Consider the following 55,954-nt stretch of genomic DNA (forward strand, 5'->3'; position numbering starts at 1 on the left):
GACATCGGGCAGTCGCTCGATGAGATCGTCGAGCAACCAGTCGAGGCTACGGGGCTTGGAGGTTGTCACCGGCACCTTCTTGTCGATCGGACTGCGTGGTACGTATGTCTATCTCGACCCGATTCGTACGGCCCTGGCGGGTACCGCTCTCGATCGCCGACATCAGGTTGCGGGCCTCGTCGGCGGACCGTCGGCGCGGCGAACGCGCGGACCCGGTCCGCGCGCCGGCGCTGCCCGCGGCGGCCTCCTCGGCGACGCGCTGCCGCCGGGGCAGCGCCGGTTTGTCCTGCGACGGGCGCACGGTCCATTCCGCCGTCGGGTCGAATGTCGGGACCGACTTCGCCGCGTAAGCGGGTCGCGAGAGAGCATCCTCGGCCGCGGCATCGCGCTCGTCGGACCGCTCGTCGCCGATGGCGACGAGGGTATTGGGGATCAGCACGATCGCTTTGACGCCGCCGTAGTCGGATTCGGTCAGCCGCACCGAGATCCCGTGGCGCTGTGACAGTTTCGCGACCACGAACAGTCCGAGCCTGGCGTCGGTCGACAACGCGGCCACGCTGAAGTCCGGCGGCTCGGTCAGCAACGCGTTGCGTTCGGCGAGTTCGGCCGCCGACATGCCCAGCCCCTGATCGGCGATCTCGACGGCCACCCCCTTGCCGACCTGATTGCCCGAGATCTCGACCCGCGACTGCGGCGGCGAGAAGGCGGTGGCGTTATCGGTGAGTTCGGCGATGAGATGGATGACGTCGGCCACCGCGCCGCCGATGATCCGCAGATCCGGCAGCTTTCCCGTATTGATCCGGGTGTAATCCAGACTCTCCGCCACCGAACCCCGGACCACGTCGATGATGGGCACCGGATTGCGCCAGCGCCGACCGGGTTTCTCGCCGCCGAGGATGATCAGATTCTCGGCGTTGCGGCGTGAACGGGTGGCAAGGTGGTCGAGCTGGAACAGCACCTCCAGCTTCTTCGGATCCTCTTCCTCGCGTTCGGCGGTATCCAACAGGGCGAGTTGGCGGTGCACGATGACCTGGCTGCGATGGGCGATGTTCAGGAAGACCGCGTTGACACCGGAGCGGGTCTGGGATTCGGCCACGGCGGCGGCGACGGCGGAGGTGTTGGCGCGGTTGAACGCGTCGGCGATCTGGCCGATCTCGTCACCGCCGAAATCCAGCGGCGCCATCTCGACGTTGCTGTCGGTCTGCGAGCCGTCGCTGAGGGCGCGAATGGTGTTGGGCAGCTGCTCATCGGCGAGTTCGAGGGTCTGCTCGCGCAGCCGACGCATCCGTTTGATGAGCCGATTGGTCAACCACAGCGCCGCCAGGAACGCGAGCAGGGTGAGCAGTACCACCGCGATCGCGCCGTAGAGGGAATCCTGTTCGCGCTCCTCCCCCGCCGCGATGGCGCGGGCGTGCGCGTCGGCGCTCTGGTCCTGCCACAGTTTCAGCAGCGCGGAACGGATTTCGGTGGTGGCGTCGGTCCATTCGCCGATGCTCAGCGGCAGTTCCGCCGGAGCGGACGCGGCGGCGCGTCGGGTGGTGTTCGTGGTCGACGCGCGACCGCCGACGGGGTCGTCCGACGAGGTCGCCGTGGTGTCCGGCGCGGCGAGCACACCGCGAGCGATGAGCGCGTCGCCCATCGCGACGAGTTGCTGCCATGCCCGGCTGTCGGTGATCGCGGCGAGTTGAGCCTGCCGCTGCCCGGTCAGGATCGCGTTCGCGTAGATCAGTTCGGCGCGGGCGTCGCTGATATTGCGTGTGAAATCGGCGAATTGGATCGGGGTGATCCGGTTCGTGATCAACGCGGTCGACCCGATGCTGAGCCCTTTCGAGATCGCCTCGGCGGCGCGCAGCATCGGGATCCCGCGCACCATGTCCACCGCGATGGCGGCATCGGGCGCGACCGTCGCGGCGATCAGGTTCCCCGACACGATGGTGTCGATGATCGCGCTGAACGCGCCGAAGACCTGCTCCGACGGCAGCGCACGCGCGTCGATCCCACCGCGCAGCATCGGCATCGACCTGAGCAATTGATCGATACCGGACATGTCGTCGGCGAGTTCGGGCCGCACCTCGGCCGAGGTCTGGCTGTAGGTGAGCAGGTACGCCAGCGCGCTGTCGGAATTCTTTCTGGCGGTGACCAGGGTGTTGTTCGCGGATTCGTCACCGGCCAGCACCAGCATGGTCGCGGCCCGCTCGGACTGGAACGCCTCGATCATGGCAATCGCGGGCGCGGTCGTCTCGCCCGCGAACTCCGCCCAATCCTTGGATTTACGTCCGTCCTGGATCAGGTACACCGCCGCGCCGATGCCGACGCCGAGCAGCGCGATGCTGGGGATCAGCACGATGACGAGCAACCTCGCTCGCACTCCGAGCGGTGTGCGCCGCCCTCCGCGAGCGAGCACCGCCGCCGAGAACCCCCGAAAGAACTTGCTACCGAACACCAATGATCGTGCCTACTTCTGGGCGTTCCGCCCCTTTGTGACCGGTCTACCGAATCGCGAGTCGCATGTGTCTCACGTCACCTTATCCTCGAGTAACTGAGTTACGCAGAGAAATTCCGATAACTGGACAATCGCCGCGCGGCCGGCACGGGCGATCGGCACTACACCGCCGCGGGCACATCCACGGCGGTTCCCCGAATACGGGCCAGGTTCAGCGTTGGCGCCAGCTCAGCGGACCCGGTAGGTCGACGCTGTTCTTCTTGGTGCGCGAGTTCCACGACCACGGACCGATCTTTACTCCCCACGAGGACAGGCCCGACTGGGTGAAATTGAACTTCAGCGGTCCGAAGGATTTGCGCTGACGGAATCTGATGGGCATACGGCCTCCCTGACTTGTCCCCAGGGTAGCCGATCGAGGTTGGCTCCCAAGGGTTTCGCCGCATCCGTCACACTCAGTCGATGGCGCATCCCGCGATGGGCTTGTCGGCGAGGCGGTCGAGCAGATAGGTGATCGCGTTGTCCGGGCCGAAACCGTCGATGATCTCGGGACCGAAATGCGCGGGAATGGTCGCGCCGGGCAGGATCGGCGGCAGATCGTTGGTACGGAAGGTGACGGTGGCGCCGAGGCCGCACCAGTCCTCGGCGAGGCGGCGCGCCTGGTTGTAGGGCACGGTGTCGTCGTTGAGGCCGCTGGTGATCAGCACCGGCGCCGCGGGACGCAGGCCGCCGACCCGCAATTCGGCCAGGGCGCGGTCGGCTTCGGGCATCGTCGCCAGATGTTCGGTGAGCGGACGGCCATCGACGGTGAGCGAACGGGTCTGGAAGAAAGGATGTTTCGTGATCACGTCACCGATGCATTCCTCGCTGAGTTCATCGAGCAGCGCGAGTCCGGCGGGACTGGTGACCCGGTCGACGGCCGCGCGCAGTTCCGGATAGCGGGCGAGCATCCCGTTGATGGCGAATCCGACGACGCCGCCGATCAGTGCGCCGTCGATCTTCTCCAGGATCGCGGACAGGTCCGCGACGGGTCCGCCCGCCCAGGTGCCTTTCAGATTCAGTTCGGGGGCGTAGTCCGGCGCCGATTCGCTCGCCGCGGCCGTCGCACCGCCACCCTGGGAGTATCCCCAGAGCACCACCGGGGTGTCGGGACCGGTTCCCGCGAGCCGGTTGGCGGCGCGCGCCGCGTCGAGCACCGCGTGCGCACCCTCGATCCGGTTGGCGAAAGTATGGATTCCCGGCGTGCCGAGCCCGACGTAGTCGACGACGACGACGCGTGCGCCGAGTCCACTCCACACCGCCGACGAGGGCAGTTCCTGGTTGGCCGATATCCCCGGCGACGGGTCGGTGAACAGGGTCAGTCCCGTGGAGAACGCGACCGACATCGCACAGCGGTCGGCCTGGCCGGAGACGCCGGGGGCGATCACGACGGTCGGACGCTCGCCCGCCCCGAGCCACGGTCCGGTGGCCTCGATGTAGGTGCCGGTGACCGCGACAGGGGAACCGTCCTGTAGCCGCGTGGTGTACATGAGGTGCTGAGCCTTACCGGGCCAACCCCTTTCGGTCGGCACGGTGGCGAACAAGGTCATCGGCTGGGTCCTGACGACACTGCCCGGCTCGGCGGGAAGGTGCGCGGGCGGGGTGTAGAACGCGCTCATCGGAGTCGCTTGCGCCTCCTTCGCGCCGACTCCGACACCGATCCCCACCGCCGCACACGCGACGGCGATCGCCACGGCGAGCCTTCCTGCCTGTCGCCGCAACCGTCCGCCTCGCCAACTCTGCCGATACATCCGCGCCCTCTCGATGAGCCCCACCCCGGCGCCGTCGCCGGACTACTACTTCGCACACGCCTCGACCACTCGTGGGGCCGGTCACAGCGATGCCTTCGGGACAGTAACAGTGTTACGCCTTATTTGAAACCCGCTGGTGTCATAATTTTTCACGACGACCACGGCACCGAGCGAACGAACCAGGTACTGCCGGTACCCGGTCGGCCGGTCACTCCACGAAGTCCTGCCGCCCGCTTAGGGTCGGAAGCATGACTATTCCGAATCTCACCCTGAACAACGGCGTCACGATGCCCGCCATCGGGTTCGGCGTCTACCAGACCCCGCCCGCGGAGACCATCGCCGCGGTCGACACGGCGCTGACCACCGGGTACCGGCATATCGACACGGCGGCGGCGTACGGCAACGAACGGGAGGTCGGCGAAGCGGTCCGCCGCTCCGGGCTCGACCGCGACGACATCTTCCTGGAGACCAAGATCTGGATCTCCGACTTCGGCTACGACGAGACCCTGCGCGGATTCGACAAGGGCGCGGGCAAATTGGGGGTCGACCGGATCGACCTGCTGATCCTGCACCAGGCCCTGCCCGATGAATTCGAGCTGACCATCCAGGCGTACAGGGCGCTGGAGAAGCTCTACGCCGACGGCAAGGTCCGCGCGATCGGCGTCTCCAATTTCATGCCCGACCACCTCACCCGACTACTCGCGGAGACCGAGATCGTGCCCGCGGTCAATCAGATCGAGGTGCACCCCTACTTCCGCCAGTCCGAACTGCTCGCCGTCGACAGCGAGCACGGCATCCTCAACCAGGCCTGGTCCCCGATCGGCGGCATCACCTTCTATCGCGACGGCTCGAAGGGCTCGACCCTGAAGGACCCGGTGATCGGCGAGATCGCCGCCGCGCACGGCAAGTCGCCCGCGCAGGTGATGCTGCGCTGGCACACCCAGCAGGGCAGGCAGGCGATTCCGAAGTCGGTGACGCCCTCGCGCATCGCGGAGAATTTCGACATATTCGACTTCGAACTGAGCGCCGAACAGCTGTCCGCGATCGACGCTCTCGACACCGGCGTCCGCGGCGGCCCCGAACCCGAGGCCATCACCCGCGCGCGATTCGGCATGCCGATCCCGGAGGCCTGACGGCCTCAAAATATTATAAGCAATCTGATATATTGACGCCGTCGATTTTCGTCGAAGGGAAGTACCAGCAGTGACGACACGCCCCACCCGACCCCGCCGCACGACTCTGGCCGTACCGGGATCCAGCCAGAAGATGATCGACAAAGCGCGCGATCTCGGCGCCGATTCGCTGTTCCTCGACCTGGAGGACGCGTGCGCGCCCGCGGCGAAGGCGGACGGGCGCAAGATCATCGCGAGTTCCCTCAACGAGGGCGGATTCGGCGACAAGACCCGCACGGTCCGGGTCAACGACTGGACGACACCGTGGACCTACGCCGACGTGATCGAGGTCGTCGGCAACGCGGGCGCGAATCTGGACTGCCTGATGCTGCCCAAGACGCGCGGCGCCTCCGATGTCGTCGCGCTGGATCTGCTGCTCACCCAGGTCGAGAAGGCCGAGGGGCTCGAGGTCGGGCGGATCGGCCTGGAGATCCAGATCGAGAACGCGCAGGGCCTGCTCGCGCTGGAGGCCATCGCGACCGCGAGCCCGCGCATCGAGACCATCGTCTTCGGCCCGGCCGATTTCATGGCCTCGATCCAGATGAAGACGCTCGTCGTCGGGGAGCAGCCGCCCGGATACGACGTCGGCGACGCCTACCACCACATCCTGATGAGCATTCTGATGGTGGCTCGCGCCCACGATCTGCAAGCCATCGACGGCCCGTACCTCGCCATCAAGGATCTCGACGGTCTGCGCCGCGTCGCCCAGCGTTCGGCCGCACTGGGTTTCGACGGGAAATGGGCGCTGCACCCGACTCAGATCGACGTGCTCAACGAGATCTACAGTCCGCGCCAGGGCGATTACGACCACGCCGAGAACATCCTCGACGCCTACGCCTGGCACACCTCGGGCGCGGGCGGGCATCGCGGCGCGGCCATGCTCGGCGACGAGATGATCGACGAGGCATCGCGCAAGATGGCGCTGGTGGTCTCGGCGAAGGGCAGGGCGGCGGGGATGTCGCGCACCGACGTCTGGAAACCCGCCGAATGAGCGCGAACGCCCGGAGCCGACGATGACCACCCCGCCCAGCGGGTCCGCCGGCCGCCACCGCGCGGCCGAAAGCACCGTCCACGAGGAAGTTTCGGCGGAGCGGTTCCGGTCCGCCTTCCGCGGCCACCCCGGCGGTGTTTCGGTGATCACCGCCGACGCGGGCGCCGGGCCGGTCGCGTTGACGGCGACCTCGGTCGCGTCGGTCAGCGTCGAGCCGCCCGCGCTGACGTTCTCGGTCTCCGAACAGTCCTCCAGCGCGCCCACTCTGCGCGAGGCCGACACCGTCGTGGTGCATCTACTCGCCGCCGACCAACTCGATCTCGCCGAACTGGGGGCGACCAGCGGAATCGACCGATTCGCCGATACCTCGATCTGGCGGCGACTGCCCACCGGTGAACCGTATTTCCCCGCCGCGCGCACCTGGATGCGCGGGCGGATCACCGCACGGCTGGATGTCGGCGACCCGCGCAGTTCGAGCGTGCTCGTCGTCGAGGCGCTGGAGATCTCGGGCGACGACGACCGGGGCGAGGCCGCCGCGCTCGTGTATCACGATCGGGTGTGGCACCGGCTCGGAGCGCATTCCCGGATCGCGGGGTAGGGCGGCTACCCGGACGGGGCGCCGAGTTCGGTGTCGGCCAGACGCGCGCTCAGCAGTTCGGCGGCGGCGCGGAAATGTTCCTCGGTGACGGTGCGCGCGGCGACCGAATCGCCTTTCGCGAGTGCGGAGACGAGCAGTTCGTGGTCCTCCACCGAACACGGCACCTGTTCGGGGAACAGTTCGAAGAAACGCCTCGGCACCATCCGTCCGGCGTCACCGAGCATCCCCTGCAATCGCGTCGAACCGCAGGCCCGGTTGATCTCGCGATGGAACAGCCAGTTCAGGGTCGCGACATCCTCGCCCGCCTGCGCGGCGATGCGGATCTCGCGATGGAGTTCGCGCACCCGCAGCAGCTGACGCGGCGTGATCTTCTGCGCCGCCCACTGCGCGGCCACACCCGACAGCGCGGCCATCAGGGTGAAGTTCTCCAGCGTCGATTCGGCCGACACCCCGATCACGATGATGCCGCTGCGCTGCGCGACCCGCACCAGACCCTCCTGCGCCAGCACGAGACACGCCTCGCGCACGGGCGTACGGCTGGTGCCGAATTCGGCGGCGGTGGCGTCGAGATCGATGCGGGAGTCGCGGGCGAGTTCGCCCGCGAGGATGCGTTCGCGCAGGACGTCGGCGAGACGTTCGCGTTCGGTGCGTTTACCGCCCGCCTTGTCGTCGACCTCACCGACCGGCCACGGACCGCGCTCGGGGGCCGTCATCGACCGCACCGGCCCGGGTATCGCACGACCGCGCTCGCGCGCGAAGGATCCGGCGACGCGTCGACCCGGGAGAACTCCATCGGGCCATTCTCGCGCACCGCGTCCCGGCGTCGGCAGACACCCGTCTTCGCTCACCTCCCGGCATCGTGGTCGAGCTTGACAACGGCGCTCGACCTCTTAAATATATCAGTCATATTCTGATATATCTTCCGACGAGAGGGCTCCCGATGTCCACACCAAGATCCGACCGCATGACGCTGGTGGCCTTCATGCAGGCGTCGAACGTGTCGGTGTACTCCGGTTCGTGGCGCTACCCGAGCTCGGCGCCGGACTACCTGAACCTGCGCTACTACCAGCGCATCGCGCGCACGCTCGAAGACGGCTGTTTCGATCTGATGTTCTTCGACGACCGGCTCGCGATGCCCGCGATCTACAACAACTCGGTGGCCGACGCCGTCAAATACGGTGCGCGCCCGATCAAACTGGATCTCACCGCCGTCCTCGGCGCCGCCGCGGCCGCCACCGAACACCTCGGACTCGGCGCGACCTACTCGACCACCTACTACGAACCGTTCCACGTCGCACGGACCTTCGCGACGCTGGACCACCTCAGCGGCGGGCGGGCCGCGTGGAATGTGGTCACCTCGGTCAACGACGCGGAAGCCCAGAACTTCAGCGTCGACGCGCATTCCGAACACGATCGGCGCTACGACCGCGCCGAGGAGTTCATCGACGTGGTCACCAAGCTCTGGGACTCGTGGGAAGACGACGCCATCACCGGCGACAAGGAGTCCGGTGTCTTCGCCGACCCCGACAAGGTCCACGAACTGCATCACAAGGGCGAATTCTTCACCGTGCGCGGGCCGCTGACCGTGCCGCGCACCCCCCAGGGTCGCCCGGTGATCATCCAGGCGGGTCAGTCCGGACGCGGGCGCGGTTTCGCGGCGAAATGGGCCGATCTCATCTTCACCGGTGATCCCAGCCAGGCGGTCGCCACCGAGCACTACCGCCAGCAGAAGGAACTGATCGCCGAGTCCGGGCGCGAACCCGATTCCGTGCGCATCCTGCCGATGGTCTACGTCATCGTCGGCGAGACCGAGCAGATCGCCGCCGAGAAGGAGGCCATCTTCCTCGACGAACTCGTGCATCCGATGGCCTCGTTGACGCTGCTGTCCGAGGTCACCAACCACGATTTCTCCGGGCATTCGCTCGATGACGTCGTCACCGACGAACTCATCGATTCGGTCTCGGGCATCCGCGGTCTGGTCCAGGGGGTCAAACGCCACGTGGGCGATCAGCCGCTGACCCTGCGCGTGCTCGCCAACCATCGCGCCACCCTGTTGCAGGGGCCGCGCTTCGTGGGCACCGGCGCGCAGATCGCCGAACAGATGCAGCAGTGGTTCGAGTCGCGGTCCTGCGACGGATTCGTCGTCGCCGCCACGCATTTCCCCGGGGCGTTCGAGGATTTCGTCCGGCTCGTCATCCCCGAACTCCAGCGGCGCGGACTCGCCCGGACCGAATACAGCGGCGCCACCCTGCGCGAGAACCTCGGACTCGAGCGACCGGCCAACGTCTTCGCCCAGGGGGTGCCCGCCGGTGTCTGACACCACCTCCGCACCACGTAGCCGGATGCTGGAAGGCATCCGGGTGCTCGATATGGCCACCCTCGCCGCCGCGCCGCTTGCCGCCACCTACCTCGGCGAATTCGGCGCGGAGGTGATCAAGATCGAACAGCCGCGCGGGGGCGATCCGATCCGGGGCTGGGGCGCGCAGAAGGACGGCGTCGGCCTGATGTGGAAGAGCATCGGGCGTAACAAGAAGTCGGTGACCGTCGACCTGCGTACCGCCGAAGGGCAGTCCCTCGTCCGCGATCTGGCGCGCACCTGCGATGTCGTCGTCGCCAACACCCGACCGCACACACTGCGACGGTGGGGCCTGGACTACGACACGCTGCGCGAGGTCGACAGCCGCGTCGTCATGCTGCATATCACCGGTTACGGGCTCACCGGCCCGAAATCGACACGTCCCGGTTTCGGCACCCTCGGCGAGGCCATGAGCGGATTCGCCCACACCACGGGCGAATCCGACGGCCCGCCGACCCTGCCCTCGTTCATGCTCGCCGACGGCGTCGCCTCGCTGAACGCCGCGTACGCGGTCATGATGGCGCTCTACCACCGCGACGTGCACGGCGCGGACGGTCAGTTGATCGATATCAACCTCATCGATCCACTCGCCCGACTACTGGAACAGTCGCTGGTCACCTACGACCAGACGGCCACGATTCCCCGGCGGGCGGGCAACAAGTGGGATATCTCGGCCCCGCGCAACACCTACCGCACCGAGGACGACAGGTGGCTGGCCATGTCGGGCAGCGCGCCCACCATCGCGCTGCGCGTCTTCCGTGCGATCGGTCGCGCCGATCTGGCCGAGGATCCCGACTTCTCGGATCCGCAGCGCAGGCTGGCCCGCTCCGCCGAGGTGGACGCTGTTGTCGCCGAATGGGTTTCCCAGCGCACGCTCGCGGACGCGATGGCGGTGTTCGAGAAATTCGAGATCGCCGCCGCCCCGGTCTACGACGTGTCGGAACTGATCGACGACGAGCAGATGCGTCACCGCGAGGTGTTCGTCCGCATCGAGGACACCCAGCTCGACAGCATGCTCGTGCAGGCGCCGGTGCCCCGGTTCTCCGACAGCGCGGGCATCGTCGACGGGCTCGGCCCCGAACTCGGCGCGCACACCGCGTCGGTGCTGAGCGAACTACTCGGCCTGTCCGACGCCGATATCGACGCCCTGCGACAGCGCGACGTCATCTGATCACCCACCCGTTTCAGGAGAGATGGACATGATTGCCTTCCGCAGGCGTTCGGAACTGGCCACGCCCGCCACCAACGACCGGATGTTCGCCAAAGCGGCGGCCTCCGACGCCGACCTGGTCTTCCTCGATCTGGAGGACGCCGTCGCCCCGGCGCTGCGCGAACAAGCCCGCGCCAAAGCCGTCACCGCGCTCAACGATCAGGACTGGGGATCGACCGCGCGCGCGGTGCGTATCAACGGCATCGACACCAGATGGGCCTACGGCGACATCATCGAGATCGTCACCGGGGCGCGCGAGAACCTCGACACGATCATCGTGCCCAAGGTGACAGCGGCCCGCGACGTCTGGTGGGTCGACGTACTGCTCACCCAGATCGAGGCCACCCTCGGCCTGACCGAACAGATCCGCCTCGAAGTTCTCATCGAGGACGTGGCCGGAGTCGCCAACGCCCAGGCCATCGCGACCGCGAGTCCGCGACTGGACGCCCTGATCTTCGGCGCGGGCGATCTCTCGGTCTCCCAGCGCGCCCGGGTCGACACCAATTTCAAACCGCGCGTCAGCTACCCCGGCGATTTCTGGCACTACGCCAGGATGCAGGTGCTGACCGCCGCCCGGGTCGGCGGACTCCTCGCCATCGACGCGCCCTACCCGGATTTCAAGGACGAGAAGGGGTACGCCGAGGACGCCGAACACGCCGCCGCGCTCGGCTTCGACGGCAAATGGGCGATCCACCCGGCGCAGATCGCCATCGCCAACGAGGTGTTCTCCCCCACCGAAGCCGAAATCCAGCGGGCGCGACGGAATCTGGACGCCTATCGTGCGGCCGAGGCGCAGGGGCTCGGCGCGACCAGTGTCGACGGACAACTCGTCGACGCCGCGCACGTGAAACTCGCCGAGGCGGTTCTCGCGCAAGTGCCGGGGGCATAGGGTCACCATGACGACGAAGACGCGGTAACCGTGATGCGCCGACAATCTCGACCGGCACCCGTGGTCGGCCTGCTCGACAGACGAACCGCCGACCACCCGGTGACCTGGGTCGTCGGCGCACCGGATACCGGCGCGCTCGAACACGCCGTCCGGATCAGGGCGCAGGATCTGCGCGACGCGCAACGACAGTCGACGCGCGTCCGCGCCGGGTCGTCGACGCCGCCGCTGGTTCTGCTCGATATCGTTGTGCTCGTCGATATCTCGGCGGACGCGGCGCGCGGGCACCTGCCCGACTCGTCCGATATCGCCGACGATCCGCCGATATCGTCCACCAGCTATGTCGGCACCGTCACCGGACTCTGCGGGCTGATCCGCGATCTGCATGTGCTGGGGATCGCGGACGGTGTCCTGCTGATCCCGCTGCGCCCGGATCCGACGGTCGATCTGGTGCAGAGTTCGCTGCCGCTGTTCTTCACGCCGAGCTGACGGCACCTCGCGGGTGGGACGGCGATCCCGAGTCCGTCACCCGTACACACGCTCCCGTGGCCGCCGGATCTGTCGGCCCCGGACGTTACTCTGCCGGAATGGTCAGTCCCGATACGGCTCTGCGCCGCCTGCTGCGGGAGACGGGAAAACTGCTCGAGCCGTACGGCTTCGGCGGCTCCGAACCCACCTGGATCCGGGTCGAACCGGGTGGAGTCGCCTCGGTCGGACGCACCCGGGTCTCCCGCACCTGGACCGACGGACAGCAGACGCTCCGATTCGGCCTGCACCTCGACGCCACCCCGGCCGCCTGGTGGGAGTTCCGCAACTGGCGCGATACCCGCCTCGGACTCGCCCCGACGTCACTGGAGAACGCCACCGGCCCCGGTCTCGTCGAGCCACACCCGCCCACCCTGGAACAGCCCGAGCCGTGGTCGCTGCGGGTGGATCCGGAGCGGGCGGGTCAACACGCGGCACAGGCCGATATCGACGTCATCCGCGCCGAACTCCCCCGCCGCGTACACGCCTACGCCCGCCGCGCCATCGCGCTGATACAGCCCGACCGGTACCTCGACGAATTGCTGGCCCGCCCGGAACCCGATCTCGACACGCGACGCGCGATCGTCGTCCTGCTCGCCGACCGCGGACCGGGACCGGAACTCGACGACGCGATACACCTGCTGCGGCAAGCGATCTCGGAACAGGAGGCATCGGAGTACGCGGAGGAGGTCGTCACCTACGCCCGCACCCGCGCCGCCCTGGTCTGATCGGCAAATCCGATGGGCCCGCGAACGGACTTCGGCGGAGTTGCCTCCGGTTCGCGGACGTGCGGAGGCAAGGGGCGCGAGGTGGTCGCCCACCCCCTCATCGACGAGGGCGACCACCGACTACGCCCCCGAATCCCGGTGATCGCGGGTGAGCGTCGCGCGGACGATCACCTGTCGAGCACCGAGGATAAGGTGACCCTAACCTACGGGAATCGCCGACGCCAGCTGTTCGCTCGACCACCCCTGTTGCCCGGCCCGTCCGGTCGGCGTTACGTTTCGCGGTAGTAGTTCGCCGTCGCACCGCCACACCCCGGAAGGCATCGAATGTCTCGGCAAGCCCTCATGGTCATGGATATCCAGAACGCCGTGGTCGCCCGGTACCCCGATCCCGGCTACCTGCCCCGGCTGCGCGAGGCCGTCGCCCGCGCTCGGGCAGGCGGCATTCCGGTGATCCACGTCGTCGTCGGATTCCGGCCCGGATATCCCGAGATCAGTGCGAACAACAAGATGTTCGGCGGACTCGCGCGACGGGCGGCCGCCGCGGGCGAGGAGGCGGGGATGGCGATCCACCCCGAGGTCACGCCCGAACCCGGCGATATCGTCGTCACCAAACGGCGGGTCAGCGCCTTCGCGGGCAGCGATCTCGACGTGGTGCTGCGCGCGGGTGGTATCGATCATCTGGTGCTGACCGGTATCGCGACCAGCGGAGTCGTCCTGTCCACGCTGCGAGAGGCCGCCGACCGCGATCTCACGCTGACCGTGCTCGCCGACGCCTGTCTGGACTCGGACCCCGAGGTGCACCGGGTGCTGACCGAGAAGGTCTTCCCGATGCAGGCCGAGGTCACCACGGTCGCGGAATGGACACCCGCCTAGAACTCGGGCAGCACCCGCGACGCGAGAAGTTCCAGCGACAGATCCGACCCGCGGTCATGGGTGAACAGGATGACCTGACCGAAGCCGGTTTCCCGTAGTTCCCGCAGGCGTTCGACCACCTCGGGCGCGGTGCCGACGAGTCCGCCCTCGGCCAGCCCGTACGCGGGTGCGCCGAAACGCTTCTCGGCCTTGGCCTTGACCTCGGCCACCGAGGCGTCGTCCGGGGCCAGCGCCATCACGGCTTGCAGCGACAGCGTGATCGACGCCAGGTCGCGGCCGATGTCCGCGCAGCACGATCGGAGCACGTCGAGTTTGCGTTCGAGTTCGCCGAGCGCGTAGGTCGGGACATTCCACACGTCGGCGTAGCGGGCGACCAGCGGCAGGGTGTACTTCTCACCGACACCGCCGATGACGATCGGCGGTCGGACCGACGGCGCGGGAACCACGGCGACGTCGCGAACCGAGTAGTGCTCGCCAGTGAAATCGATCCGCCGGTCGGTGAAGGCCTGCGCGAGGATTTCCAGGGTTTCGGCCAGCCGACCCGAGCGATCGGCGAACGATCCCCACGGCAGGCCCGCCCGTTCGTGTTCGTCCGCGATGGAGCCGCTGCCGAGTCCGAGCGCGAAGCGGCCCGGTGCGATCTCGGCGAGCGTGGACGCCATCTGAGCCAGCAGCGCCGGATGACGGAATTGGTTGCACAGCACCAAGTGGCCGATGGTGAGCCGTTCGGTGCGGCTGAGCAGTGCCGTGGCCAGGGTCCAGGCTTCCAGCGACGGGAGGTCGGGGGCGCCGGGTCCGTACAGGTGGTCGTAGATCCACAGCGAGCCGATGCCGAGTTCGGCGCAGCGTTGCGCGCGATGGAGCAGCTCGGGATAGGTGAAACCGATCTGCGGCAGGTAGACGCCGATATCGAGATCGCTCATCGGCGCGCTCCCACCCGGTATCCCGGTGTGCGAGCGCACTCACCGTGTCGGCCGGTCGACCCCTGTCCCGCCACATACATCGTCGTGTTCACCCTTTCCATCGGTCCGATATCTCTCGCGTCGCTCGGCCCCGCGCATACCGACGACGTCACCACGATGACCTCATGCGAGGACTCGGCGCAGGAAGTCGTCGACGTCGGCGCGGGCGAGCCCCGGAGTCGTGCGGTGGTCACCGTCGTTCACCCGGAATTCGTAGCGGGTGCCCGCCGCGCTCATCCTGGCCAGCAGCACGGCCGTCGCCGGAATCGGAACGGCGAGGTCGGCGTAGCCGTGGGCGAGGAAGATCGGGCGGTCGTACCCGTGGCTGCGCACGGCGTCGACGGTCGCGGTGGCCTCGGTGCGCAGATGCGGCACCGCGAGAACTCCCGTCGCCAGGGTGGTGCCGCCGGTGGGGGCCTCGGTGCGGTATGCGAGAACGGTGATCTCGCCCGCGTTGTCGAGATCGAAGCTCGGTGCGTGCCGACCGGTGAGCACGCCGGTCTCGGCCGACTCGACGGCGGGTTCGGCGGCCGCCGAACCGATGGCCGCGAGGGGCATAATCATCACGAAAACCGTTGTCATCACACGTAAGAACATGTTCGTCGACACAGTAACCATGGTCCCCGCCGTTATCGGAACTTCATTACCCTGATATGAGAACACCATTTCCATCGGTGATAAGATGCTAACCATACGCCCGATTGACGGGTTGGGGACACAGCGGAGTGAACCGATGGCAGAAGTATCGACCACGCCAACCCACCACGGCGGCCTCGAAACGTGGACGACCCCCATGCGAACACTACGACCGGGGCACGGAACCACCCATCACCGCGCGGACGGCCTCTTGTCGCCGACGCCGGATCGCTCTCGGATCGAATGGTGAAGACGTTGAATGGTTCCTCACCACTGAAACCGAGGATCACCGATCCGTTCGCCGAACCCGAACAGTTCTTCCCGTCCTCGGAACTGCTCTCGGCCATCAGCGGCCACTGCGTCGCCGATCATCCGATCACGCGCTGGTGCGTGGATCTGGTCGACATCCATCGTGACAGCGCCGCCGACGGCTGCGACGAACGACTCTCGGCCAAACGTCGCGCCGACATCATCCGCGATATCGACATGTGGACCAACCATCACGTGCCCCAGCATCTGAACGGTTCACGACTGCACACCGAGACCATCGGCGCGGTGATCGACAAGATCGCCAGGGCCTACACCCGGTTCCAGACCGAGATGTCGCGACACGCGCCTGGCGATCCCCGGGTGCACGGCGCGTGGCACTGCGTCGCCGAACTCGTCGTCGCCTATCGCGATCTGGCCGCCGAGGTGGTGCGAGGACAACGTCGCCTGCCCGACCGCTCCTCGGACTGACACCGCCCCGAACGGTCCGCGCTCGTCGTCGAAAACCCCCGGAAACGGCAAAAACCCCGCACCCTGAGGTGCGGGGTTCTACCGACTGCGTCGATCAGATCGCGCGGACGTCCTGGGCCTGCGGCCCCTTCTGTCCCTGCCCGACCTCGAACTCCACGCGCTGTCCTTCTTCGAGGGACTTGAATCCCGAGCCGGACACGGCGGAGTAATGAACGAAGACGTCAGGGCCGCCACCGTCTTGCGCGATAAAGCCGAAGCCCTTTTCGCTGTTGAACCACTTCACACTGCCTTGAGCCATTTGCTTACTTCATCTTTTCTGTAGGTGAGCCGAGCAAATCACACCGATAAGCTCGATCCCACTGCCTAACCATGCCACGGATTCACCGATAATGCTCGCTTTCTGTGAGCAAGGCGACAACCCGGCGAGGAGCGATCCGACCTGGACAGCGGGTTTCAGCCACCGTTCAGCCAACGCTGTTTCAATGCCCAGTGATTGTCCCACCACTGCCGCGTGACCTCGGGATCGGCTCCGGCGGCGGGCGGCGGGGACTCCCCGGGGAACAGGCCGTTTCCGTCGGGTTCGCCGACCTTCGACGGCGCGGGCGGCGCTTCGGGCGCCTGCTCCTCGGCGGGGGCCTGCGCCTCCTGCGGCGCCGATTCGGCCGGTTCCGGCTTGACGGTGGTGGTGGGTCGGGGCGGCGCGGTCGGGCGCGGATTGATCGGCACCGGCGGCACCGCGGGCGGTGGCATCGGGGCGGGTATCTGTTCCCTCTCCGCCGCCGCGGGGGTTTCCGGCGGCGCGACGGGTTCGATGGTGGGCGCCGCCGACACCGACGCCGCTGCCGACACCGAGGTCGACGGCACGGTGCCGGCGGGCGCGCTCGATTCGGCGACGACCTGCGCCGCCGGATGGTCGTCACCGATCTGGGCGACCGCGAATCCGGTGGCGCCGAGCACCGCGACTATCGCCGCCGCGATCAGGACGGGTCGGCGTAGCCCGGCGGCACTCGCGCCCGAGGCGCCCGGATCGGATTCCTCGATCTGTCCCGACGCGACCAGCGCCGCGCCGCGCGCCGCCATCGTCGCGGCCGCCGGCGCTTGGAGGACGGGCACTCCGAACCCTTTGTCGAAGGCGGCGGCGACCGCGGGGATCCCGGCGGCGGCGCCGCACAGCAGCACCGCCTCGGGCCGGGTCGACGGCGAATCACACTGACTGCGAATACGAATGACGGCGGCGTCGGCGGACTCGGCGCCCACGATGCCCGGCTGCCAGGTGTCCGAGGCCAGCACCTGCGCGCGGGCCGCGTCGACCACCACGAAGGAGGTGCGCCGATCCACGGTTTCCACGATCAGGACGGGGCCGTATTTCTCCTGCCCCGGCACCTCGCGCACCGCGGCGAGCAATGCCGAGCGCACCGAGACCAGCGACGCCGAACTCCAGCCGCCGGTCGACAGATTCGTCACCAGCGCGCGGCGTTCCTCGGCGGTGCGATAGACGACGGCGACGTTCTCGATCCGGATATCGGGCGCGACGGCGGCGACGATCCGGTCGAGTACCCCGGGAACCGCGTCGACACCGTCGGCGACCTGTTCCTCGATCGTGCGCAGAACCTTCTCCGGCGCACCGTCCTCCGGCGTACACGACACGAGTACCCCGCGAACCACTGTCTGTTCCGCGGATAGACCGACAGTTGCCCTCATGAAATACCTCGATTCGACAAACACTCTCGTAAGGAGTTCGCAGCGGGTACCCGAAACGATGGGCGCGTGGCGCGACGTTCTCGCAACGATCGGTCCGACCCGGGAGCTTCCATCGACGCCGGGCGATATCGAACACATATCGCCGAACCGATATCCACCCCAGAGCACCGGTTCGACGACACTGCGGATCGGCGGCCTGCAAGGTTGCAGCATATTGCCGCGAACACGGAATTTCTATCTCTACCTGCGACGAATGCGTTACGCGTGTCGAAATCGGGAACGCACCGGGCACACAGCAACGAATGCGTGCCACCGTCCCGGGCGCGGCGCGCGGCGACAGCGCGGACGCGAATCGATCGCCCCGACGCACATGTCGGTCACCGGATGTGACCTCGGCCACCCGGCGGATTCCGGCCGCGACGGGTCAGCAGCTACTTCCGGTGCACGCCGTGAGTACGCGCAGACGGCGGTCGAGCGCGGCGACGGTGTCGGCGTGTGCGGCACGGCCGTCCGCGGTTTTGATCAGATTCGTCAACTGGTACGGGTCCGCGGCGAGATCGTAGAGCTCGTATTCGCGCTCCGCGAGCGGGCGTTCGCGTTCGTACCAGCGCACATAGAGGTAGCGCTCGGTGCGGATACCGACCCAGGACGGCATGTCGAACGCGTAGATCGCCGGGGTGTCGGTGCCGGGGATCTGTTCCTGGGCGATGCCGTCGCGCCCTGACGCCCCCGCGCCGCCGTACTCGGCGGTGAAATCGGCGCGCCACCCGGTCGTGTCACCCGCGAGCGGACCCGCCAGCGAGCGGCCGTCGATCCGCGCCGGAAGCGCGATGCCCGCCCAGCCGAGAACGGTGGGCGCGAGGTCGACGGACAGCGCGAACGCGTCGGTGGTTCCCCGGCGAATTCCGGGACCGGCGATAGCGAGCGGAACGCGAACGGATTCCTCGTACGGCGCCATCTTCTGGGTGAGCCGGTGTGCGCCGAGGCTGTATCCGTTGTCGGAGGTGAAGATCAGATAGGTGTTGTCGAGGGTTCCGGTCGCGGCGAGGGTGTCCACGATCGCGGCCACCATCTCGTCCAGCGCTTTCAACGAACCGAGCCGATTGGTGTAGTCCACGTCGTTGGTCGCCGCGATGGTCGCGGCGCGCACACCCGCGGTGTCGATCAGCCATTCGGGTTTGTCGGAGACGTCGGCCTCCTGGTAGTTCGGCGAGCGCGGCGCGGCCGTCGGGACCGTCTCGGCGAGGTGGCGCGGCGCGGGCGGAATCGGGAAGTGCGGGGCCGTCGAGGCGGCGTACCAGAAGAACGGTTTCGCGGACGCAGCGGCGTCGGTGATGAACCGCACCGATTTGTCCCGGATCACGTCGGTTTGGTAATCCTTCGGCGCGACACCGTATTTCACGAAGGTGCCGTTCTCGTTGAGGGTGTAGTTGTAACCGGCGTAGAGGAAGTTGTCCACGCCCGCGTTCCAGTCGTCCCAGCCGGGCGGGATGTGGCCGGGATCGTGTTCGAGGCCGTTGAGGTACTTGCCCGCCATGCCGGTCCGATATCCGGCGTCGTGCAGATGGGTGGCGATGGTGTGGGATTCGTTGCCGTTGTCACGGAAGGTCTCGAATCCGCCGACCTCGCCCGCGTTGGTGAGCACGCCGGTGTTGTGCCCGTACTCGCCCGTCAGGATCGACGCGCGCGCCGCGCAGCAGATCGGCATCGGCGCGAACCCGTCGGTGAATTCCATTCCGCGGTCACGGATCAGCGCCGCGGTCCGCGGCATGGCCTGCCAGACCGGCGTGGACGTCGTGTCCAGATCGTCGGCGAGGATCATGACGATATTAGGACGCCCGTCTTCGGGCGTGTCGGCGGTCGAGGTGCCGGGAAGCCACACCAGCGCGGACAGCAGCAGGATCGCCGCCGACAGCACGCGACCACGCGAAGGACCATGATTCATCGAATGCTCCTGCCGGACGGGGCGACGGTCCCGCAGAGTATCCATCACGACGGCCCTTGGGAACCGGGCGGTCGGCATTCGACACGCGGAGGCCGCGATCGCCCGGTAGTGGCACCGGGCGATCGCGGCACGGTGGGCCGGTTCGTGCTCGAATATCCGGCGACGTTCCAGCACCGACACCGCCCGATCGCGGTCAGGTGTCGGCGCCGCCGGTGTGGCCCGCGAGCAACTGACCGAAAGGGGTGACCGCCGCGAGCGAATTGCCCGAGGTCCGCCGTCGCGGTGGCGCTTCCGGCAGAAAACCCGAGACCCCGGTCGGCGCGGCGACGACCAACGTCGCGAATTCGGCCGCCGCCCGACGCACACGTTCGGCAAGGCCCGACGACCCGAAATCCGCTGTCGCCGCGAAGACGCCGGTGGGCGGGACGACGGCGCGCAGGTAGGTGAACAGCGGACGCATCGAATAGTCGAGCATCAGCGAATGCCGCGCCGTTCCGGCCGTCGCCGCGATCAGCACCGGCATCGCGTTGAGCGCGTCCGGATCGAGCACGTCGACGAACATCTTGAACAGACCGCTGTAGCTCGAGGCGAACACCGGTGTGACGGCGATGATCCCGTCGGCATCGGACACCCGCTGCCGAGCCGCCGCCACGGCGGGCGTCGGCAGCCCGCCCGTGGTCATGGTGGTGGCGAGATCGGTGGCGAGTTCCCGCAATTCGATGACTTCGATGTCGACGCTCTCTCCCCGTCCGCCCACCGCCGCGGTGACGGCGGCGGCGAGCTGATCGGCGAGCAGACGCGTCGACGAGGGCTGAGAGAGACCCGCGCTGAGAACGACGATGCTGCGGCTCATGATTACTCGCTCTCCGATTCTGCCGAAACCTGTTCGCGGGCCGAGACCACCAGGTGGTGTGGGCTGTCCGGACCGGCGGCCACCAGCGTTTCGTGGGTCGGCGGGTCGCTGGGCACGTGGGCGGGCCTGCGCGATTCGAATTCCTTGCGCAGGACCGGGACCACCTCGCGGCCGAGGATCTCGATCTGGTCGAGCACCACCTCGATCGGCAGTCCGGCGTGATCCATCAGGAACAGCTGGCGCTGGTAGTCGCCGACGTAATCGGCGAAACCGAGGGTGCGTTCGATGACCTGTTCCGGTGTGCCGACGGTCAGCGGGGTCAGTTCGGTGAATTCCTCCATCGACGGCCCGTGCCCGTAGACCGGCGCGTTGTCGAAGTAGGGGCGGAAGTACTTCTTCGCCGCCGCCTCGGTCTCGCCCATGAACACCTGACCGCCGAGCCCGACGATCGCCTGATCGGCGGAGCCGTGACCGTAGTGCTCGAAGCGCTGTCGGTAGAGGCGCACCATCTGCTCGGTGTGCTCCTTGTTCCAGAAGATGTTGTTGTGGAAGAAGCCGTCACCGTAGAAGGCGGCCTGTTCGGCGATCTCCGGCGAGCGGATCGAACCGTGCCAGACGAACGGGGGTGTGCCGTGCAGCGGCGCAGGTGTCGCGGTGAAACCTTGCAGCGGGCCGCGGTACTTGCCTTCCCAGTCGACACGGGATTCGCGCCACAGGCGACGCAGCAGGTGATAGTTCTCGACGGCGAGCGGGACTCCGTCGCGGATGTCCTTGCCGAACCACGGGTAGACCGGTCCGGTATTGCCGCGGCCGAGCATCAGATCGGTGCGTCCGTCCGACAGGTGCTGCAACATCGCGAAATCCTCGGCGATCTTCACCGGGTCGTTCGTGGTGATGAGGGTGGTCGCGGTGGACAGGATCAGCCGTTGCGTGCGCGCGGCCAGATAGCCGAGCATGGTGGTCGGCGAGGACGGTACGAACGGCGGATTGTGGTGTTCCCCGGTCGCGAAGACGTCGAGGCCGACTTCCTCGGCCTTCTCACCGATCGCGATCATCGCCTTGATCCGCTCGGCCTCGCTCGGCGTCCGGCCCGTGACCGGGTCCGTGGTGAGGTCACCGACGGTGAAGATTCCGAATTGCACGGGGCCCTCCTGGGGTCGAGATCCATACTTTGTTGACTTGGCAACCAAATTAACAGCAGGTGCCCGATACGTATTCCCCGAGTCCACGACGCGCGTATGAGCCGTCCGCGGTCCTCGTCACACCCGTCCGGCCGTCGGTGCCGCTCGGGCAGGTGGGACTCAGATGGTCTGGGCGGCGTCGGCCTCGATCAGCGTCCGCAGGAACGCGGCGGGAACCTCCGGCCAGGTCGGATCCCACCGGCCCGCCAACTGGTCCTCGTACAGGGCGGCCAGCGTCGCGAGGACATGCGGACCGCCGTCGAGCAGGTAGCGGACCGACCCGAGTTCGGCGCACTGGGCGCTCACGGTGGCGAGCAACTTCTTCGCGGCGTCCACGCGGCCGTCGGCGGCCAGGCAGGCCACCAGCAGACGACGGGCCTTGAGCAGTTCGCGCGGCCGGTGCAGCGATTCGAGCCGGTCCACCCATTCCTGGGCCCACGTGCGCGCCAGCGCGGTACTCGACGCGGACTCCTCGGCGAGCAGCAGTCTGATAGCGGTGAATTCCTCGTACAGGACGGTGAATTCGTCGATCGGGTCGACGGGCGTGCGGCGATGTGCGTGATCGACGACGGGCAGTCCGCCGAATTCTGGATGCGGGGGCAGGCCGAGGCGCAACCGCTCGTTCTCCACCTCGGCGCGCAGTCGAGGCAGCGACATCGCGCGGGCCACCCGCGCGCCCTCGTTCAGCCGCCTGACCGCGGCGGCCCGGTCACCGAGCAGGGCCTTGATGCGGGCTCCCACCACGTAGCGGGCGAGTTTGAAATCGACGACGCCCGCGTCCGGGCCCAATTTGTAGCCCTCGTCGAGATATCGCTCCGCCGTGACGATCTCACCGCGCTCGTAGAGCAGTTCGCCCAGCAGGGAACCGGCGAGCCTGGCGCCGTAGGAATGGCTGCCGCCGGACCGCTTGGCGATTTTCATGGCCTTGCGGAAATAGTCCTCGGCGCGCACCAGATCCAGTTGCAGGCTCGCGGCCAGCCCGAGGAAACACAGCCCGTGCACGGTGTTGTAGAAACCCCTGTTGCGCCGGGTGTAAGGGGCCGCCCACCGGTGCAACCGCAGCGCCTCCTCGAAATCGCAGCGGTAGCCCGCCGCCAGACTCGCCACATTGGCCGCGACGGCGACCACGTACGGCGACAGTTCGTCGGCGCGGTGGAAACACGGCGCGAGCCGGTCTTCGATGCCGACGAGCACATCGGCGCGAATCGTCACCACCGCGTGCAGAACCCCGGCCTCGGCGCGCAGACGCGCGATCGTGTCGTAGTCCGCGTCGAGCTGATCCAGACGCATTTCGGCCTGCCGCAGCGCCTGTTCGGCGGGTGCGGCGCGATGCAGCAGGATATTGGCCCACGCGAGATTCAACTGGAGTCGCGGACGGGTCTCGACCGCGGTCGCCGGGAGTTTGGCGATCAGGGCGATCAGACTGGAGAACTGCCCGTACTCGAGCAACGACATGCCGTCCCGCTCGACGATCTCGACCGCGCGCGACTCGTCACCGGCGAGCAGCGAATGGTCGACCGCCTCGCTGACGTGCCGGTGTTCGGCGAGCCAGCGCGAGGCCACGCGATGCAGTTCGCCGATCCGCTCGGGCCGGTCGCGTTCGAGCCGCTGCCGCAGGAAATCCTGGAACAGGTGGTGGTACCGGAACCACTGTCCGTCCTCGAGTTTGCGCAGGAACAGGTCCTGCTGCTCGATGCTGTCCAGCATCGCCTGCCCGTCGGCCACCCCGGTCAGCGCCGCGGCCAGTTCACCGCAGATGCGCTCGGTGAGCGAGGTCGCGACCATGAATTCGAGCGTGCCCGGTTCGAGTGTGTCCAGCACGTTCTCCACCAGGAACGCGCTGATGGCGTGATGACGACCGGTCAGATGTCTGATCAACTCGCCCGGATCGGCGCTGCCGCGCAGTGACAATGCCGCGAGTTGCAGCGCCGCGACCCACCCTTCGGTCGATTCGGCGAGATCCTCGACATCACCGAGATCCAGGTCGAGTCCGCCGATGTCGACGAGCAGCGTGTGCACCTCGTCGACCTCGAAACGCAGTGCGGTGGGCCCGATCTCGACCAGTTCGTCGCGCGAGCGCAGCGAACTCATCGGCAAACCGGTCTGTCGACGGCTGGTGACCACGACGCGCAGCGCGGGACTGCAACTCTCGAGCAGATACCGCAGCGCCCGCGCGGTCGCCGGATCGCTCACCCGGTCCCAGTCGTCGATGACGACGACCAATTGCTCACCACCGCTGTCGATGTCGTTGACCAGTGAGGTCAGCACGTAGCGCTCGGCCTCGTCGCCGTGTTCCTCGAGCAGTACGCCGAGTTCGCGTGCCAGCGAAGGCCGCACCGCCCGGATGGCTTCGACGAGATGGGACAGGAACCAGACGACGGTGTTGTCGTCGTGGTCCACCGTGAGCCAGGCCACCGCGACCCCCTCGGCGGTGAGCGCGGCACACCATTGCGCGGCCAACGTGGTCTTGCCGAATCCGGTGGGGCCGTGGATGATCGCGAGCCTGCGGTCGCCGCCCCGGCGCAGCAGCTCGATCAGGCGCGGGCGCTCGACGAGCGGGCGGGTCGCCGCGGGCGGACGCAATCGGGTGGCGGGCACGGGCGGTGTCATCGCCGGGGGGGAATGCGGCCCCGAGGTGCGCCGTCTGCGCTGTGCCGTCGTGGTCAGCGCGAGGCGCCCTCCCGTGGGTTCGACAGTGGGCAGCGGCAGCGGCATGTCGTCGGCGGGCAGACCGTGCCGGTCCTGGATCTCGCGCAACAATTCGCCGAATTCCGCGGCGGTGGCCGGTCGTTCGCCCGGCTCGCGGGCCATGGCGGTCTCGATCGCGGCGGTGACGTCGGCGGGCAGTCCGGCCTCACCGAGATCGGGAATCGGATGCCGGGTGATGCGCAGGAACTGCGCGACCAACTGTTCCCCGCTGCGCCGCTCGAAGACCGCGTGGCCGGTGCTCGCGCAGAACAGGGTCGAGGCGAGACTGTAGATATCGGCGGTGGCGTCGGGAACATGTCCCTGCAATACCTCGGGCGCGGTGAAGGCGGGCGAGCCGGTGATGGTGCCCGCCGTGGTCCGGAATCCGCCCGAGAGCCTGGCGATGCCGAAATCGGCGAGTTGCGGCTCACCGTATTCGGTCAGCAGGATATTGCCCGGTTTCACGTCGCGGTGCAGCATGCCGCGACGATGGGCCGTCTCCAGCGCGCCCGCGATCTTGACCCCGATCCGCAGGGCGTCCTGCCAGCCGAGCGGGCCGTGCTCCTGGATCCTGGTGTCGAGCGAACCGTGCGAGTGGTACGGCATCACGATGTAGGGCCGACCGGTCGCGGTCGATCCGACTTCGAAGACGCTCACGATATTCGGGTGGCCGGACAGTTTTCCCATCGCGAGTTGTTCGCGGACGAACCGCTCCAGATTCTCGGATTCGAGGTCGGCGGTGAGCACCTTGATCGCCACCGCGCGGCCGAGCGCGGCCTGGAGACATCGGTACACCACGCCGAATCCGCCACGGCCGATCTCGGTGGCCTCGGCGAATCCGGCCGCGACGAGTTCCGCCGCGAACCCTGACGTCGAGTCGCGTTGCGTGGAGAGTGGATCGATATTCGCCACGACGACCCCGATACAACAATCGACCTGTTCTTCGAGCATATTCCCGTCACGGCCGTCGCGCGCGGTGCGGCGGCGCGCCGGGTGAGCTCCGTACCAGCGTGTCCCACCTCGAGGTGCCCGACAACCGTTGCGCGCAGCCGGATCCGATACCGCTACTCGTGAGCGAACCGGCACGGTGGCGACCGTCCGGAATATTTCGGACCGTCGCGGGCATATGGTCGGAATATGACGAGCAATCCGTTCTTCGCGCCGAGCACGCTCCCCTATCAGCTGCCTCCGTTCGCGGAGATACGGGAGGAGCACTACCTGCCCGCGTTCGAGCGCGGTATGGCCGAGCAGCTCGCCGAGATCGCCGCGATCACCTCGGGTCCGGCCACGCCGACCTTCGCCGACACCGTGGTCGCGCTGGAACGTTCCGGCGCGCTGCTCACGCGCGTCGCCAACGCGTTCTTCACCATCGCCGCCTCCGATTCGACCGACGCCACCAAGGCGATCGAGGCCGATATCGCGCCGCGCCTGGCCGCGCACCGGGATGCGATCTACCTGGACCCGGCCCTGTTCGCCCGGATCGAGACGCTCTACGAACGTCGCGGCGAAGTCGAGGGCCACGGCGACCCCGAAGATCTCCGCTTGCTCGAGCAGTACCGCGTTCGATTCGTGCGCGCGGGCGCGCGACTGGACGCCGAGGGACAGGCGCGACTGCGCGAACTCAACGCCGAACTGGCCTCGGCGGCCACCGAATTCGGACAGAATCTGCTCGAGTCGACCAACGCGGCCGCGCTGGTACTCGACCGCGAGGACGAACTGGCCGGTCTGACCGCGGCGGCGGTGACGGCCGCGGCCCGCAACGCCCGTGATCTGGGATACGACGGGGCATGGGCGCTGCGGTTGCAGAACGTGTCGAATCAGCCGGTCCTCGCGGAACTGGCCGACCGGGATGTACGCCGCCGAGTGATGAACGCCTCACTGAGCCGTGGCTTCGACGAGGACACCAACGGCGTTCTCGCCGTGCGGATCGCCGCACTGCGGGCCGAGCGCGCGGCACTGCTCGGCTTCGCCGATCACGCGGCGTACGCGGTCCAGGATCAGACCGCGAAGACCCCGGAGGCCGTCGAGGAGATGCTCGGGCGGCTCGTCGGGCCCGCGGTGGCCAATGCCGACCGCGAGGCGCGAGAGTTGGCCGAGGCGATGCGCGGTGCGGGCGCGGAGGCAGAACTGCGCGCCTGGGATTGGCAGTACTGGTCCGAGCGGGTTCGGGCCGAACGCTTCTCGGTCGACGCCGAGGCCTTGCGGCCCTATTTCGAACTGGAACGCGTCCTGATCGACGGTGTGTTCCACGCCGCGGGGCTGGTATTCGGAATCACCCTGCGCGAGCGGACCGATCTGGTCGGCTACCACCCTGATGTGCGGGTCTTCGAGGTATTCGACGCCGACGGCGGCGCCCTCGGCCTTTTCCTCGGCGATTTCTTCGCCAGGCCGTCCAAACGCGGCGGGGCGTGGATGAGTGAACTCGTCGCGCAGTCCACGCTGCTCGGAACGCGCGCGGTGGTGGTGAACAACCTGAATATCGCGAAACCACCGGCGGGTACGCCCGCGTTGCTCAGCTGGGACAACGTGCGGACGCTGTTCCACGAGTTCGGGCACGCACTGCACGGGCTGTTCTCGGATGTGCGCTACCCGTTCTTCGCCGGTACCGAGGTGCCGCGCGATTTCGTGGAATTCCCCTCGCAGGTCAACGAGATGTGGATGTCGCGCCCGGAAGTGCTGGCCAACTACACCCGCCACGTCGAGACCGGCGAGCCGATGCCCGCCGAACTCCTCGAACGGATGGAGGCCGCCGAACGGTTCGGGACCGGTTTCCGGACGGTGGAGTATCTGGGCGCGACGCTGTTGGACTGGGCCTGGCACCGGGTGCCGAATCCGGAGGCGCTGGCGGGAACCGACGCGGCGGCGTTCGAGGAGGAAGCACTGCGCAAAGCCGGACTCGCCATCGCCGCGATTCCACCGAGGTACCGGACGGGTTACTTCGCTCACATCTTCTCCGGTGGCTACGCGGCGGGCTACTACTCCTACATCTGGAGCGAAGTGCTCGACGCCGACACCGTCGCGTGGTTCGAGGACGGGTCGGCGTCGATCAGGGAGAAGGGCGAGATCTTCCGTCGCGCGCTGCTGGCCAGGGGTGGCTCGGTCGATCCGCTGGCGGCCTTCGAGAGTTTCCGCGGCCGGGCCCCCGATATCGAGCCGCTGCTGGCCAGGCGTGGTCTGAGCGGCTGAGCCCCGCGCGGGAATTTTTCGCCTTGCCTTGACGTCGAGGTCAATGTCTAGCGTCGATGTCGGGCATCGGGATGCCTCGCCAGGGAAGGACTCACGGATGCGTATCGGAGAGCTGGCCCGGCGCTCGGCGACCACCACGCGCGCGCTGCGGTACTACGAATCGCGCGGATTGCTCAGCGCGCGGCGCGACGACAGCGGCTACCGGGTCTACGACGAGGACGATCTGCTGGTCCTGCGCCAGATCCGGACCCTTCAGGACTGCGGATTCGACCTGGAGGAGATCAGGCCGTTCGTGGAATGCCTCAGGGCCGGATTCCCCACCGGCGATTCCTGTCCGGCGTCGTCGGAGGTCTACCGCAGGAAGCTCGGCGAACTCGACGACAGGATCGCGCGATTGCGCGATGTCAGGGAGTGGATTCGCACCCGGTTGGACGCGCCGGGGGAACCGACTGTGGACCGACGGCCCGCCGCGCCGCCGAAATGCGAACTCACCCCGATCGGTCTGCGTCCGGGCGCGTAGCACCTCGTCGCCGACACCCCCGGCGGGCCCCCGCGCCGGGAGCCCGGTCGATTCGCGAGAAAGCGAGGGGTTAAATTATTCGGGTGACGAGGGCATCCGTAGCGACGACGGCAGGGGCAAGGCGAACGGCGGACGGAACGGCGGTGCCATTCCGGGATGCGACGGTGGCGTGGGCGCTCGCGGCCCATGCGGTGCTGTCCGAAACCGCCACCGGCTACGGACATTTCATCACCGTCAACGAATTGGCCGAGCAGGTGCAGGAGACCTCGGGAGTCCAGACCGAGGCACCGACCCGCACCTGGATCGACGCCATCCTGCGCAAGGTGGCGCGACGCTGCCACCGCGCGGGCGAGCCGCCGCTGACCGCGCTGTGCGTGCGGCAGAACCAGACCGTCGGTGACGCCTACCGCTACGTCCTGGAACTGGCCGGGCTCCCGATCCCGGACGATCTCGAATTGCACGCCGCCTACGCGCGCTGGCAGTGCTACCAGCATTTCGGCGCCGGTATGCCCGCCGACGGCGCCGTCCCGCCGCTCACCCCCAAGGTGGCGGCCCGCAGGCGGATGACGACGATGACGGCGCCCGCCGCCGAGGCCACGAGCCCGGCCCAGACGGCGCAGCCGGAACCGCCGCAGGAGGAGACCGCTCAGCCGACCCGTCAGCGCGTCTGCGGAGAGTGTTTCATTCAACTGCCCGCCAGTGGCGTGTGTCACTACTGCTGAATCGACACGATTCCGACCGGTCGCCACGCCGAGGCGGTCTTTGCAATACCGGCGGTCGTTATCCAGGCTTGGCGCCATGGCCGCCGATTGCCCGACCTGCTCATGGCCCGCACCGATGTATGTGTCGTCGCACGGCTCGGTCCGCTATCTGCGATGTGTGTGCGGGCAGTGGCTCGCCGCGCATCGCGGCGGTGTCAGCCCGGTTTCCGGACTCGGAACCGGTACGGCGCCCGCCGCCCAACATCTGGAACTGATCCCGTTCCCGGAGGAGTAGCCGAGAACGGGCGATTCAGCGCAGACGCTCCGATTTGTCCGAAGTGGATCCGCCGCACCGTTCGTCGATCGAGTCGAGCAGCGGCGCAAGGGAATCCAGCGATCTGCGCACGTCGATGACGAGCGTTTCCGCGGCCGCTCGCATGGCCGCCGCGGTGTCGGAGTCGCCGCGCAGTTCGGCCAGATCGGCCAGCAGACCGTCCATCGGACCGAAAGTGGTGACACCGCTGTCCAATCCGATGAAGGTGCCGGAATGCGGACGCAACGCGTCGTAGATCTCGCCCGCCGCGTCCATCTCACCGAGCGCCACCGCCGCGTACCCGCGAAACGCGGACATCACCTGCCAGTGGAAACCGTCGGCGACCCGGTCGTATTCGCGAAATATCGCGCGGGCCCGGACGGAATCGCCCGCGTGGATCAGCGCGAGGACGTAGAGCTGGGCGACCAGCTCCGGTTCCGCCACGAACCACCGTGCCACCCGGTTCAGCACGACCGACAGGTCACCGCGCGCCCACGCGATGGTGACCGCGCCCGTCATGCGGATCGCCTCCTCGTCGGTGATCCCGGTTCTGGTCGTGGCCGCGCCGAAACGTCGATAGTCGGATTCGGCGGCGCTCAGCTCACCGCGCAGCACCCGCACCACCGCGGGGAAGGCGATCAACTGGCAGAGCAACTGCTGGGATTCGCCGCGAATCGCGCATTCGAGCGCACGCACAGCATGTCTGGTCGCCTCGGCGAGGTCGACGTCGCGGCAGGCCACCCGGAAGCGCATGTAGTGGGCCAGCGCCTGGTAGTCCAGCGACCGCGCGTCCAGCGATACGCGCAGCAGATCGTCGGCGAGGACGCGCCACCGATCCAGCCGCGCCGATCCCACCGTGGTGTACGCGACGGCATTGAGCGCGGCACAGAACAATTCGAGGTCACCGCTGTCCTGGGCCGTCGCCAATGCCCGTGCGGCCCGCTGACGCGCCGAATCGATGCCGACGCCCGTCGGGGTCTCGAAGACGAGGGCGACGAGCAACCACGCCTCGTCGTGACGCGAGTTCTCCCGCGCGATGGCCGAGGCCAAGGCGTCGCGCACCCGGCTGTCACGCGGATACCAGTCCCGGATGCCGTGCACCACCGGCGCGCGCCAGCAGGTCAGCGCGCGGACCACCTGATCGTGGCCGGACAGACTCTCGGCCAGGCCGAGCGCCCGTTCCTGGACCGCCCTGGCCGCGCGGACCCGACCGTCCAACGCGAGCGCGTTGGTGAAGGCGCACAGCGTGTCGAGCAAACTCTCCCGTTCGGCCCGCGCGGCCGAACTCATGGTGTGGTCGGCCAATTCGTGCAATCCGACCGCGGCCCGCCACCACCGCGTCGCGTCGCCGCGCATGCCGAGACTGTCGCAGATCCGCGCTGCGGCGGTGACGTGTTCCAGGGCGTGACGCGCGGTGGTCCTGGTCGCCCCGCGCGCCGAGTGATACGCCAGCGCGGTGGCCTCGCGCAGGTCCGCTCCGCCGCCCGGCTCACGACTCTCCATGAGCGCCAGCGCGTTCCAGTGCATCCGACTGCGGCGCAGCGGCGGAATGCTGTCGTAGACCGAATCCTGGATCAGCGGGTGGTCGGGCATGATCCGGCCGCATCCGTCGAAGGTGACGAGGTCGGCGGCCGCCGCGGTGTCGATGAGGTCGACCAGACTTTCCTCGGGGACGCCCGACAACTCGGCGAGGGTGTCGATATCGACCGCCCTGCCCCACACGGCCAGATGTTGCAGTACCGCGAGCACGCCCGCGGGCAAACGCTCGATCCGTTCGATCAGCACCGCGCGGATACTCTCCGGCAGACCGACCAGATCCCCCCGCGCTGCAAGCAATTTCGACAATTCCCGGATGAAGAGCGGATTGCCGCCGGTACGTCTATGCAGCACGCGCAAGGTCTCGTCGTCGATCGAGGCCAGACCGACCTGACGGGTGATCTCACGCGTCCCGGCGAGGTCGAGCCCGGACAGCTGCACCCGTTCGGTGGTCCGGTCCGCGATCGCCGCCTCGGTGGCCCGCAACAGCGGTGTCAGTTCCGAACCGCGCACCGTCATCACGATCAGGACCGGCTCCCGGTGCAGCCAGGTCGCCAGCTGCCGAAGGACCTGTAGGGTCGCGGCTTCGGCACGGTGCGCGTCCTCCAGCACGATGGCGACCGGTCCCCCGCCCGCGAGTTCACGGCACCTCGACGCGACCGCCTGGGCGATGGTGAACGGATCTATCGGCCCCTGCCTGGATTCGGCGGGGTCGGGCGCGCCGCCGAGTTCGGCAAGGATCTCCGTCCACACCCACGCGGGCGGCGCGCCGTCGATCTCCGGGCATTGCCCCGAGGCGGTCGTCCACCCCTCGGCGGCCAGACCGCCGAGCACTCCCGCCACGAGCGCCGTTTTCCCCGTACCGGATTCACCCATCAACCAGATGACACGCAGGCCGTCCGCCCGCGTCTCGGTCGCTGTCGCCTGAATGGCCGCGCGTTGGCGCGGATAGAAGACGGCGGCGGTCGCGACGGTGGCCCTACCGGGCCTGATACCGGCTCCCACCTGCGGATTCCGCAGGGAGATCGAATTATCGGCGCCGACATCGCGATGGAACTCCAGCGATTGATTGAGGATGGCCGACTCGAGGTCGTTCAGCCGCTGGCCCGGGTCGATCCCGAATTCGGATCGCAGAAACTCACGGGTGCGGCGCAGTGTCGCCAGCGCTTCCACCTGCTGACCGACACGGTATTGGGCGGAAGCGAGCAGTCGCGCGCTCTCTTCACGTCCGGGATTTTCCTCGACCTGCTGTCGCATAACCGCGATCACTTCGCCGACGCGACCGAGTTCCAGCGCGGCTTCGGCCCGCATCTCGGTCGCCGAAATTCTCAGATCGGTCAGCCGCGTTACCTCGGCTGTGGCCCATGAGGCGCCTGGGAAAGATTCGAAGGCATTGCCGCGCCAGCAATTCAATGCCTCGTCGAGCATCCGATACCGCTCGCCCGCCGTCGGACGGTCGTTCACGCTGTGCGCCTTTAGCTGATACAGCCGCAGCAACTCCTCGAATCGCCACGCGTCGACACTGCCCGCGTCCAATCGCAACGCGTATCCACCCGCCTCGGAGACGAGGATCCTGGCGGGCGTGCGCGGTCTTCGCGTGGGTTCGAGAACCCTTCTGAGATTATGTATTTGAACTTGTAGAACAGCGGCGGCCTGGGCCGGCGGCGCACCGTCCCAGACATCCTCGGCCAGTCTGTCGACCGCGATCGTTTTCCCACCTGCGAGGACAAGGCGACCGAGTACGGCTTGCTGCCGTCCCGTTCCGATACGGGCTGCGTGGCCATCCAATGAGACTCGCAGCGGGCCGAACACTCGAACCTGTAGCTCCGTCATGGCACGACGCCCCTCCAACCGCCGGATATTCGAAAAACTACCGTTTAGTTTGCATGATTGTCCGTCAAATTACCTGTGAGTACCAGAATTTACAAACGGTAGTGATCCGGATGTGTCGGCAAACACGTTGCTACACAAGAACACCTACCGCCGGATCGGAACCAGCCATATAGCGGACGGACTGCGCGACGGCGCCGAGATGATCCACCAATACATGACACATCGCGTTTTTTCGGCCGCGCCCGGATCCGCCGAGCCCTCGGATCCCGAACACCCGAGGAATACCGATACTCTATTCATGCGCCACCCGGATCACGGTCGGGCAAGATATCACGAAACGGTATCGAACCATGATGGAAGCCGAATGGAAGTGGCGCGGAAGGCATCTGGAAGCGCGCCGTCGGATAATTGGCCGGAACACATTTCCTCGACTCAGGAGTTCCCATGATGGATTCGTCCGACGTACGTACCGCGCAGCCGCTCGTCGCTCCGGACCGTGCCGCCATCCTCGCGGGTCTGCTCGGACTGGCCGAGCAGACGGTGGCACTCACCGATCGCCTGCTCGGCTACGCCGCACCCGTCGACACCACGCAGGCCGAAGGGGCGGCCGAGGCGGGAGAACCGGCGCGCACCGGCCTCTATCGCGACTGCGATGGGGATATCTGGCAGAAGACGACCGTCGGCTGGCGGCTGTGCCTGCAACGCGGCGTCGCCGTCGACAGCACCTCGGTGTGGGAGTGGATGGACGGGCACGTCCGCGATTACGGACCGTTCGTCCCGCTCGCCGCGGTCTGATCCCGACGCGCGTCCGCGACCGGGGGCGCCGGAACCCGCCACCCTCGGAAAATACCGTCCACCGATTCGACAGAGCGCTCGCCGAAAGAATGGATCAGGAATAACACCCCATTTCGATTCACAGCGGAACAGGAAAGGTCGACCATGACTTACGCGTCTGATCTCGAACCACCTGCCGGCGCCGGGCATCCCCTTCGGCAACGGATCGTCGAAGGCACATCCCTCGCCACGGCGATACTTCTGTTCACCGCCGCGATGCTCTCGTTCTTCGAGGGCCTCTCCGCCCTGCTGGACGACGAGTTCTACGGCGCGGGTGTCGAATACATCTACAAGTTCGACGCCACGTCGTGGGGCTGGATCCACATCGCCCTCGGCGCCGTTCTGGCGCTCTGCTCGATCGGTCTGCTCACCGGCACCATGTGGGGCAGATACGCCGCGATCTGCCTCGCGGTGCTGTCGATCATCATGAATTTTCTCGCGCTACCGCGCTATCCGGCGTGGTCGATACTCGTCATCGCGATCGATATCGTCGTCGTCTGGGCGATCGCGGCCTGGCGTCCGGCGCCGCTGCGCCCGGCGACGGGGGCCACGGAACTTCGCGAGGCCTGACCGACGCGGCTCGGCACGAGGAACACGTCCGACCGAACCGCGTCGTGGTCGATCCCGCCGGGCGTGGCGTTACTCGCGCCCCTCCGGTGTCCGTGTGGCCGTCGCGTAGAAACCCGCGACGATCTGGGCGATCTGATCGCGCAGGTCCGGGACGCGATCCGAATACGCGCCCTCGGACGGCGACGCGAGGATCAGATGGAGCACCGCGAAGACACCGCGGCCCGCCAGCAGGGCGCGACGTTCGATCTCACTCCCCACGGCAGCAGGCCCGGTCGAGCCGGACAGCAAACGAGTGGCGACCATAGTTTCGAGCTGCGCTATCAGCGCCGTACCTTCCGTGCGATAGGTCTCGGCGGGCGGACCGAACAGCAGTTCCCGCTGGTAGGCCACGCTGTTCTCGACGTGCCGGTCCGCGGCGCCCAGGATCGGGAGAACCATCGCGAGTACCGCGCCGACCGGATCGTCGTGCGCCGCGGCCGCGTGTTCACCGCGGTCGAGCGCCTCGCGAAATTCCGCGTTGTACACCATGAGCAGGAGTTCACCCTTGGTCGCCGCGTAGCGGAACAGGGTGCCCGCGGCGATATCGGCCCGGTCCGAGATCTCCTGGGCCGTGACACCGGCGTACCCGCGCTCGGCGAACAGTGCGGTGGCCGCGTCGAGGATGCGCGCCTGCTTCTCGCGCATATTGCGCATCCGGCGACCGAGCTGTGCCGGCGGGAGCGCTGTCATCGGAACACCTCCGTACCGAGCGGCCTCGGGAATGAGCGTACTCCTGGCTAACCAGGACGCACCATCGGCGTCGACGCTTCCGCCCGTCCTCGCCGGGGATCCGACTCGGCGACCCCGGCGTAGAAACGCAGGTGCGCGGCGGCCGCGCTGTCCCAGTCGAAGCCACGCGCGATGACACGTCCGCGCTCACGGCGCGCGGCGTCGGACCGCAGCGTGTGCCGCAGTCGCTCCGCCAGCTCGCGCGGTGTCGTCGCGTAGGTGACCGCGTCCGAGAACACCTCGCGCAGCACCGGCAGATCACGGGCGACCACCGGAATCCCGGCGGCCAGCGCCTCCATCGCGGCCAGTCCGAAACCTTCCTTGACGGAGAAGAACGGCAGTGCCGTCGCGGCGGCGACGAGTGCGGGGAGTTCGTCGTTGGCGACCGGCCCCAGAACCGTCACGTCGATGCCGAGTTCCTCGGCGCGCGCGTCGAATCGCGCGCGGTACTCGCGGTAGTCGAACAGTGTCTCGCCCCCGGCGAATACCAGGCGCACTCCCGGTTCGCCGAGTATCGCGAAGGCTTCGAGCAGATCGATACTGCCCTTGCGCGGCTCGATGCCGCCGACCGCGAGCACGTACCGGCCGAGCCGATCCCGCCACCGACGCCGGTCCGGGGCCGCGCGCGGTTCGGCGGCCCGCGCGAATCGATCGTATTCGACACCGTTCGGGATGACGGTCGGCGTGAATCCGTACCGTTCCCGCACCTCGGCGGCGACGGCCGCCGACACGCAGACGCGCGCGTAGGGATCGCGGATCGCGCGTTCGTGACAGCGCGCGAGTTCGGGGGTGGTGAAATCGTCGAGGTGGTGGATGGTGCGGACGCAGTCACCGACGGCATTGGCGCTGATGCAGTCCTGCGCGTGCACGATGTCGTAACCGTCCGGGGTGAACATGGCCCGCAGGGTGTCGATGGAGCGCAGGATCCGCGCGCCGACGGTTTCGGTGTCGGAGGCGGTGAACGGCACGACCACGACCCGCACGGCCGGATCGACGGCGCGGAAGAAGGCGGCGTCGCCGCCCCGGCCCAGCGTCCACACGGTCACCTCGGCGCCCGCCCGCGCCAGCGCCTCGGCGAGGTTGAGGGTGTGCACCACGCCGCCGCGCGGTTTGGTGGAATAGGTCAGCAACGCTATTCGCATGGTCGCCCGCCCTTGTCTCGCAACAGATTGCGATAGGTGTCGGTGCGGCGCTCGTCCAGGTGCCGCAGTACCCGTCTCGCCCGGTCCACCTCGGCGTCGATATCGATATCCGCCACGGCCAGACCGCCTTTCGACCAGGTCTTGGCGAGGATGTCGCCGCCGGGACCGACCACCTTGGCCTGACCGAGAAAGCGCAGTCTGCCGGTGATTCCGGTCTGGTTGGACGAGGCGAGCACCACCTGGTTCTCGGCGGCGCGCGCCTGGTCGTAGAGGTCGAACAGCCGCGCCTGCCGGTCGTTGGGCATGCGCGAGGCGCGATCGGTGACACTGGCGGGCCACGCCGAGAGCGCCGCGATGGTGCGCGCGCCGTCCAGGGCGAGCGTGCGCGCCGATTCGGGGAAGGTCTTGTCGTAGTCGATCAGCATGCCGAGCCGCCCGACCGGGGTGTCGAACGCCGCGAATCGGTCGCCCGCCGCGTAGGCCAGATGTTCCCCCGCCGGCTGGTGCACCTTGCGGTGACGGCCGAGTACGCCGTCGCCGGTGAGGCAGACCGCCGCGTTGTAGCGCCGCGGCCCCGCCCGCTCCGCGTATCCGACGCAGACCGTCATCGCCCCGGCCATTCGGCACAGCATCCCGATCTCGGAACCGTCGGGGTCGATCGCCTCCGGCCAGTGCGCCGGATCGGGATTGCTCAGGTCGCCGAGGTAGCCGCCCAGGGTCGCGTCGGGCAGGACCAGCAGGTCGACGCCGTCCGCGCCGAGCCGTTCGATGATTCCGGCGAGCTTGTCGAGCGCGCGACCGATATCGGCGCCGAAATGCCCGGCGACGGCGGCTATTCGGGTGAGGGGCATCTCGGCTCCGGTCTCAGGCCGCGGCTTTTTCCCTGGCGCTCGCCGCGATCCGCTCGCCGAGGTGTTCGGCGTCGCGCGCGATAGCGGCGAAGCGGCCCGAACCCCAGGTGTGCAGCCACGGCAGCCCCAGGAAATACAGTCCGGCTATATCGGTGACGCCGCGGTGGTGACAGGGATGGCCCGCGCCGTCGAAGACGCCGACGCGCAACCATCGGTAGTCGGTGCGGAATCCCACCGACCAGATGACGGTCGCGATATCCGCCGCGCGCAGGTCCAGTTCGGTGATCTCGCGTTCGGGTCGCCACACCGGTCGGTACCTGGCTTCGACGGGCGCGTCGATACCCAGACGGGCGATGTGGACGTCGATGGAATCCTTGATGCTCTCCGCGACCGCGTCGGCGGCGTCGAGCGAGCGCGTCAGGGTGGGCTCGAATACCGCTGTGCCGTCGACGATGTCGACCATCCGGCCGTAGAGCGACATTCCCTCGGTGGCGAATCGGCGCAGATCGATATCGCGACCGCCGCCGCGGCCGGTGACGTAGTGGTTGGTGTTCTCGCGTTTGCCGAGCCCGCCCGGCTGCTGCTGGATGGGAATGTCGTAATGGCCCATGTCCTGGAGCCACGCCACACAGTCGCGGCCGCGGTAGAACCGGGCGACCCGGGGCGCGTCACCCGTGGCCAGATGCACCGCGCGCCCCTCCAGGTGCAGGTCCTCGGCGATCTGCGCCCCGGATTGGCCGGTTCCGACGACCAGGACGCCACCGTCGGGTAGTGCGTCCGCGTTGCGATATTCGGCCGAGTGCAGCTGTTCGATGCCGTGCGGCAGTTTCTCCGCGAATCGCGGAATCGTCGGCACGTGATAGCCGCCGACCGCGACCACCACCTGATCCGCGCGCAGCGGACCCGCGGTGGTCTCCAGGTCGAATCCGCCACCGTGGGACTGCGTGACCGAGACGACCTCGACGCGTTCGCGTACCGGCGGGCCGAACGTGTCGGCGTAGGCGCGCACCCAGTCGTAGACCTCGGCGCGGGACATGAATCCGTCCGGATCCGTTCCGCTGTAGGGATATCCGGGCAGGACGCACTGCCAGTTCGGGGTGACGAGGGTGAAATTGTCCCAGCGGCTGTCACGCCATTCGTGCGCGAGGGTGTCGCGTTCGAGGACGACGTGGTCGATGCCCCGGGCGGTCAGATGCCAGCTCATGGACAGCCCGGCCTGACCGCCGCCGATGACGACGACCTCCCGATGTTCCACGGCCCCGGCCGCCTTCGAGTCGTCGCTCATCACTGGCCGCCCGTATTCGCCGACGCGACGAGTTCGGCCTCCGGACTGTCGGGCCTGCCGACGACCCCGTGCCGCTGCACGACCCGGTGGTAGAGCTCGGGCCGCCGGTCGCGCAGGTTGTACATCCCGCCTCCGCGCGCCTGTTCCAGCGCGGCGTCGACGTCGACCGTCGCGGTGGCGAGCCCCGGGACGACACCGGTGTCGGCGAGCACCTCACCACCGGGTCCGACGACTTTCGCACTGCACACGAAACGCAGCGAGCCGAAGGAACCCGCCTGATTCGACGCCACCCACACGACCTGGTTCTCCACCGCGCGGGCGCGGTCGTAGATATCGAAGCGCTGTTTCCATCGGTCGTCCTCGAGCCGTTCGACGGTGGCGGTGCGCGCCGTCGGCCAGGCCGACAGGGAGGTGATGATCCGCGCGCCGTCGAGCGCGAGGCTGCGCGCGGCCTCGGGGAAGGCCTTGTCGTAGCAGATCTGCATGCCGAGCCGACCGACCGGAGTGTCGAAGGCCCGGTATTCCGATCCCGCCGAATAGCAGAGATTCTCGCCGAGTGGCTGGTGCACCTTGCGGTAGGAGCCGAGGATGCCGTCGCCGTGCAGGGTGACCGCCGCGTTGTACCTGGCCGTGCCGTCGGCCTCGCAGAAACCGAGGGTGACGACGAGATCGCCCGCCATGGCGATGATCCGGCGCAGTTCGGGACCATCGAGTTCGAGGGCGGGCGGCAGACTGCTCAGCCTGCGCTGTTTGGCCTCCTCGCTCTCCCCGCCGCCGCCCAGACTGGGCAGGTAACCGCCCAGACATGCCTCGGGCAGGACCAGCAGACTGCTGCCGCGTTCGCGCGCCTGTGTCATCAGCGCCTCGATGGTGCGATAGCAGGCGTCCATATCGCGGCCGAATTCGGCGGCAGCCACCGATATCGTGTGCTCGCTCATGATTCTCCCAATCCGGTGACGGCGTCTGGCACCGCGACCGTGGTCGTTCCGTCGGGCCAGCGCAAGGTGACCCCCGGTGTCGATGTGAGGACTCCGCACACCGCGGAGGTGGCCGGTCCGGCCGGGGCGATCGGCGCGCCCGGCCGGTCGGCGGTGATCATCGCGAAACCGGGAAAGCAGGTGATCCATTCCGCGACAGTGGTTTCCGATGGTCGCGGGATACGCGACACGTCGAGTTCGACGCCGACCCCGCTCGCCTCGGCGAGCATTCCCGCGGTACCGGCGAGCCCGGCCATGCTGACGTCCTTGGCCGCGTGTGGACGCGTCCGGGCGACGAAATCGCCGAGTCGGCGCAATTCCGCGCCGGTGCGATGCGAGGACGAATCCCATTGTCGGCCCGTGTATCCCGCGCGCCACCTGCCGCCGAGATCCGCGGTGAGCCGCACGTCGTCGCCGATCCGCCCGCCACCGCCCGGCACCGGATGCGCGGTGCGACCGAGCGCGGTGACCGACAGCGCCGCAGGCACACCGAGTTGAGTGTGTCCGCCGAGGACCGGCACACCCCATATCTCGCTCGCCCGGCCGAGGCCGCGCAGCACCCGGATCAGCAGCGACCGGGTCGGGGCGCCCACCGCGTCCAGCATGCCGACCGGCCGCGCGCCCATCGCGGCGAGATCGTTGAGATTGACCAACGCCGCGCACCAGCCCGCCCATTCCGGATCGCGTTCGACCATGGACGGGATGATCGCGTCGCAGGCGGCCACCAGATCGCTGCCGGGTACGGGAGCGCCGTCGTCACCGCGAAAACCACTGCCGCCCAGGGCCATGGCGTCTCCGCGCAGCGGTGCGAGCGCGGCGGCGAGCATGCCCTTGGTCGCGTGGGCCAAACGCTCGACCCGGTCGATCGGCCAGCGCATCCGCACGTGATCGGTCTGCCCGACCACGCACTCGCCCAACCGGATCCAGCCGAGCCCGGCGAACATCCGCTCGTACCGCGCCTGCACCGTCGCCTCGAAGCGCAACACCTGGGAGTTCTCCGCGAAGGCGCACGCGGCGCGGACCAGTGCCTGCCCGACACCCTTGGTGCGCAGGCGACAGTCGACCACCAGCCTGCTTCCGGTCCACCACCCGATATCGACCGGTGTGGCCGGGGCCAGGCGCACGCCGCCGAGCAGTACGCCGTCCGGGGTGAGGGCGACGAGCACCGTGGTGCGCGGATCGTCGTCGATGTCATCGGAATCGGATCCGGCGAAAAGCCCCTGCTCGACGACGAAATTCTCCCGGCGCATGGCCCGGTATTGCGCGAGCCGCCGGTCGTCGGCCGGTGCGATCAGATACCCGGACGGAGGTTCGGCCGGTTCCCGATGCCCCGACAGCACGCAATAGTCCAGCGATGGCGTCGGCGCGGTGGCGAATTGATCGGTCCACCCATCCCTGACGGTGCCCAGGTCGAAATCGGCGCCCATGTCAGCCTCCCGCGTTCGGCAGTACGCTGCACGCCCCGCAGGCCGCGCATCCCGCCTTCTGATCGGCGCCGAGCATTCCGGCGCGACGCAGTGCCGCGCCGACCCGACGGCTGACGTCCTCCAGTACCGCCGCCCGCGGCGCGACCGCGTGGTCGACGTCGACGGCGAGGGTTCCCGCCAACGGCCGGAACGGCACGACGAACGGATACACGCCCATCTCGATGAGTTCCTCGGCGCCCGAGACCAATTCGTCCGGGTCCTCGCCGAGCCCGACCAGCAGATAGGTCGACACCTGGTTGCGGCCGAAAACCCGCACCGCCTCCGCCCAGGCTGCGCGATACTCGCTCAGCGGCACCGTCGACTTGCCCGGCATCCACCGCGCGCGCACCCGATCGTCCAGTGACTCGACGTGGATGCCGATGGAATCGGCACCGGCCGAGCGTAATTCGGAGATCGTGCCGAGATCCCCCGGTGGCTCGCACTGCACCTGGATCGGCAGATCCGGCACGGCGGCCTTGACCGCGCGCACGCAGCGGGCGAGATGGCGAGCGCCGCGGTCGGCCGCCGCCGACGTGCCCGTGGTCATCACCATCTGCCGGACGCCGTCGAGGCGAACGGCGGCTGCCGCGACCTCGGCGAGCTGATCGGGTCGTTTGACCGCGACGGTGTCACCCGCCCGCAGCGACGCCTCGATGGAGCAGAAACGGCAGCGCTGATCCTCGCCGTAGCGGATACAGGTCTGCACGACGGTCGTGGCGAGGACATCTGCGCCGTGCAATTTGGCGATCTTGTCGTAGGCCACCCCGTCGGCCGTGCTCAGATCGTAGAAACGAGGTCGGCGCACCGGCTCGACCTCGACACCGATATCGGTGCCGTCGAACAACAGCCGGTTCGCCCTGATCTCGTACGGACTCTCGGAACGGAGGGGGATGGCGGCGCCCGCACCCCCGATCAGGACATGGCCGTCGTCACTCGGTCCCGCCCCGGACCGGCGGCGCACGGGAACATCGACGCGAATTCCGAGGAGCGCCAGATCGACTCGCGTTGACAGGTCGGCCATGATCGCGCCTACAGCTGGTAGGTGGAGTTGATGATCGCGCCCTTGCGCGCGTAATGGATCAGCGCGTCCTGGACGTCGAGCGGATGGGCGGGAATGACACCCTCGATCAGATCCTCTTCGCGCGCGCCGTGCAGGGCCAGACCGAACCGGCAGGCGAACACCTTGCCGCCCTCCTTGATGAAGGTCGCCAGCGCCTGATTGATGTTCTGCTCACCGGGGAACCCGCTGTCACCGGTGGTCGGGAAACCGCGCGTCGCGACGCAGTTGATCGCGCCGGGACCGTAGAAGTAGATCGCCGACTCGAAACCCTTGCGCAGAGCGCGGGTGGCCTGCAAAATCGCGACGAAACTCACCGAGGATTCGTGCGCGATACCGTGCACGAGGGTGAAATAGGTTTCGCCCGCCTCCGCCTGGTAGTCCGGGAAGATCTTCGTCGAACCGTAGATATTGGTGCCCTGCGGCAATGCCGGATGCGGGATCTCGGCGAGCGACTTCGCGATGTTCTCCTCGATCTGCTTCTCGATCTCCGCCGGCGAAGTGGTGGGTGCGGCCATGACAGCTCCTGGATGTTTTCGGATGCGAGTGACGCGATACACCGGCTGCACTTGTTCGTGGTGCGAGCCGATGAATAGAGTTCACGCCCCGGACATTGCCGTTTGGTCACATCGGGACGAATTGGGGATTACCGGACGCTCACCGCCGATTGGGCGCATCTATTTACCATAAAGTACTGTCCCACAACATTTTTGGATGCACCTGGTGCGTTCCGGGGAATACCCTGAACACGCACGAGTCGCTTCCGGGTAATCGGAGACCAGCGATTTCACACCGGCGCGTTAACACGGACAGCACAGTGCGGCGGTGGTGCGAAACAAGAGCGAAATACGTCGCCTCGGCCGGGTCGGTCGCCGGATACCGACAACGCGCTCGATCGTGGCCGAGGCTCGGCACCGCTGTCGCGGCGGCGGCTGTCGTCATCGGTGCCGGCAGCAGCAGCAGCGGCGGCAGCAGCGGCAGCAGCAGCGGCAGCAGCAGCAGCGGCAGCAGCAGCAGCAGCAGCAGCAGCAGCAGCAGCAGCAGCGGCGGCAGCAGCAGCAGCAGCAGCGGCGGCAGCAGCAGCGGCGGCAGCAGCAGCGGCGGTGGCGGCGGCGGTGGTGGCGGCGGCGGGTCGCGGTGCCGGGGTCGAGGCGCGGCGGCGGCCGCCGTGGCGGTCACGGCTCGGCAGCCTCGGTCACCGCCGGAAATCCGCCGTGGATCACCTGTTCATGCTCGCTGCTGCGCCCGCCGCGGCCGCGTTGGCGGTACGTGGCCACCATCGGCGCGGCTCGACCGACTCAGGGCGATTCGGGCGCGGGCAAGCACAGCGACGCGCCCTCGCCGAGATCGAGCCAGCGCCCCTGCGGTGTGGTCGTCAGCCGGAGCACGATGGCCGAGCAGAACGCGCAGCGCACCACCGCCCCCGCGCCCAGGTAGACCATGGCGCGCGCCAGCGGGGCGGTCGCGCCGCAGACGCCGCAGCGGCACGCGCAGATCGTGACATCGCTGACGAAGATCTCCGAGAGCGGACCCGCCAGAGCGTTTCCGTCGACGTGGCTGTCGTCCGCGTAGATCGGCAACGGGGCCGATTGTTCACCCATGGCTATCTCCCACTCGGTCCGAAGCGTTCGGTTCTGACGCGCGCGGGCTCGTGCCCGATGGAAACCAGTGCGGCCGAGACGGATTCGACGAATCCAGTGGGTCCGCAGACGTAACAGGTGAGTGCCGATGAGGGCGTGAGACCGTGGCGGGTCAGTTCCGCGCCGGACAGTCGGCCGGGTGGGCGCGGATCGCCGGGCGGAGCCGTCCGCGAATAGGCCAGGAACAGATCGGGGTCCGCCGCGAGTTCGTCGCGGTAGAACAGCTGTCCCGGATCGCGCAGCGCGTAGATCACCCGAACCGGCACGCCGACGCCCGCGCGACGGCGGGCCCGCAGCATCGACATGATCGGCACGATCCCCGAACCGCCCGCGACCAGCAGCGCCGGACCATCACGTTCGGGATTCCACACGAACCATCCGCCGACCGGGCCCCTGATCTCGATCCGCTCCCCCACCTCGAGGCCGTCCACCAGATAGCCGGAGACCTCACCGTCGGGCACCCGCTGGACGGTCAGGTCGATCAGATCACCGTCGACCGGTGACGCTATGGAATAGCTGCGCTCGGCCTGGTATCCGTCCGGTGCGGTCAGCCGCACGTCGACGTGCTGACCGGGCAGATGTCCCGGCCACCGCTCGACCCGCAGGGTCAGGGTGCGGGCCGTGTCCGTCTCGGCTCGTACCGCGACGAGTTCGGCCGCCCGCCAGGTGGTCAATCGCCCTGATACCGCTGCTCGCGCCACGGATCTCCGTAATCGTGATAGCCCGCGTTCTCCCAGAAACCGGGTTCGTCCTCATCGAGCAGCCGCAGCTCGGTCACCCATTTGGCCGATTTCCAGAAATACAGGTGCGGAATGAGCAGCCGCGCCGGACCGCCGTGTTCGGGTGCGAGATCGTGACCGCCGAAGCGGTGCACGATCCACGCCTTGCCGTCGGTGAGATCCTCTAGCGGCACATTCGTCGTGTAGCCCCCGTAACTCACCGCGAGCGCGAATTCGGCCTGCGTCTCGACGGGTTCCAGCAGCGTGTCCAGGGAGACGCCGACCCAGTCGGTGTCGAATTTCGACCATCGGGTGACGCAGTGGATATCCACGTGCGGACTGGTCTGCGGCAGAGCGTTGAATTCCGCCCAATTCCAGCTGTGACGCCCACCGGTCTCGTCGACGATGGTGAACGTCCACGTGTCGAGCGAGATGCGCGGTGTCGGCCCCGCCGAAAGCACGGGAAAATCGTCGGTTTCGTATTGCCCCGGCGGCAACTGGTGCCCCGCCGGGCGCGAACGACCTCGGAATCCAGGCGAGAAGACACTCATCTGTTCATCCCTTCCGGTCGGGAAACACCGGCCCGCGGTTACCCGCGGCCATGATCGTCATCCTAGAGCCGGGCGGGCCAGCGCGCGCGGTTTGCCGAGGCCACCGGAGATCCGGACACACTGTCCGGATCTCCCTTCCCCCGCTGACACGCCGAGTCACCTACATCACGGTTCGGATAACTGCTGGTTTGCTCGGTTGTGAGCACACCCCCTCGCAAAGGAGCTGTTCGCCCATGAAGCGTCTGGTTCTCGCCATCGCCGTCACCGCGTGCGCCCTGGGAATCACTGCCACCCCGGCCACCGCGGGCCCGGTCACCGCCATCCCCGACGATCAGAACATCGCCGCAGTCCCCGTCGCCGGACTCGCGCTCACCCTCGTGCGCGGAAGTATCAAGGCGATGGCACTGACCATCGTCCCCCTTCACCAATTCCCCGCCTTCGACAACATCATCACCCGCGAGAGCGGATGGGACGTCTTCGCCACCAACCCGACCAGCGGCGCCTACGGCATCGGCCAGGCCCTGCCCCCGGACAAGATGCGCACCCACGGCCTGGACTGGCGCTTCAACCCCCTGACCCAGATCCGCTGGACCTACGACTACATGGTCGACCGGTACGGCAGCCCCCAGGCCGCCTGGGAATTCTGGCAGCAGAACCACTGGTATTAAAGGACTATCGTGATCCCCCGCATACAGCGGATGACGTCGCCTTGCGTCCCGGTGTTGCGGATGAGCGCTCGGTCCGGCTCATCGAGCACGATATCGAATTTCTCGCCGCGCCAACGGCACGGCAACAGGCCGACCTCCATACGGCTCAGTACGCCGTCCGCGTGGTCGGCCGGGGTCGGCGCACCGTGGAATGTCTCGGATGTTCCGATCAACGGTCAGCCCGTCATCGCGACCATGCGCACATCGACTCTCCCTGAACCAAGTGTCGCGTCGAACTCCCAGAGCGCAGCAGAAAGCGATGATGTTGCACTCCGTAGTGCGCCACGGTTAGCCTGCTCACTGCCGCCCAACGGATCACGCTCGGGACGGCCGCACTATCGCACCGGGGGAACACGTCATGTCGGCACCACAATCATCGGGTATTTTCACGTCCACGGCCAATGGCGTCTACTGCGCCTACTGCGGTTCGACACCCGCGGCGTCGGTGAATATTCGGGGGCACCGCGGTTTCATCTTCTTTATGCAGTTCCTGAAGTCGCCTGGCCCGTTCTGCCGCGATTGCGGTCTCGCGACCTACCGAAGGATGACTGTCGAGAGCATGTGGATCGGCTGGTGGGGCTTCCTGTCCGCCGTGATCAATCCCGTCACCATGCTGATCAACATCACTGCCCGCTCGAGGATCACCGAGTTGCCTCCGCCGATTCCCGGCGGCCCACGCATCCCCATGGAGCCGGGTAAGCCGCTCTATGAACGCATCGAATTCCTGCTTCCCATCGCGCTGATCATCTTGGGTCCGATTATCCTGGTGGCGCTGGCCTCACTGAATTAGTCTGCGGCCGAATAACTTTCGCGGGCAGATGCATGTCGCATCGAGCCTGCGATGCCCCACGCCCTCCCCCGGCGACCTGCTAGGCAAGATGTGCGGAGCGGATCGCGAGAGCGAGGGCCGGAAGCGGTCGGTTGGGCATTGCTCGCCGAGTTGAAGTTCTGCGGCCCGATTCTCGACCTCGACTGCTTCGGCATCGAGATCGAAGTACGCACGCAGCGTCGCCGTCACCCGGTCGTCGGAGACAGGTCCGAAATCGAGCGCTGTGCGGTGTCGATCGTCTCTGAGCCGTCCGACGCCCGACAGGTTTCGAGGATCCCCCGACAAGCCTTGGTCGTTGATCAGCGCTACTTTGAGCGTGTGAGCAGGTTCGTGGACTTCGGCATCAAACTGGCCGTTATCGAGGAACTCATGTATACAGAGGCCCCGAAGCTCGCGCTATGGTCCCTCGAGGACACGCTGCGAGCCCGAGGGTTCGACGGTGACTGGGATGGCGAGGGCGACCAGTTCGACATCGCCGGTCTCGACGATCTCCACCTCCTTCCGAATTTGAAGCGCGTGATCAGCGCGGATCGGCTTGCACCCCAACTCCAGGACCTCCTGCGTTCCCGGGGCATCGAATTGATCGACTGACCCCACCACGCGTCACGGTGGGACAAGCCCACGACTGGCTCTATCACACGCTCGCCAACTCCACCGACCGCCTCGGCACAGCCCAGGGGAAGACGATACGGCCGCTGCCGGTTACGAGCCCGAGGTGAACTGCCGCCACTACCGCGGCCTGATGCGCTGGCCGCAGTCGGTCACCGAAGAGTTCGGTACCTGCGCGATCCGCGAACGCACCGACCCGCGCGCGGCGGAGTCACCGGCGCTGCCCGTGTCCCAACTCGCTCACCCGCATCCGGCTCGGGACCGCTTGCTGATTAAGAATCGGTTGCGGTTAGCGCGACGACATCTGCTGGAGAAGCAGAAGTTCTACCATCGAACACATCGGCATACGTTCGAATTCGTATCGCCGACCCTGGGGAGGGAATCGAAATGCACAGTCTGAAAAGACGATTCGCGGATCCGTTCGAAGATATGAAACCGCTGGACCGAAACACGTTCGCCGAAGAGCGATTCGACGAGTTCGGCCGCGGCAGTATCCGCAGGCGATAAGCCGAGCACACGGGCCGCGCGGCAGGCGCGCGGGGCAGCGAAGTTCGGTCGGGTGCTGTCGACGTCGTGGTCGACTCGGGGAGTGCGACCACGACACCTCGGGCTGCCGAACAGGTTCGAGGATTCGCGCATGACCACGTGCTGGTGATGCGCCCGTGGGGAGCGCGGTATCGCGGCGCACGTTCGCCGTCTTCCGCCTCGACCGCATCGAGGGCCTCGGACGACTACCGGCCTCGGCGCCACGCCCGACGACGTGTCGCGCTACCCCGTCGAAAACCCCCACGGAGTACGACTTCCCGCCCGCTCGGGCGGGATTCGCGGGTGTCGCGGTAACCGCGCGCCCGACAACCACCACGAAAGAGCACCACAGCATGAAGAAGATTCTCACCGCCCTCACCGTCGCCGTCGCGGGTCTGGCCGCGCTCACCGTCGCGGGCTGTTCCAGCGACGCCGAAGTGGCGTCCAAGAACCTTTCCAAGGCCGCCGACCAGTTCGAGATCAACCGCCGCATCATCTTCTACAACGGAATCACCGACCGCTACATGCTCACCATCGAGGGCCGGTGCTCGATCAACCATCAGGGCAACCAACTCGAAGTGACGTGCAAGACCCAGGGCGACGAGTACAAGAAGCACTTCCTCGGCCTGAGCGACAACGTGACCTACGTCGCCGAGCAACTCGAAGGCGCGAGCGTCAGCACCGACCACTACCGGGTGATCTTCAAGCCCGAGGTCATCGTGCCCGACGTGGACCGCCCCTGATATCGACCGGCGTCCGCTCGCACGGCGGTGGCGGGGTGGAACACATAATCCCCGCCACCATCGCTCCGCGACGACGAGGTACGCGACGGGTGCGCCGTCACGGAACGGGTTGTCCGCGAGGGCGTTAACGGGCGTGGGGGTGGCTGACGATTCGGACTCGACGGGATCGTCCCTACGGGGGGATGGATACGTCGAACGGGAGCGGAACGCTTCCGGTTCCGACTCGACCATGAGGGGTTGTTCATGACGAAACGAATCGCTACCACCGCCGGGGTGTTCTCGGTGCTCGGCGCGGCGGCGCTGGTGCTGACCGGGTGCACGAGCGAGCCCGCGTCACCGCAGGCACAGGCCACGTCGGCGCAGGCCGACGCGCCGCAGGGTCAGCCTCGAGGACAGGTGCCCGCGTGTGCTGACGGTCAGTTGAACTTCAACGCCGAGCCGATCACCAACTCGGCGGGGACGACGCTGGGGTTCAAACTGAACTACTGGGTGGTGGGTGCGAGCGGGGCATGCAGTCTCACCGGCTATCCCGGTGTCACGGCGGTCACCGGCGGACCGCAGGTCGATGCCGTCCGCAAACCGCGCGGTGCGCTGTCCGGCGGGCTGCCGCAGGGCCAGGACACCCCACCGACGGTGGTGCTCGACCGTGACCACGGCGCGCAGGCGGTGGTCGAGACGACCGTCATCGCCCGCCAGAGCGCCGCGTGCCCCACCTATACCGAATTCCTCACCACGCCGCCGAATACCACCGATACCCGGAAGGTCTCGGTCACGGCCCAGGGCTGTGAGTACGCCGTGTATCCGGTGTACTCCTGGTCACGCTAGCCGAGTACCGCGCTCGTGGTGCCCGCATACGTTGGTCACGGCACCCGAGACCACGGTCGCAGCCGCACAGCCCGCGCGGCGACTCGCCGACGCCGCCCTCAGCGACCAGGATGAGCACATGAGCGACTACGACGACTGGAACAAGGCGATCATCGACGAGTTCCGGGCCAACGAGGGCAAGGTCGGAGGGCAGTTCGAAGGCGCGCCGATGGTGCTGGTCCATCATCGGGGTCGGCGCTCGGGGAAGGACAGCATCACGCCGATGATGTATCTGTCCGACGAGCAGGACCCCCGCGTGTTCTACGTCTTCGCCTCGAAGGCGGGCGCGCCGACGAACCCCGATTGGTACTACAATCTCACCAGCGCGGGTGCGGCGCGGGTCGAGCTCGGCACCGACACCTTCGAGGTCGCGGTCACCGAGGTCACCGGCGCGGAGCGCGATCGGATCTATGCGGTGCAGGCCGGGCGCTACCCGGGGTTCGCCGAATACGAGGAGAAGACGAAGGGTGTGCGGACGATCCCGGTGCTGGCGTTGCGCCGATCCTGACGGTGCGGCTCATGCGAGATGGGCGCGCTCGTCGTAGGACATCAACCGGAAGCCGCGCTCGTCCCGCTCCCAGGTGGTGACCGAGGCGTTGCCCGCGAGGCCGTCTTCCGCGATGGCGAGAATCTCGTCGTCGCGGAGCTTTTCGAGGATTCGGCGCAACATCAGGACGACGGCGTCGTGTGCCACGATCAGGACGCTGCGATGCTGTCGGTCGCGTTCTATCCGTGCCGCGACATCGCCGAGTCGTGTCGCGACGTCGTGGAAGGACTCGCCGCCCGGTGGCCGGAAGCCGAGCGGGTCGGCCTGTTCGGCCGCGAATTCCTGTGGAAACCGTTCTCGCACTTCCGAAATCGAGAGGCGTGCACGTTCACCGCGGTGGCGGTCGTAGAGCTGATCGTGGACTTCGAGACAGGGCAGGTCGACCCCGGCCGCCTCGAATTCGGCCGCGGCCAGCTGCCACGTGGTCACCGCGCGCAGATAGGGCGAGCACAGGACCAATTCGGGGCGCCGCGCCGCCGGGCGCGAGGCCAGCCACCGTCCGAACGCGGCGGCCTGCCGTCGGCCGAGTTCGGTGAGTTCGATGCGCATGTCGTCGGCGTCGGCGGGGGTCGCGGGACGAATTCCGGCGTTGACGGTGCTCTGCCCGTGCCGGACGGCGTACAGCAATGCGGCCGGGCCCGCGTTCGCACCGTGCGCGCAGGGACGGAGGGACGCGGTGGCATCACCGGCGGGCAGTTTCAGGCTCATACCCTCTTGGACGCGGCGGAGGCGACGCCGGTTCCGTCGGAACCGGACTTCGTGCACCGCGCGATTCTGCCCAGAGCGTAACGAGCGAGGTCACGCGGCCGGGAAACGTACGCTCGGACCATGACCGAGCATCCGAGACTGCATGCGATTCCCGGAGGTCGTGACGACCGGCCTCGGCATCCGCGCCGCGAATCCCCGCCGGAACCGCTGTGGCGGGAGCTGCTCGGCGAACGCCTGCGCGAATTGCGCGGGCGACGGGGCGACACTCTCGCCGAGACGGCGAAACGGGCGGGTATCTCGCCGCAGTACCTGTCCGAGGTGGAACGGGGGCGCAAGGAACCGTCGAGCGAGATGATCGCCGCGCTCGCGGGGGCGCTCGGTGTCACGCTGGGTGAACTCACCGAACTGATCGCCGTGGAACTGCGATCGCTGCGTCCGACGGCGCCCGCGCGCCCGCCGGTGCGGTCCGAGACCAGGCCGACACTGCGAATGTCGGCCTGACCGAACGGTTTCAGTCGCGCTTGCGCATCACCAGGTCGGCGAGTCCGTATTCGACGGCGGCCTGGGCGGTGAAGACGCGGTCCCGGTCGGTGTCGTGACGCAGCCGTTCGACGGTCTGCCCGGTATGTACGGCGAGAATCGTCTCGATCTCGGCGCGCATGCGCACGAGTTCGTCGGCCTGGATGATCAGATCGGGAATCGCGCCCTGGCCGCGCGCGACGGGCTGATGCAGGACGACCCTGGCGTGCGGGAGCATGGCGCGATGGCCCGGCGCGCCACCGGCGAGCAGTACCGCGCCGACCGCGATGGCCTGACCGACGCAGGTCGTGTACACGGGCGCGCCGATGTGCTGGATGGTGTCGTACACGGCGAGCATGGAGGGCAGATCGCCGCCCTCGCAGTTGATGTAGAGCTGGATCTCCTGTTCGGGGCTCTCCGATTCCAGGTGCAGCAGTTGCGCGATCAGCGCGTTGGCCACGCCCGAATCGATCGGTGTGCCGAGATAGACGATCCGCTCGGCGAGCAGATGCGAGTAGATGTCGGTGACGCGTTCCCCGCCGCGCGGATGTTGGGCGATGACATTGGGAATCGTGTAGCTGCTCATGAGATTCCGATCCGATGCCGTTGCGGGACGATCTGCGCGAAGGACCCGACGATGTGGTCGATGAAGCCGTATTCCTCGGCCTGGGGCGCGGTGAACCAGCGGTCGTGCAGCGAGTCCTCGTAGACGCGGTCGAAGGGCTGGCCGGTGTCCTCGGCGATGATGCCGAGCACGGTGTCCACGGTGTGGCGCAGATCGTCGGCCTGGACTTCGATGTCGACGGTGCTGCCGCCGATACCCGCCGAACCCTGGTGCATGAGGATCCGCGCGTGCGGTAACGCGAATCGCTTGCCCTTCTGCCCCGACGACAACAGGAATTGCCCGGCGCTGCAAGCCAATCCGAGCGCCAGCGTGGAGACCTCGCAGGGGATCAGGCACATGACGTCGCGGATGGCGAGCATCGCGGGCACCGACCCGCCGGGTGAATGGATCCACAGTGAGATCCCGGCCTCTCCGTCCTCGGCGGCGAGGGTGAGCAACTGTGTCATCAGCAGGGTGCCGTTGTCGTCGTCGAGCGGTCCGTCCAGCACCACTATCCGGCGGCCGAGCAGTTGCTCTCGTGCGCGCCAACCGAACATCGGATTCTTGTCGTCGTCAGCCATGTCTCCACGGTGCACCCCCGGCGTCCGATTTTCGCGCCACGCTGCTCACAGCAGATCCGCTCACAGCAGCGAACAAACAATGATCCCAACGGTTCTCGACGAGCGCGTGTCGCCGTGGCATTTCGAATTTCTCGAGAAAACTCGAATTCACCACGTATGCGGAGAAATCGGTGACAACCGTATTCGGCTCGCTGTGCGCGAGCCGAATACGACACATTCACCAGCCGGAGCCGGAACCACCCGATCCGGTGTTCGAGACGACGGTTCCGATGACCATCTGGGCGAGCCCGGCGATCAAGGCAAGAAATTCCACAATGTCCTCCGACTTTCTCATCGCCGACTGTCCGGCGTAGCGGAGAACTTAACTCGAGTTCCATCTGAAAGAAAGATTCTTCATAAAAGTCATATTGCGCGACCTATTCGATCGGGCTCAACTACATACCGCGCCGCCCGATGCCGACCCGACCAGTTTGGTGTATTTCGCCAGCACACCTCGGGTGTAGCGGGGCGGTAGCGGGCTCCAGCCCCGGCTGCGGTCGAGGAGTTCGCGCTCGTCCACGTCGAGGTCGAGGGTGCCGTTCGCGACGTCGAGGCTGATCCGGTCGCCGTCGCGGATGAAGGCGATGGGACCGCCGTCGACGGCCTCGGGGGCGACGTGGCCGACGCAGAGGCCGGTGGTACCGCCGGAGAAGCGGCCGTCGGTGAGCAGCAGTACGTCCTTGCCCAGGCCCGCGCCCTTGATCGCGGCGGTGATGGCGAGCATCTCGCGCATACCCGGTCCGCCCTTGGGGCCCTCGTACCGGATGACGACCACGTCACCGCCGGTGATCGTCCCGTCCTCCAGCGCGTCGAGCGCCGCTCGCTCGCGTTCGAAAACTCTCGCGGTGCCGGTGAATACATCCGAATCGAAACCCGCCGACTTGACCACGGCGCCGCCGGGGGCGAGCGAGCCGCGCAGAATGGTGATGCCGCCGGTCGGATGGATGGGAGCCGACATGGCGCGCAGCACTTTTCCGTCCGGGTCGGGCGGGGCGATGTCGGCGAGGTTCTCCGCCACCGTCTTCCCGGTCACGGTGAGGCAATCCCCGTGCAGCAGACCGGCGTCGAGCAGGGCCTTCATGACCACCGGCACGCCGCCGATCCGGTCCACGTCGGTCATTACGTAACTGCCGAACGGTTTCACATCGGCCAGATGCGGGACGCGCGCGCCGACCCTGGCGAAATCGTCCAGGGTGAGCGGCACTTCCGCCTCGTGCGCGATGGCGAGCAGGTGCAGCACGGCATTGGTCGAACCACCGAAGGCCATCACCACCGCGATGGCGTTCTCGAACGCCTCGCGGGTCAGGATGTCGCGCGCGGTGATGCCGCGCCGGAGCAATTCGACGACGGCCGAGCCGCTGCGTCGCGCGAACCCGTCACGGCGACGGTCGGTCGCGGGTGGGGCCGCGCTGCCCGGCAACGACATGCCGAGCGCCTCGGCCGCGCTGGCCATGGTGTTGGCGGTGTACATGCCGCCGCAGGCGCCCTCGCCGGGGCAGATCGCGCGTTCGATCGCGTCGACGTCCTCGCGTGACATCAGTCCGCGTGAGCAGGCGCCGACCGCCTCGAAGGCGTCGATGATGGTGACCTGGCGCTCGCTGCCGTCGGACATTTTGGCGATACCCGGCAGGATCGAGCCCGCGTAGAGGAAAACGCTGGCCAGATCGAGCCGAGCCGCCGCCATCAGCATGCCGGGCAGCGATTTGTCACAGCCCGCGAGCAGGACCGAACCGTCGAGACGTTCGGCCTGCATGACCGTCTCGACGCTGTCGGCGATCACCTCGCGCGAGACCAGCGAGAAATGCATGCCCTCGTGGCCCATCGAGATGCCGTCGGAGACGGAGATGGTGCCGAATTCCAGCGGGTATCCGCCGCCCTCGAAGACACCGTCCTTGCACGCCTTGGCCAATCGGTCCAGCGACAGGTTGCACGGGGTGATCTCGTTCCACGACGACGCGACACCGATCTGGGATTTGGCGAAATCGGCGTCGCCCATCCCGACCGCGCGCAGCATTCCGCGCGCCGCGGTCTTCTCCAGTCCATCGGTGACATCGCGACTGCGCGGCTTGATGTCGGCTCCGGGCCGGTTCGTGGTGGTCATTACTGCAACGTACCGCCGTCGTGCCGGTTCGGAGGCGATCACCGCCGTTGTCCTGCGGATTCGTGCCGGTGCCTATGGTCGGTGCCATGGCAACGCCCGATTTCGTCCACACCCTGCGCGCCAGCGCGGGAAAGCAACTGCTCTGGCTGCCCGGGGTCTCCGCGGTGGTTTTCGACGACGCCGGTCGCATTCTGCTGGGCAGGCGCTCGGATTCCGGCCGATGGGCGGTGATCGCCGGAATGCCGGAACCGGGGGAACAGCCCGCGGCGTGCGCGGTGCGCGAGGTCTACGAGGAGACCGCGGTGCGCTGCGTCGTCGAACGGATCGTGCTGGTGCGGGCCCTGCCGCCGCACACCTACCCCAACGGCGACATCTGTCAGTTCATGGACCTCACCGTGCGCTGCCGCGCCGTCGACGGCGAGGCGAGGGTCAACGACGACGAGTCACTGGAGGTCGGCTGGTTCGCGCCCTCGGCCATGCCCGACCTCGCCGCGCACGACCGTTTCCGCGTCGATCAGGCGCTGGCCGACGAGCCGACCTGGTTCGAACCGGCGTGAGCGAACGCCCGGATCAGTCGTGCGCGTGGATCCTGGCCTGGACCTCGGGCCTGCGCAGCGGCGGGATCGTCTTGGGCGGAACCTTCCGTTCGGGCAACCGGGCGAGCAATCGCTGGGTGGCCTCGGCGATCTCCGCGACGGCCTCGTCCACGGCCGGGCGGGTGGCCTCGGAGATACTCGACAACCCACCGACCTTGCGGACGTACTGTAGCGCCGCCGCGGTGATTTCCTCGGATGTCGCGGCGGGCTCCAGCCCACGCAACGGGGTGATATTTCGGCACATACCCCGAGGCTAGCGCGGTCGCGGCGGGCTCGCCCCCGCTCGCGACAGGTCCTGGGCGGAACGCGCCGCGAGTGTCACACGTGCAGCGCGGCCAGCCGCCAGCCGTCGCGGGCGCAGGTGATCCGGGCGGCCACCGCGAAGTGGCGGGAGCCGCGGTGATAGCGCGCGTAGACCTCGGCGGTGGCCGGGTCGACCATGGAGATGTCCACCCGGGCCAGCACGGCGACACCGAGTTCACGGAACGGGACCCGGTCGCCGCCGACCATGCCGCGCAGGGCCGCCACCACCGGAGGATGGGCGACCGCGGCCAGTTGGCCCGCGGGTCTGCGATGGTCGAGCACTTCGAGGACGGTGCGCAGCGCGTATTCGGCGAATTTCCTGGCCGAGGTGTGGCCCTCGCCGACGGTGCGCGCGGGCAGCACCCGTTGGCGCGCGGTGCGGCGCACCGTCGCCCCGTGGCACGGCGTCGACCCGTGGCGCGGCGTTGTCCGGCCGTGCCGTGCCCGCGTCCCCGGCGCGGCGCGGATCTCCGCGTCGCGCAGTGGTGGTTCGAAACTCGGGGCAGACGTCAGCGCCCCATCGCTCTCGGTCATCGGATTCCCCTGATTCGGACCGCACCCGATCGGCTCGCCGCCCGGGCACCGGTGTGATCGCGCCGATTCTGCGGTGGGTTCGCACGACGGGCACGAGTAGTCGACTACCCGAATCGCCACCCGACCGGTCGCCCCTTTCCGCGTGGTCACCCTACGCGCTCAGGGCGTCGACCAGCGACGATTCCGAAAAGCCTTGCCTTGACCTCGACGTCAAGCCCTAGCGTCGGAGGCGACGCGCGGAAATGCCGCGCCGACAGTGCGATGCGGGAGTCATCATGATGCGAACCGATGCCGTCACGGCGGTCACCGACGCGACCTTCGCCCAGGAGGTCCTCGAATCCGAACTTCCGGTACTGGTGGAATTCACCGCGTCGTGGTGCCCGCCGTGCCGGATGATTGCCCCCGTCCTCGCCGAGATCGCCGAGGAACAGGCCGGGCGTGTGAAGGTGGTGGCGCTCGACGTCGACGCGAATCCCGAGACCGCCGCCGCGTACCGGGTCCTGTCCATGCCGACCCTCATGGTCTTCCGCGACGGCGGAGCGGTGCAGACCACCGTTGGCGCGCGTGCCAAGCGACGCCTGATGGCCGATCTCGACGAGGTGCTCTGAGATCCCGTTTCGAAGTTCGGCGAGCGGTCAGTCCTTGCGCGCCAGTCCGCCGAACGCGCCCGATTCCCACGGGTTCTCGCCCACGTCGGCCGGATCCTCCGGACGCCACAGCGGTAGGTGCACCACACCCGGTTCGAGCAGCGTCCAGCCGTCGAAATAGGTCGAGATCTGCTCGTGGGTGCGCAGGACGATCTCGGTGGAGGTGCGCCCGGACAGCTTCTGCGCCTCGAGCACCTCGGCGGGCTGACCGTCGAGGGTGGCGTGGGTGATCGCCAGATAGCTGCCGGGCGCGACGGCCTCGCGCAGTACCGCGAC

58 protein-coding genes and 1 pseudogene (1 of these 59 cut by a window edge) are annotated in these 55,954 nt (G+C 67.8%); 25 read left to right on the plus strand and 34 right to left on the minus strand.

Going from position 1 to position 55,954, the window contains the following annotated elements:
• Positions 1-46: 46 nt before the first annotated feature.
• The 3 genes from DAT37_RS04215 to DAT37_RS04225 all read right to left on the minus strand — a co-directional run bounded on the left by DAT37_RS04215 (position 47) and on the right by DAT37_RS04225 (position 4,230).
• On the minus strand, positions 47-2,368 hold the full coding sequence (locus tag DAT37_RS04215) for a sensor histidine kinase (RefSeq protein WP_232839510.1): 2,322 nt from the start codon (positions 2,366-2,368) through the stop codon (positions 47-49).
• Positions 2,369-2,654: 286 nt separating this feature from the next.
• On the minus strand, positions 2,655-2,822 hold the full coding sequence (locus DAT37_RS04220; RefSeq protein WP_109523360.1) for a DUF4236 domain-containing protein: 168 nt from the start codon (positions 2,820-2,822) through the stop codon (positions 2,655-2,657).
• Positions 2,823-2,895: 73 nt separating this feature from the next.
• Positions 2,896-4,230: a lipase family protein gene (locus DAT37_RS04225; RefSeq protein WP_109523361.1), complete on the minus strand. Its 1,335-nt coding sequence runs from the start codon at positions 4,228-4,230 to the stop codon at positions 2,896-2,898.
• 248 nt (positions 4,231-4,478) lie between these two features.
• Here DAT37_RS04225 and DAT37_RS04230 point away from each other — a divergent pair, with 248 nt between their 5' ends.
• The 3 genes from DAT37_RS04230 to DAT37_RS04240 all read left to right on the plus strand — a co-directional run bounded on the left by DAT37_RS04230 (position 4,479) and on the right by DAT37_RS04240 (position 6,991).
• Positions 4,479-5,363, plus strand: a complete 885-nt coding sequence (locus DAT37_RS04230) for an aldo/keto reductase (protein WP_109523362.1) — start codon at positions 4,479-4,481, stop codon at positions 5,361-5,363.
• Between the two features lie 70 nt (positions 5,364-5,433).
• Entirely contained in the window at positions 5,434-6,393 is a 960-nt protein-coding gene (locus DAT37_RS04235) for an HpcH/HpaI aldolase/citrate lyase family protein (protein WP_109523363.1), read from the plus strand.
• A 22-nt stretch (positions 6,394-6,415) separates the two neighbouring features.
• Positions 6,416-6,991 carry a flavin reductase family protein gene (locus DAT37_RS04240; protein ID WP_109523364.1) on the plus strand — a complete coding sequence of 192 codons (576 nt, stop codon included), beginning with the start codon at positions 6,416-6,418 and terminating at the stop codon, positions 6,989-6,991.
• Between the two features lie 5 nt (positions 6,992-6,996).
• Here the strand turns inward: DAT37_RS04240 and DAT37_RS04245 are convergent, their stop codons facing one another.
• Positions 6,997-7,704, minus strand: coding sequence for a GntR family transcriptional regulator (locus tag DAT37_RS04245; protein ID WP_109523365.1), 708 nt, complete (start codon positions 7,702-7,704; stop codon positions 6,997-6,999).
• A gap of 227 nt (positions 7,705-7,931) precedes the next feature.
• Here DAT37_RS04245 and DAT37_RS04250 point away from each other — a divergent pair, with 227 nt between their 5' ends.
• From DAT37_RS04250 to DAT37_RS04275, 6 genes are all read left to right on the plus strand, one after another.
• Entirely contained in the window at positions 7,932-9,308 is a 1,377-nt protein-coding gene (locus DAT37_RS04250; protein WP_198654092.1) for an LLM class flavin-dependent oxidoreductase, read from the plus strand.
• A 25-nt stretch (positions 9,309-9,333) separates the two neighbouring features.
• Positions 9,334-10,518 (plus strand): CaiB/BaiF CoA transferase family protein, encoded by a 1,185-nt coding sequence (locus tag DAT37_RS04255; protein WP_109523367.1) that lies wholly within the window; start codon positions 9,334-9,336, stop codon positions 10,516-10,518.
• Between the two features lie 28 nt (positions 10,519-10,546).
• Positions 10,547-11,446: an HpcH/HpaI aldolase/citrate lyase family protein gene (locus DAT37_RS04260; RefSeq protein ID WP_198654100.1), complete on the plus strand. Its 900-nt coding sequence runs from the start codon at positions 10,547-10,549 to the stop codon at positions 11,444-11,446.
• A gap of 33 nt (positions 11,447-11,479) precedes the next feature.
• A complete protein-coding gene (locus DAT37_RS04265) occupies positions 11,480-11,932 on the plus strand; it encodes a hypothetical protein (RefSeq protein ID WP_157978268.1) in 453 nt (150 codons plus the stop codon).
• 98 nt (positions 11,933-12,030) lie between these two features.
• Positions 12,031-12,696, plus strand: coding sequence for a hypothetical protein (locus tag DAT37_RS04270; protein ID WP_109523370.1), 666 nt, complete (start codon positions 12,031-12,033; stop codon positions 12,694-12,696).
• Positions 12,697-13,020: 324 nt separating this feature from the next.
• The gene (locus DAT37_RS04275) at positions 13,021-13,569 is read left to right on the plus strand and encodes a cysteine hydrolase family protein (protein ID WP_109523371.1); all 549 of its coding nucleotides are present in this window, start codon (positions 13,021-13,023) and stop codon (positions 13,567-13,569) included.
• Here DAT37_RS04275 and DAT37_RS04280 read toward each other — a convergent pair.
• On the minus strand, positions 13,566-14,492 hold the full coding sequence (locus DAT37_RS04280; protein ID WP_109523503.1) for an LLM class flavin-dependent oxidoreductase: 927 nt from the start codon (positions 14,490-14,492) through the stop codon (positions 13,566-13,568). The two genes, DAT37_RS04275 and DAT37_RS04280, sit on opposite strands and share 4 nt — an antisense overlap.
• 162 nt (positions 14,493-14,654) lie before the next feature.
• The gene (locus DAT37_RS04285) at positions 14,655-15,095 is read right to left on the minus strand and encodes a hypothetical protein (RefSeq protein WP_157978269.1); all 441 of its coding nucleotides are present in this window, start codon (positions 15,093-15,095) and stop codon (positions 14,655-14,657) included.
• Between the two features lie 318 nt (positions 15,096-15,413).
• Between DAT37_RS04285 and DAT37_RS04290 the strand changes: the two genes are divergently transcribed.
• Entirely contained in the window at positions 15,414-15,905 is a 492-nt protein-coding gene (locus DAT37_RS04290) for a DUF4254 domain-containing protein (RefSeq protein ID WP_157978270.1), read from the plus strand.
• Between the two features lie 94 nt (positions 15,906-15,999).
• On the opposite strand, the gene DAT37_RS04295 is transcribed toward DAT37_RS04290, so the two are convergent.
• The 6 genes from DAT37_RS04295 to DAT37_RS04320 all read right to left on the minus strand — a co-directional run bounded on the left by DAT37_RS04295 (position 16,000) and on the right by DAT37_RS04320 (position 25,185).
• The gene (locus DAT37_RS04295; protein WP_067523410.1) at positions 16,000-16,203 is read right to left on the minus strand and encodes a cold-shock protein; all 204 of its coding nucleotides are present in this window, start codon (positions 16,201-16,203) and stop codon (positions 16,000-16,002) included.
• A 155-nt stretch (positions 16,204-16,358) separates the two neighbouring features.
• Entirely contained in the window at positions 16,359-17,606 is a 1,248-nt protein-coding gene (locus DAT37_RS04300; protein ID WP_157978271.1) for a hypothetical protein, read from the minus strand.
• 424 nt (positions 17,607-18,030) lie between these two features.
• Positions 18,031-19,551 carry a sulfatase family protein gene (locus DAT37_RS04305; RefSeq protein ID WP_232839512.1) on the minus strand — a complete coding sequence of 507 codons (1,521 nt, stop codon included), beginning with the start codon at positions 19,549-19,551 and terminating at the stop codon, positions 18,031-18,033.
• 193 nt (positions 19,552-19,744) lie between these two features.
• A complete protein-coding gene (locus DAT37_RS04310; protein ID WP_109523375.1) occupies positions 19,745-20,404 on the minus strand; it encodes an FMN reductase in 660 nt (219 codons plus the stop codon).
• Between the two features lie 2 nt (positions 20,405-20,406).
• A complete protein-coding gene (locus tag DAT37_RS04315) occupies positions 20,407-21,546 on the minus strand; it encodes an LLM class flavin-dependent oxidoreductase (protein ID WP_109523376.1) in 1,140 nt (379 codons plus the stop codon).
• A 159-nt stretch (positions 21,547-21,705) separates the two neighbouring features.
• A complete protein-coding gene (locus DAT37_RS04320; RefSeq protein ID WP_109523505.1) occupies positions 21,706-25,185 on the minus strand; it encodes a serine/threonine-protein kinase in 3,480 nt (1,159 codons plus the stop codon).
• A 225-nt stretch (positions 25,186-25,410) separates the two neighbouring features.
• Between DAT37_RS04320 and DAT37_RS04325 the strand changes: the two genes are divergently transcribed.
• From DAT37_RS04325 to DAT37_RS04340, 4 genes are all read left to right on the plus strand, one after another.
• Complete coding sequence (locus DAT37_RS04325; RefSeq protein ID WP_109523377.1) at positions 25,411-27,459, plus strand: M3 family metallopeptidase; 2,049 nt, start codon at positions 25,411-25,413, stop codon at positions 27,457-27,459.
• A 97-nt stretch (positions 27,460-27,556) separates the two neighbouring features.
• Positions 27,557-27,979 (plus strand): MerR family transcriptional regulator, encoded by a 423-nt coding sequence (locus tag DAT37_RS04330; protein ID WP_109523378.1) that lies wholly within the window; start codon positions 27,557-27,559, stop codon positions 27,977-27,979.
• A 143-nt stretch (positions 27,980-28,122) separates the two neighbouring features.
• Complete coding sequence (locus tag DAT37_RS04335) at positions 28,123-28,701, plus strand: hypothetical protein (protein ID WP_232839513.1); 579 nt, start codon at positions 28,123-28,125, stop codon at positions 28,699-28,701.
• 76 nt (positions 28,702-28,777) lie between these two features.
• Complete coding sequence (locus tag DAT37_RS04340) at positions 28,778-28,975, plus strand: hypothetical protein (RefSeq protein ID WP_109523380.1); 198 nt, start codon at positions 28,778-28,780, stop codon at positions 28,973-28,975.
• Between the two features lie 15 nt (positions 28,976-28,990).
• On the opposite strand, the gene DAT37_RS04345 is transcribed toward DAT37_RS04340, so the two are convergent.
• Both DAT37_RS04345 and DAT37_RS46335 read right to left on the minus strand, forming a co-directional pair.
• The gene (locus DAT37_RS04345; RefSeq protein ID WP_232839514.1) at positions 28,991-32,071 is read right to left on the minus strand and encodes an ATP-binding protein; all 3,081 of its coding nucleotides are present in this window, start codon (positions 32,069-32,071) and stop codon (positions 28,991-28,993) included.
• 9 nt (positions 32,072-32,080) lie between these two features.
• A pseudogene (locus tag DAT37_RS46335) lies at positions 32,081-32,362 on the minus strand (AfsR/SARP family transcriptional regulator); the annotation flags it as partial.
• Between the two features lie 444 nt (positions 32,363-32,806).
• On the opposite strand from DAT37_RS46335, the gene DAT37_RS04350 reads away from it, so the two are divergent.
• Positions 32,807-33,157: a hypothetical protein gene (locus DAT37_RS04350; RefSeq protein ID WP_109523382.1), complete on the plus strand. Its 351-nt coding sequence runs from the start codon at positions 32,807-32,809 to the stop codon at positions 33,155-33,157.
• Between the two features lie 144 nt (positions 33,158-33,301).
• A complete protein-coding gene (locus DAT37_RS04355; RefSeq protein WP_109523383.1) occupies positions 33,302-33,766 on the plus strand; it encodes a DUF7144 family membrane protein in 465 nt (154 codons plus the stop codon).
• Between the two features lie 69 nt (positions 33,767-33,835).
• On the opposite strand, the gene DAT37_RS04360 is transcribed toward DAT37_RS04355, so the two are convergent.
• The 12 genes from DAT37_RS04360 to DAT37_RS04415 form a co-directional block, all read right to left on the minus strand.
• A complete protein-coding gene (locus DAT37_RS04360) occupies positions 33,836-34,495 on the minus strand; it encodes a TetR/AcrR family transcriptional regulator (protein WP_109523384.1) in 660 nt (219 codons plus the stop codon).
• A 47-nt stretch (positions 34,496-34,542) separates the two neighbouring features.
• Positions 34,543-35,676 carry an MSMEG_0565 family glycosyltransferase gene (locus DAT37_RS04365; protein ID WP_109523385.1) on the minus strand — a complete coding sequence of 378 codons (1,134 nt, stop codon included), beginning with the start codon at positions 35,674-35,676 and terminating at the stop codon, positions 34,543-34,545.
• A complete protein-coding gene (locus DAT37_RS04370; protein ID WP_109523386.1) occupies positions 35,667-36,527 on the minus strand; it encodes a carbon-nitrogen hydrolase family protein in 861 nt (286 codons plus the stop codon). The genes DAT37_RS04365 and DAT37_RS04370 overlap by 10 nt, the downstream gene beginning before the upstream one ends.
• 13 nt (positions 36,528-36,540) lie before the next feature.
• The gene (locus tag DAT37_RS04375; RefSeq protein WP_109523387.1) at positions 36,541-37,812 is read right to left on the minus strand and encodes an MSMEG_0569 family flavin-dependent oxidoreductase; all 1,272 of its coding nucleotides are present in this window, start codon (positions 37,810-37,812) and stop codon (positions 36,541-36,543) included.
• Positions 37,812-38,750 carry a carbon-nitrogen hydrolase family protein gene (locus DAT37_RS04380; RefSeq protein ID WP_109523388.1) on the minus strand — a complete coding sequence of 313 codons (939 nt, stop codon included), beginning with the start codon at positions 38,748-38,750 and terminating at the stop codon, positions 37,812-37,814. The genes DAT37_RS04375 and DAT37_RS04380 overlap by 1 nt, the downstream gene beginning before the upstream one ends.
• Complete coding sequence (locus DAT37_RS04385; protein WP_109523389.1) at positions 38,747-40,216, minus strand: MSMEG_0567/sll0787 family protein; 1,470 nt, start codon at positions 40,214-40,216, stop codon at positions 38,747-38,749. The genes DAT37_RS04380 and DAT37_RS04385 overlap by 4 nt, the downstream gene beginning before the upstream one ends.
• Before the next feature lies 1 nt (position 40,217).
• Positions 40,218-41,276 (minus strand): MSMEG_0568 family radical SAM protein, encoded by a 1,059-nt coding sequence (locus DAT37_RS04390; protein WP_109523390.1) that lies wholly within the window; start codon positions 41,274-41,276, stop codon positions 40,218-40,220.
• Between the two features lie 8 nt (positions 41,277-41,284).
• Complete coding sequence (locus DAT37_RS04395) at positions 41,285-41,830, minus strand: MSMEG_0572/Sll0783 family nitrogen starvation response protein (RefSeq protein WP_109523391.1); 546 nt, start codon at positions 41,828-41,830, stop codon at positions 41,285-41,287.
• Between the two features lie 163 nt (positions 41,831-41,993).
• Positions 41,994-42,491 carry a hypothetical protein gene (locus DAT37_RS43825; protein ID WP_157978272.1) on the minus strand — a complete coding sequence of 166 codons (498 nt, stop codon included), beginning with the start codon at positions 42,489-42,491 and terminating at the stop codon, positions 41,994-41,996.
• A gap of 119 nt (positions 42,492-42,610) precedes the next feature.
• Complete coding sequence (locus tag DAT37_RS04405; RefSeq protein ID WP_109523392.1) at positions 42,611-42,913, minus strand: DUF6510 family protein; 303 nt, start codon at positions 42,911-42,913, stop codon at positions 42,611-42,613.
• 2 nt (positions 42,914-42,915) lie between these two features.
• On the minus strand, positions 42,916-43,653 hold the full coding sequence (locus tag DAT37_RS04410) for a ferredoxin reductase (RefSeq protein WP_109523393.1): 738 nt from the start codon (positions 43,651-43,653) through the stop codon (positions 42,916-42,918).
• The gene (locus DAT37_RS04415) at positions 43,623-44,222 is read right to left on the minus strand and encodes a sulfite oxidase-like oxidoreductase (protein ID WP_109523394.1); all 600 of its coding nucleotides are present in this window, start codon (positions 44,220-44,222) and stop codon (positions 43,623-43,625) included. Before DAT37_RS04415 ends, DAT37_RS04410 begins: the two co-directional genes overlap by 31 nt.
• 233 nt (positions 44,223-44,455) lie before the next feature.
• Between DAT37_RS04415 and DAT37_RS04420 the strand changes: the two genes are divergently transcribed.
• Positions 44,456-44,890 (plus strand): aggregation-promoting factor C-terminal-like domain-containing protein, encoded by a 435-nt coding sequence (locus DAT37_RS04420; protein WP_109523395.1) that lies wholly within the window; start codon positions 44,456-44,458, stop codon positions 44,888-44,890.
• Here DAT37_RS04420 and DAT37_RS04425 read toward each other — a convergent pair.
• Positions 44,887-45,102 (minus strand): hypothetical protein, encoded by a 216-nt coding sequence (locus tag DAT37_RS04425; protein ID WP_109523396.1) that lies wholly within the window; start codon positions 45,100-45,102, stop codon positions 44,887-44,889. The two genes, DAT37_RS04420 and DAT37_RS04425, sit on opposite strands and share 4 nt — an antisense overlap.
• A 185-nt stretch (positions 45,103-45,287) precedes the next feature.
• On the opposite strand from DAT37_RS04425, the gene DAT37_RS43830 reads away from it, so the two are divergent.
• The 5 genes from DAT37_RS43830 (at position 45,288) to DAT37_RS04455 (ending at position 49,007) form a co-directional block, all read left to right on the plus strand.
• Positions 45,288-45,719, plus strand: coding sequence for a hypothetical protein (locus tag DAT37_RS43830; protein WP_157978273.1), 432 nt, complete (start codon positions 45,288-45,290; stop codon positions 45,717-45,719).
• 138 nt (positions 45,720-45,857) lie between these two features.
• Positions 45,858-46,349 carry a DUF6892 domain-containing protein gene (locus DAT37_RS04435; RefSeq protein WP_109523398.1) on the plus strand — a complete coding sequence of 164 codons (492 nt, stop codon included), beginning with the start codon at positions 45,858-45,860 and terminating at the stop codon, positions 46,347-46,349.
• An 896-nt stretch (positions 46,350-47,245) separates the two neighbouring features.
• Entirely contained in the window at positions 47,246-47,635 is a 390-nt protein-coding gene (locus DAT37_RS04445) for a beta-sandwich lipoprotein (protein ID WP_109523506.1), read from the plus strand.
• A gap of 243 nt (positions 47,636-47,878) precedes the next feature.
• The gene (locus DAT37_RS04450) at positions 47,879-48,460 is read left to right on the plus strand and encodes a DUF4232 domain-containing protein (protein ID WP_109523400.1); all 582 of its coding nucleotides are present in this window, start codon (positions 47,879-47,881) and stop codon (positions 48,458-48,460) included.
• Between the two features lie 118 nt (positions 48,461-48,578).
• Positions 48,579-49,007 (plus strand): nitroreductase family deazaflavin-dependent oxidoreductase, encoded by a 429-nt coding sequence (locus DAT37_RS04455; protein WP_109523507.1) that lies wholly within the window; start codon positions 48,579-48,581, stop codon positions 49,005-49,007.
• Between the two features lie 9 nt (positions 49,008-49,016).
• Here the strand turns inward: DAT37_RS04455 and DAT37_RS04460 are convergent, their stop codons facing one another.
• On the minus strand, positions 49,017-49,754 hold the full coding sequence (locus DAT37_RS04460) for a histidine phosphatase family protein (RefSeq protein WP_109523401.1): 738 nt from the start codon (positions 49,752-49,754) through the stop codon (positions 49,017-49,019).
• A 120-nt stretch (positions 49,755-49,874) separates the two neighbouring features.
• Between DAT37_RS04460 and DAT37_RS04465 the strand changes: the two genes are divergently transcribed.
• A complete protein-coding gene (locus tag DAT37_RS04465; RefSeq protein WP_109523402.1) occupies positions 49,875-50,255 on the plus strand; it encodes a helix-turn-helix domain-containing protein in 381 nt (126 codons plus the stop codon).
• Between the two features lie 10 nt (positions 50,256-50,265).
• Here the strand turns inward: DAT37_RS04465 and DAT37_RS04470 are convergent, their stop codons facing one another.
• From DAT37_RS04470 to ilvD, 3 genes are all read right to left on the minus strand, one after another.
• A complete protein-coding gene (locus tag DAT37_RS04470; RefSeq protein WP_109523403.1) occupies positions 50,266-50,859 on the minus strand; it encodes a ClpP family protease in 594 nt (197 codons plus the stop codon).
• Entirely contained in the window at positions 50,856-51,458 is a 603-nt protein-coding gene (locus DAT37_RS04475) for a ClpP family protease (RefSeq protein ID WP_109523404.1), read from the minus strand. The genes DAT37_RS04470 and DAT37_RS04475 overlap by 4 nt, the downstream gene beginning before the upstream one ends.
• 430 nt (positions 51,459-51,888) lie before the next feature.
• The gene (gene ilvD / locus DAT37_RS04480; protein ID WP_109523405.1) at positions 51,889-53,598 is read right to left on the minus strand and encodes a dihydroxy-acid dehydratase; all 1,710 of its coding nucleotides are present in this window, start codon (positions 53,596-53,598) and stop codon (positions 51,889-51,891) included.
• Between the two features lie 86 nt (positions 53,599-53,684).
• Here ilvD and DAT37_RS04485 point away from each other — a divergent pair, with 86 nt between their 5' ends.
• On the plus strand, positions 53,685-54,155 hold the full coding sequence (locus tag DAT37_RS04485; RefSeq protein ID WP_109523508.1) for an NUDIX hydrolase: 471 nt from the start codon (positions 53,685-53,687) through the stop codon (positions 54,153-54,155).
• Between the two features lie 13 nt (positions 54,156-54,168).
• Here DAT37_RS04485 and DAT37_RS04490 read toward each other — a convergent pair whose 3' ends face one another.
• Positions 54,169-54,438, minus strand: a complete 270-nt coding sequence (locus DAT37_RS04490; protein WP_109523406.1) for a DUF2277 domain-containing protein — start codon at positions 54,436-54,438, stop codon at positions 54,169-54,171.
• A gap of 74 nt (positions 54,439-54,512) precedes the next feature.
• A complete protein-coding gene (locus DAT37_RS04495) occupies positions 54,513-55,031 on the minus strand; it encodes an Rv3235 family protein (RefSeq protein ID WP_157978274.1) in 519 nt (172 codons plus the stop codon).
• Between the two features lie 275 nt (positions 55,032-55,306).
• On the opposite strand from DAT37_RS04495, the gene trxA reads away from it, so the two are divergent.
• Positions 55,307-55,639, plus strand: a complete 333-nt coding sequence (gene trxA / locus DAT37_RS04500) for a thioredoxin (RefSeq protein ID WP_109523509.1) — start codon at positions 55,307-55,309, stop codon at positions 55,637-55,639.
• Between the two features lie 27 nt (positions 55,640-55,666).
• Here trxA and DAT37_RS04505 read toward each other — a convergent pair whose 3' ends face one another.
• Positions 55,667-55,954 carry the 3' end of an SAM-dependent methyltransferase gene (locus DAT37_RS04505; protein ID WP_109523408.1) on the minus strand. 519 nt of this gene lie beyond the right edge of the window, so 288 of the gene's 807 nt are visible here — the last part of the coding sequence; the start codon falls outside the window, past its right edge; it ends in the stop codon at positions 55,667-55,669.

The organism is Nocardia aurea, from assembly GCF_003123685.1.
Lineage (GTDB): Bacteria > Actinomycetota > Actinomycetes > Mycobacteriales > Mycobacteriaceae > Nocardia > Nocardia aurea.

Bases quoted from the DNA above. Each gene is read 5' to 3' on its own strand.
- DAT37_RS04220 (WP_109523360.1), bottom strand. From the start codon at position 2,822: ATGCCCATCAGATTCCGTCAGCGCAAATCCTTCGGACCGCTGAAGTTC.
- DAT37_RS04485 (WP_109523508.1), top strand. From the start codon at position 53,685: ATGGCAACGCCCGATTTCGTCCACACCCTGCGCGCCAGCGCGGGAAAG.
- DAT37_RS04385 (WP_109523389.1), bottom strand. From the start codon at position 40,216: ATGGGCGCCGATTTCGACCTGGGCACCGTCAGGGATGGGTGGACCGAT.
- DAT37_RS04245 (WP_109523365.1), bottom strand. From the start codon at position 7,704: ATGACGGCCCCCGAGCGCGGTCCGTGGCCGGTCGGTGAGGTCGACGAC.
- DAT37_RS04340 (WP_109523380.1), top strand. From the start codon at position 28,778: ATGGCCGCCGATTGCCCGACCTGCTCATGGCCCGCACCGATGTATGTG.
- DAT37_RS04450 (WP_109523400.1), top strand. From the start codon at position 47,879: ATGACGAAACGAATCGCTACCACCGCCGGGGTGTTCTCGGTGCTCGGC.
- DAT37_RS04375 (WP_109523387.1), bottom strand. From the start codon at position 37,812: ATGAGCGACGACTCGAAGGCGGCCGGGGCCGTGGAACATCGGGAGGTC.
- ilvD (WP_109523405.1), bottom strand. From the start codon at position 53,598: ATGACCACCACGAACCGGCCCGGAGCCGACATCAAGCCGCGCAGTCGC.
- DAT37_RS04420 (WP_109523395.1), top strand. From the start codon at position 44,456: ATGAAGCGTCTGGTTCTCGCCATCGCCGTCACCGCGTGCGCCCTGGGA.
- DAT37_RS04265 (WP_157978268.1), top strand. From the start codon at position 11,480: ATGCGCCGACAATCTCGACCGGCACCCGTGGTCGGCCTGCTCGACAGA.
- DAT37_RS04490 (WP_109523406.1), bottom strand. From the start codon at position 54,438: ATGTGCCGAAATATCACCCCGTTGCGTGGGCTGGAGCCCGCCGCGACA.
- DAT37_RS04470 (WP_109523403.1), bottom strand. From the start codon at position 50,859: ATGAGCAGCTACACGATTCCCAATGTCATCGCCCAACATCCGCGCGGC.
- DAT37_RS04495 (WP_157978274.1), bottom strand. From the start codon at position 55,031: ATGACCGAGAGCGATGGGGCGCTGACGTCTGCCCCGAGTTTCGAACCA.
- DAT37_RS04460 (WP_109523401.1), bottom strand. From the start codon at position 49,754: ATGAGCCTGAAACTGCCCGCCGGTGATGCCACCGCGTCCCTCCGTCCC.
- DAT37_RS04270 (WP_109523370.1), top strand. From the start codon at position 12,031: ATGGTCAGTCCCGATACGGCTCTGCGCCGCCTGCTGCGGGAGACGGGA.
- DAT37_RS04475 (WP_109523404.1), bottom strand. From the start codon at position 51,458: ATGGCTGACGACGACAAGAATCCGATGTTCGGTTGGCGCGCACGAGAG.
- DAT37_RS04355 (WP_109523383.1), top strand. From the start codon at position 33,302: ATGACTTACGCGTCTGATCTCGAACCACCTGCCGGCGCCGGGCATCCC.
- trxA (WP_109523509.1), top strand. From the start codon at position 55,307: ATGATGCGAACCGATGCCGTCACGGCGGTCACCGACGCGACCTTCGCC.
- DAT37_RS04390 (WP_109523390.1), bottom strand. From the start codon at position 41,276: ATGGCCGACCTGTCAACGCGAGTCGATCTGGCGCTCCTCGGAATTCGC.
- DAT37_RS04330 (WP_109523378.1), top strand. From the start codon at position 27,557: ATGCGTATCGGAGAGCTGGCCCGGCGCTCGGCGACCACCACGCGCGCG.
- DAT37_RS04350 (WP_109523382.1), top strand. From the start codon at position 32,807: ATGATGGATTCGTCCGACGTACGTACCGCGCAGCCGCTCGTCGCTCCG.
- DAT37_RS04295 (WP_067523410.1), bottom strand. From the start codon at position 16,203: ATGGCTCAAGGCAGTGTGAAGTGGTTCAACAGCGAAAAGGGCTTCGGC.
- DAT37_RS04225 (WP_109523361.1), bottom strand. From the start codon at position 4,230: ATGTATCGGCAGAGTTGGCGAGGCGGACGGTTGCGGCGACAGGCAGGA.
- DAT37_RS04275 (WP_109523371.1), top strand. From the start codon at position 13,021: ATGTCTCGGCAAGCCCTCATGGTCATGGATATCCAGAACGCCGTGGTC.
- DAT37_RS04455 (WP_109523507.1), top strand. From the start codon at position 48,579: ATGAGCGACTACGACGACTGGAACAAGGCGATCATCGACGAGTTCCGG.
- DAT37_RS04230 (WP_109523362.1), top strand. From the start codon at position 4,479: ATGACTATTCCGAATCTCACCCTGAACAACGGCGTCACGATGCCCGCC.
- DAT37_RS04405 (WP_109523392.1), bottom strand. From the start codon at position 42,913: ATGGGTGAACAATCGGCCCCGTTGCCGATCTACGCGGACGACAGCCAC.
- DAT37_RS04250 (WP_198654092.1), top strand. From the start codon at position 7,932: ATGTCCACACCAAGATCCGACCGCATGACGCTGGTGGCCTTCATGCAG.
- DAT37_RS43830 (WP_157978273.1), top strand. From the start codon at position 45,288: ATGTCGGCACCACAATCATCGGGTATTTTCACGTCCACGGCCAATGGC.
- DAT37_RS04365 (WP_109523385.1), bottom strand. From the start codon at position 35,676: ATGCGAATAGCGTTGCTGACCTATTCCACCAAACCGCGCGGCGGCGTG.
- DAT37_RS04300 (WP_157978271.1), bottom strand. From the start codon at position 17,606: ATGAGGGCAACTGTCGGTCTATCCGCGGAACAGACAGTGGTTCGCGGG.
- DAT37_RS04325 (WP_109523377.1), top strand. From the start codon at position 25,411: ATGACGAGCAATCCGTTCTTCGCGCCGAGCACGCTCCCCTATCAGCTG.
- DAT37_RS04360 (WP_109523384.1), bottom strand. From the start codon at position 34,495: ATGACAGCGCTCCCGCCGGCACAGCTCGGTCGCCGGATGCGCAATATG.
- DAT37_RS04395 (WP_109523391.1), bottom strand. From the start codon at position 41,830: ATGGCCGCACCCACCACTTCGCCGGCGGAGATCGAGAAGCAGATCGAG.
- DAT37_RS04415 (WP_109523394.1), bottom strand. From the start codon at position 44,222: ATGAGTGTCTTCTCGCCTGGATTCCGAGGTCGTTCGCGCCCGGCGGGG.
- DAT37_RS04240 (WP_109523364.1), top strand. From the start codon at position 6,416: ATGACCACCCCGCCCAGCGGGTCCGCCGGCCGCCACCGCGCGGCCGAA.
- DAT37_RS04310 (WP_109523375.1), bottom strand. From the start codon at position 20,404: ATGAGCCGCAGCATCGTCGTTCTCAGCGCGGGTCTCTCTCAGCCCTCG.
- DAT37_RS04465 (WP_109523402.1), top strand. From the start codon at position 49,875: ATGACCGAGCATCCGAGACTGCATGCGATTCCCGGAGGTCGTGACGAC.
- DAT37_RS04305 (WP_232839512.1), bottom strand. From the start codon at position 19,551: ATGAATCATGGTCCTTCGCGTGGTCGCGTGCTGTCGGCGGCGATCCTG.
- DAT37_RS04255 (WP_109523367.1), top strand. From the start codon at position 9,334: ATGCTGGAAGGCATCCGGGTGCTCGATATGGCCACCCTCGCCGCCGCG.
- DAT37_RS04445 (WP_109523506.1), top strand. From the start codon at position 47,246: ATGAAGAAGATTCTCACCGCCCTCACCGTCGCCGTCGCGGGTCTGGCC.
- DAT37_RS04280 (WP_109523503.1), bottom strand. From the start codon at position 14,492: ATGAGCGATCTCGATATCGGCGTCTACCTGCCGCAGATCGGTTTCACC.
- DAT37_RS04370 (WP_109523386.1), bottom strand. From the start codon at position 36,527: ATGCCCCTCACCCGAATAGCCGCCGTCGCCGGGCATTTCGGCGCCGAT.
- DAT37_RS04260 (WP_198654100.1), top strand. From the start codon at position 10,547: ATGATTGCCTTCCGCAGGCGTTCGGAACTGGCCACGCCCGCCACCAAC.
- DAT37_RS04285 (WP_157978269.1), bottom strand. From the start codon at position 15,095: ATGATTATGCCCCTCGCGGCCATCGGTTCGGCGGCCGCCGAACCCGCC.
- DAT37_RS04380 (WP_109523388.1), bottom strand. From the start codon at position 38,750: ATGAGCGAGCACACGATATCGGTGGCTGCCGCCGAATTCGGCCGCGAT.